49 protein-coding genes and 6 pseudogenes (1 of these 55 running past the window's edge) are annotated in these 57,671 nt (G+C 65.6%); 32 read left to right on the plus strand and 23 right to left on the minus strand.

The genetic code is table 11. From position 1 onward, the window contains the following. A partial coding sequence (locus tag A5650_RS01305) for a dimerization domain-containing protein (protein ID WP_502687034.1) occupies positions 1–658 on the minus strand: 658 nt, incomplete at its 3' end. An 83-nt stretch (positions 659–741) separates the two neighbouring features. Here A5650_RS01305 and A5650_RS01310 point away from each other — a divergent pair. Together A5650_RS01310 and A5650_RS01315 are read left to right on the plus strand one after the other, a co-directional pair. Next, positions 742–1,374 (plus strand): TetR/AcrR family transcriptional regulator, encoded by a 633-nt coding sequence (locus A5650_RS01310; protein ID WP_067285538.1) that lies wholly within the window; start codon positions 742–744, stop codon positions 1,372–1,374. 865 nt (positions 1,375–2,239) lie between these two features. Then, positions 2,240–2,449, plus strand: a complete 210-nt coding sequence (locus tag A5650_RS01315; protein ID WP_067285540.1) for a hypothetical protein — start codon at positions 2,240–2,242, stop codon at positions 2,447–2,449. A 341-nt stretch (positions 2,450–2,790) separates the two neighbouring features. Here A5650_RS01315 and A5650_RS01320 read toward each other — a convergent pair whose 3' ends face one another. Then, positions 2,791–3,573, minus strand: a complete 783-nt coding sequence (locus tag A5650_RS01320) for a dienelactone hydrolase family protein (protein WP_067285542.1) — start codon at positions 3,571–3,573, stop codon at positions 2,791–2,793. Positions 3,574–3,661: 88 nt separating this feature from the next. Here A5650_RS01320 and A5650_RS01325 point away from each other — a divergent pair, with 88 nt between their 5' ends. Then, positions 3,662–5,338 (plus strand): GMC family oxidoreductase N-terminal domain-containing protein, encoded by a 1,677-nt coding sequence (locus tag A5650_RS01325; protein WP_082950553.1) that lies wholly within the window; start codon positions 3,662–3,664, stop codon positions 5,336–5,338. A gap of 13 nt (positions 5,339–5,351) precedes the next feature. Here the strand turns inward: A5650_RS01325 and A5650_RS01330 are convergent, their stop codons facing one another. Continuing rightward, entirely contained in the window at positions 5,352–6,248 is an 897-nt protein-coding gene (locus A5650_RS01330; RefSeq protein WP_067285546.1) for an SDR family oxidoreductase, read from the minus strand. Between the two features lie 84 nt (positions 6,249–6,332). On the opposite strand from A5650_RS01330, the gene A5650_RS01335 reads away from it, so the two are divergent. The 10 genes and pseudogenes from A5650_RS01335 to A5650_RS01380 all read left to right on the plus strand — a co-directional run bounded on the left by A5650_RS01335 (position 6,333) and on the right by A5650_RS01380 (position 16,195). Then, complete coding sequence (locus tag A5650_RS01335) at positions 6,333–6,893, plus strand: TetR/AcrR family transcriptional regulator (RefSeq protein WP_067285548.1); 561 nt, start codon at positions 6,333–6,335, stop codon at positions 6,891–6,893. A gap of 91 nt (positions 6,894–6,984) precedes the next feature. After that, a complete protein-coding gene (locus A5650_RS01340) occupies positions 6,985–7,794 on the plus strand; it encodes an LLM class F420-dependent oxidoreductase (protein WP_067285551.1) in 810 nt (269 codons plus the stop codon). A gap of 70 nt (positions 7,795–7,864) precedes the next feature. Then, positions 7,865–8,308 (plus strand): annotated as a pseudogene (locus tag A5650_RS01345) (MBL fold metallo-hydrolase); the annotation flags it as partial. A gap of 223 nt (positions 8,309–8,531) precedes the next feature. Beyond that, positions 8,532–9,784: pseudogene (locus A5650_RS01350) on the plus strand (cytochrome P450). After that, the gene (locus A5650_RS01355; protein WP_067285553.1) at positions 9,777–10,421 is read left to right on the plus strand and encodes a TetR/AcrR family transcriptional regulator; all 645 of its coding nucleotides are present in this window, start codon (positions 9,777–9,779) and stop codon (positions 10,419–10,421) included. The pseudogene A5650_RS01350 and the gene A5650_RS01355 overlap by 8 nt, the downstream one beginning before the upstream one ends. Positions 10,422–10,657: 236 nt before the next feature. Beyond that, a complete protein-coding gene (locus A5650_RS01360; protein ID WP_067285682.1) occupies positions 10,658–11,521 on the plus strand; it encodes a class I SAM-dependent methyltransferase in 864 nt (287 codons plus the stop codon). Between the two features lie 27 nt (positions 11,522–11,548). Further along, positions 11,549–12,229: a DUF998 domain-containing protein gene (locus tag A5650_RS01365; protein ID WP_067285556.1), complete on the plus strand. Its 681-nt coding sequence runs from the start codon at positions 11,549–11,551 to the stop codon at positions 12,227–12,229. A gap of 95 nt (positions 12,230–12,324) precedes the next feature. Further along, complete coding sequence (locus A5650_RS01370; protein ID WP_067285558.1) at positions 12,325–14,013, plus strand: MOSC and FAD-binding oxidoreductase domain-containing protein; 1,689 nt, start codon at positions 12,325–12,327, stop codon at positions 14,011–14,013. A 122-nt stretch (positions 14,014–14,135) separates the two neighbouring features. Further along, positions 14,136–14,906, plus strand: a complete 771-nt coding sequence (locus tag A5650_RS01375; protein ID WP_067285560.1) for a hypothetical protein — start codon at positions 14,136–14,138, stop codon at positions 14,904–14,906. Positions 14,907–15,279: 373 nt separating this feature from the next. After that, a pseudogene (locus tag A5650_RS01380) lies at positions 15,280–16,195 on the plus strand (MBL fold metallo-hydrolase). On the opposite strand, the gene A5650_RS01385 reads toward A5650_RS01380, so the two are convergent. After that, positions 16,189–17,535: an FAD-dependent oxidoreductase gene (locus A5650_RS01385; protein WP_067285563.1), complete on the minus strand. Its 1,347-nt coding sequence runs from the start codon at positions 17,533–17,535 to the stop codon at positions 16,189–16,191. The pseudogene A5650_RS01380 and the gene A5650_RS01385 sit on opposite strands and share 7 nt — an antisense overlap. A 131-nt stretch (positions 17,536–17,666) precedes the next feature. On the opposite strand from A5650_RS01385, the gene A5650_RS01390 reads away from it, so the two are divergent. Further along, complete coding sequence (locus A5650_RS01390; protein WP_502687035.1) at positions 17,667–18,314, plus strand: FKBP-type peptidyl-prolyl cis-trans isomerase; 648 nt, start codon at positions 17,667–17,669, stop codon at positions 18,312–18,314. Between the two features lie 11 nt (positions 18,315–18,325). On the opposite strand, the gene A5650_RS01395 is transcribed toward A5650_RS01390, so the two are convergent. From A5650_RS01395 to A5650_RS01405, 3 genes are all read right to left on the minus strand, one after another. Next, positions 18,326–18,670: a hypothetical protein gene (locus A5650_RS01395; protein ID WP_067285687.1), complete on the minus strand. Its 345-nt coding sequence runs from the start codon at positions 18,668–18,670 to the stop codon at positions 18,326–18,328. A gap of 84 nt (positions 18,671–18,754) precedes the next feature. After that, complete coding sequence (locus A5650_RS01400) at positions 18,755–20,338, minus strand: threonine/serine exporter family protein (protein ID WP_067285564.1); 1,584 nt, start codon at positions 20,336–20,338, stop codon at positions 18,755–18,757. Then, positions 20,329–20,847, minus strand: coding sequence for a hypothetical protein (locus A5650_RS01405; RefSeq protein ID WP_067285565.1), 519 nt, complete (start codon positions 20,845–20,847; stop codon positions 20,329–20,331). The genes A5650_RS01400 and A5650_RS01405 overlap by 10 nt, the downstream gene beginning before the upstream one ends. 172 nt (positions 20,848–21,019) lie before the next feature. Between A5650_RS01405 and A5650_RS01410 the strand changes: the two genes are divergently transcribed. Genes A5650_RS01410 through A5650_RS01420 form a run of 3 tightly spaced genes read left to right on the plus strand, consistent with a single transcriptional unit; the run spans position 21,020 to position 22,697 of the window. After that, positions 21,020–21,727, plus strand: coding sequence for an HD domain-containing protein (locus A5650_RS01410; protein WP_067285567.1), 708 nt, complete (start codon positions 21,020–21,022; stop codon positions 21,725–21,727). Between the two features lie 5 nt (positions 21,728–21,732). Then, positions 21,733–22,338 carry a DJ-1/PfpI family protein gene (locus A5650_RS01415; protein WP_067285691.1) on the plus strand — a complete coding sequence of 202 codons (606 nt, stop codon included), beginning with the start codon at positions 21,733–21,735 and terminating at the stop codon, positions 22,336–22,338. Positions 22,339–22,388: 50 nt separating this feature from the next. Beyond that, entirely contained in the window at positions 22,389–22,697 is a 309-nt protein-coding gene (locus A5650_RS01420) for a hypothetical protein (protein WP_067285569.1), read from the plus strand. A 9-nt stretch (positions 22,698–22,706) separates the two neighbouring features. On the opposite strand, the gene A5650_RS01425 is transcribed toward A5650_RS01420, so the two are convergent. Both A5650_RS01425 and A5650_RS26240 read right to left on the minus strand, forming a co-directional pair. Further along, positions 22,707–23,003, minus strand: coding sequence for a hypothetical protein (locus A5650_RS01425; protein WP_067285571.1), 297 nt, complete (start codon positions 23,001–23,003; stop codon positions 22,707–22,709). 20 nt (positions 23,004–23,023) lie between these two features. After that, positions 23,024–23,431, minus strand: coding sequence for a hypothetical protein (locus tag A5650_RS26240; protein WP_231992450.1), 408 nt, complete (start codon positions 23,429–23,431; stop codon positions 23,024–23,026). A 150-nt stretch (positions 23,432–23,581) separates the two neighbouring features. On the opposite strand from A5650_RS26240, the gene A5650_RS26660 reads away from it, so the two are divergent. Next, complete coding sequence (locus A5650_RS26660) at positions 23,582–23,722, plus strand: hypothetical protein (RefSeq protein WP_156743967.1); 141 nt, start codon at positions 23,582–23,584, stop codon at positions 23,720–23,722. 72 nt (positions 23,723–23,794) lie between these two features. Here A5650_RS26660 and A5650_RS01435 read toward each other — a convergent pair whose 3' ends face one another. Next, on the minus strand, positions 23,795–24,226 hold the full coding sequence (locus A5650_RS01435) for a DUF4383 domain-containing protein (RefSeq protein ID WP_067285576.1): 432 nt from the start codon (positions 24,224–24,226) through the stop codon (positions 23,795–23,797). Between the two features lie 124 nt (positions 24,227–24,350). Here A5650_RS01435 and A5650_RS01440 point away from each other — a divergent pair, with 124 nt between their 5' ends. Next, complete coding sequence (locus A5650_RS01440; RefSeq protein WP_067285579.1) at positions 24,351–25,019, plus strand: MOSC domain-containing protein; 669 nt, start codon at positions 24,351–24,353, stop codon at positions 25,017–25,019. Between the two features lie 3 nt (positions 25,020–25,022). Here A5650_RS01440 and A5650_RS01445 read toward each other — a convergent pair whose 3' ends face one another. After that, positions 25,023–25,268: a hypothetical protein gene (locus A5650_RS01445; protein WP_067285582.1), complete on the minus strand. Its 246-nt coding sequence runs from the start codon at positions 25,266–25,268 to the stop codon at positions 25,023–25,025. Between the two features lie 206 nt (positions 25,269–25,474). Here A5650_RS01445 and A5650_RS01450 point away from each other — a divergent pair, with 206 nt between their 5' ends. Further along, complete coding sequence (locus A5650_RS01450) at positions 25,475–26,197, plus strand: hypothetical protein (protein WP_067285584.1); 723 nt, start codon at positions 25,475–25,477, stop codon at positions 26,195–26,197. Here the strand turns inward: A5650_RS01450 and A5650_RS01455 are convergent. Continuing rightward, positions 26,194–27,079, minus strand: a pseudogene (locus A5650_RS01455) (FAD-dependent monooxygenase). The gene A5650_RS01450 and the pseudogene A5650_RS01455 overlap by 4 nt on opposite strands. 281 nt (positions 27,080–27,360) lie before the next feature. On the opposite strand from A5650_RS01455, the gene A5650_RS01460 reads away from it, so the two are divergent. The 3 genes from A5650_RS01460 to A5650_RS01470 all read left to right on the plus strand — a co-directional run bounded on the left by A5650_RS01460 (position 27,361) and on the right by A5650_RS01470 (position 30,901). Beyond that, complete coding sequence (locus A5650_RS01460) at positions 27,361–28,320, plus strand: esterase family protein (RefSeq protein WP_067285587.1); 960 nt, start codon at positions 27,361–27,363, stop codon at positions 28,318–28,320. Positions 28,321–28,385: 65 nt separating this feature from the next. Continuing rightward, on the plus strand, positions 28,386–29,936 hold the full coding sequence (locus A5650_RS01465) for a class I adenylate-forming enzyme family protein (protein ID WP_067285590.1): 1,551 nt from the start codon (positions 28,386–28,388) through the stop codon (positions 29,934–29,936). A gap of 5 nt (positions 29,937–29,941) precedes the next feature. Next, on the plus strand, positions 29,942–30,901 hold the full coding sequence (locus tag A5650_RS01470) for a haloalkane dehalogenase (protein WP_067285692.1): 960 nt from the start codon (positions 29,942–29,944) through the stop codon (positions 30,899–30,901). On the opposite strand, the gene A5650_RS01475 is transcribed toward A5650_RS01470, so the two are convergent. Then, on the minus strand, positions 30,902–32,086 hold the full coding sequence (locus A5650_RS01475) for an acyl-CoA dehydrogenase family protein (RefSeq protein ID WP_067285593.1): 1,185 nt from the start codon (positions 32,084–32,086) through the stop codon (positions 30,902–30,904). A gap of 46 nt (positions 32,087–32,132) precedes the next feature. Here A5650_RS01475 and A5650_RS01480 point away from each other — a divergent pair, with 46 nt between their 5' ends. Next, entirely contained in the window at positions 32,133–32,579 is a 447-nt protein-coding gene (locus A5650_RS01480) for an MOSC domain-containing protein (protein ID WP_067285596.1), read from the plus strand. A 2-nt stretch (positions 32,580–32,581) separates the two neighbouring features. Here the strand turns inward: A5650_RS01480 and ripD are convergent, their stop codons facing one another. Further along, positions 32,582–33,124, minus strand: a complete 543-nt coding sequence (gene ripD, locus A5650_RS01485; protein WP_067285694.1) for an NlpC/P60 family peptidoglycan-binding protein RipD — start codon at positions 33,122–33,124, stop codon at positions 32,582–32,584. Positions 33,125–33,283: 159 nt separating this feature from the next. Here ripD and lhgD point away from each other — a divergent pair, with 159 nt between their 5' ends. The 3 genes and pseudogenes from lhgD to aceA all read left to right on the plus strand — a co-directional run bounded on the left by lhgD (position 33,284) and on the right by aceA (position 36,948). After that, a complete protein-coding gene (lhgD, locus tag A5650_RS01490) occupies positions 33,284–34,492 on the plus strand; it encodes an L-2-hydroxyglutarate dehydrogenase (protein WP_067285696.1) in 1,209 nt (402 codons plus the stop codon). A 3-nt stretch (positions 34,493–34,495) separates the two neighbouring features. Next, positions 34,496–34,609, plus strand: a pseudogene (locus A5650_RS27640) (helix-turn-helix transcriptional regulator); the annotation flags it as partial. A 41-nt stretch (positions 34,610–34,650) separates the two neighbouring features. Further along, the gene (gene aceA / locus A5650_RS01495; protein WP_067285598.1) at positions 34,651–36,948 is read left to right on the plus strand and encodes an isocitrate lyase ICL2; all 2,298 of its coding nucleotides are present in this window, start codon (positions 34,651–34,653) and stop codon (positions 36,946–36,948) included. Positions 36,949–36,959: 11 nt separating this feature from the next. On the opposite strand, the gene A5650_RS01500 is transcribed toward aceA, so the two are convergent. The 5 genes from A5650_RS01500 to A5650_RS01520 form a co-directional block, all read right to left on the minus strand. Next, positions 36,960–38,309, minus strand: coding sequence for an aldehyde dehydrogenase family protein (locus A5650_RS01500; RefSeq protein WP_197501763.1), 1,350 nt, complete (start codon positions 38,307–38,309; stop codon positions 36,960–36,962). Positions 38,310–38,372: 63 nt separating this feature from the next. Next, positions 38,373–38,804 (minus strand): type II toxin-antitoxin system Rv0910 family toxin, encoded by a 432-nt coding sequence (locus A5650_RS01505; protein WP_067285601.1) that lies wholly within the window; start codon positions 38,802–38,804, stop codon positions 38,373–38,375. Positions 38,805–38,820: 16 nt separating this feature from the next. Then, a complete protein-coding gene (locus A5650_RS01510; RefSeq protein WP_082950559.1) occupies positions 38,821–40,128 on the minus strand; it encodes a sensor histidine kinase in 1,308 nt (435 codons plus the stop codon). Positions 40,129–40,191: 63 nt separating this feature from the next. Further along, entirely contained in the window at positions 40,192–40,875 is a 684-nt protein-coding gene (locus A5650_RS01515; protein WP_502687036.1) for an Rv0518 family GDSL lipase, read from the minus strand. Positions 40,876–40,922: 47 nt separating this feature from the next. Next, on the minus strand, positions 40,923–42,140 hold the full coding sequence (locus A5650_RS01520; RefSeq protein WP_067285603.1) for an acyltransferase family protein: 1,218 nt from the start codon (positions 42,138–42,140) through the stop codon (positions 40,923–40,925). A 282-nt stretch (positions 42,141–42,422) separates the two neighbouring features. Here A5650_RS01520 and A5650_RS01525 point away from each other — a divergent pair, with 282 nt between their 5' ends. The 4 genes from A5650_RS01525 to A5650_RS01540 are packed head-to-tail and all read left to right on the plus strand — an operon-like array spanning position 42,423 to position 46,653. Next, positions 42,423–42,878, plus strand: coding sequence for a Fur family transcriptional regulator (locus tag A5650_RS01525; protein WP_067285605.1), 456 nt, complete (start codon positions 42,423–42,425; stop codon positions 42,876–42,878). A 33-nt stretch (positions 42,879–42,911) separates the two neighbouring features. Then, positions 42,912–45,158 (plus strand): catalase/peroxidase HPI, encoded by a 2,247-nt coding sequence (katG, locus tag A5650_RS01530; protein WP_067285607.1) that lies wholly within the window; start codon positions 42,912–42,914, stop codon positions 45,156–45,158. Positions 45,159–45,186: 28 nt separating this feature from the next. Next, entirely contained in the window at positions 45,187–45,963 is a 777-nt protein-coding gene (locus A5650_RS01535; RefSeq protein WP_067285609.1) for a glutamine amidotransferase, read from the plus strand. A gap of 36 nt (positions 45,964–45,999) precedes the next feature. Beyond that, positions 46,000–46,653, plus strand: coding sequence for an alpha/beta fold hydrolase (locus A5650_RS01540; protein ID WP_067285612.1), 654 nt, complete (start codon positions 46,000–46,002; stop codon positions 46,651–46,653). Here the strand turns inward: A5650_RS01540 and A5650_RS01545 are convergent, their stop codons facing one another. Continuing rightward, positions 46,654–47,031: a hypothetical protein gene (locus tag A5650_RS01545; protein WP_231992454.1), complete on the minus strand. Its 378-nt coding sequence runs from the start codon at positions 47,029–47,031 to the stop codon at positions 46,654–46,656. Positions 47,032–47,112: 81 nt separating this feature from the next. Here A5650_RS01545 and A5650_RS01550 point away from each other — a divergent pair, with 81 nt between their 5' ends. Beyond that, entirely contained in the window at positions 47,113–47,775 is a 663-nt protein-coding gene (locus tag A5650_RS01550) for an MBL fold metallo-hydrolase (RefSeq protein ID WP_067285615.1), read from the plus strand. A 36-nt stretch (positions 47,776–47,811) separates the two neighbouring features. Here A5650_RS01550 and A5650_RS01555 read toward each other — a convergent pair whose 3' ends face one another. The 3 genes and pseudogenes from A5650_RS01555 to A5650_RS01565 all read right to left on the minus strand — a co-directional run. Further along, on the minus strand, positions 47,812–48,567 hold the full coding sequence (locus tag A5650_RS01555) for a DUF899 domain-containing protein (RefSeq protein WP_067285708.1): 756 nt from the start codon (positions 48,565–48,567) through the stop codon (positions 47,812–47,814). 5 nt (positions 48,568–48,572) lie between these two features. Then, positions 48,573–49,349 carry an ArsR/SmtB family transcription factor gene (locus tag A5650_RS01560; RefSeq protein WP_067285618.1) on the minus strand — a complete coding sequence of 259 codons (777 nt, stop codon included), beginning with the start codon at positions 49,347–49,349 and terminating at the stop codon, positions 48,573–48,575. Between the two features lie 147 nt (positions 49,350–49,496). Beyond that, positions 49,497–57,671 (minus strand): annotated as a pseudogene (locus A5650_RS01565) (BTAD domain-containing putative transcriptional regulator) (its annotated part continues 7,389 nt past the right edge of the window); the annotation flags it as partial.

Genomic DNA, 57,671 nt, shown 5'->3' on the forward strand with positions numbered 1-57,671 from the left:
AGGCGGGATCGGACACCTGCTCGCGGCGATCCTCGACCACCGGACCAATGCTCGCGGCATCCTCCTCGACTCCCCCGCGCGGCCATGGATACGCCCGCACGAAGCCAGCGAGATCGATCTCGGTCATCTGTCGCATCGCGTCGGCGAAGGTGGCTCCGACATCTGGATGGTCGCCGAAGTACTCCCACAGCGTCTTGTCGAAAGCCCTTTTGTATCCGGAGGATTCGTCGCCGTCGCGCAGCTGAGCGTCGAAGTGGGCGTGCGCGGCCGCGGTATCGGGGTGCGCGTAGTAAGCAACCCAGGAGGCGATCGACTTGGGGTGGTCGCGCCGTAGTGGGGCTCCCGTTCTCGTCAGGCGCGCCCGACCGTTGCGGTCGAACCGCATGAGACGGAGCGCGACGGCTGCGTCGACGACCCTGACCGTCATGTCGGGGTTCAATTCCAGCTCGCGCGCGAGATCGTCAGGAGTTCGCGAGGCCGTGCCGAGCGCATCGGCTATCCCGGCGGTGACGAGCACTCCGGCGATCTTCGTCTTCTGCAGCCCGAACACGACGTCGGTGAGCAACGCCACCTCGGCCGGGAGCGCGGCATCGACGAGGTTCAACATTCGATCGCGGACACCGAGTGCGCGGCGCGCGGCCCACAGTGGTACTGGCATGCCTGAAGGCTAGAGCTGAGCCAGACGGAGTGTCAAGACATTATGTCTAGTCTATCCGTCCAAAGACGCGCTATCGTCGTGTTGTGGTCGCTACCTCCCGCAAGCCGCAATCGAATCGCCAGCAGCGCCGCGCAGAAATTACGCAGTGGCTGCTCGAGGCGACGGAACGACTAATGGCCGATGGACAGTCATTCACGGAGCTGAGCGTCGACCGATTGGCCACCGAGGCCGGCATTTCCCGCGCGACGTTCTACATCTACTTCGAGGACAAGCGGCAGCTGCTCTTGCAGCTCACCGGGCAGGTGACCGCCGAACTAGGCGCGGCCGCCGCGATCTGGTTCGACGTGGCCGACCAGGCCACCGTCGAGCTCGCTCGTCGGTCGGTGCGCCAGATCATCGTCGTCTACCGCAGGCACCAGGCGATCCTCACCGCGATGTTCGAACTGGCGAGCTACGACCCCGTCGTGGCCGAAGCACACAGGGCGTTGGTGCACGGTGTCAGCGAACAGGCCAAGGCCGCCCTCGACCGTGCGGTCGACGCGGGAGCGACCGGCCCTGCGCACGGCTGGGAGACGTCGTGCGCGCTTTCGTGGATGATCGAGCGCACGTGTCACCAGATGGTGCGCAACTCGCCACCTGAGGCCGACGACGCGATCGCCGAGGCGTTGACCGAAATCGTCTGGCGCACCTGGTATCTAGAGTCAACGAGCCCGTAACGACATCGTACTTGCAGAACATCCCTGCGCTGCGCAGCCGACGGTCAGTCGAGCCTGGTGGCGATGTACCTCGAGTACCGATGTACCGCGAGTACGTAGAAGCAGAGGCCCGTGCGTGGGCTTCTAAGGTCTGCGGGCTGGTGTCGGTCGCCAGGCCGCGTGCGAGCATCTGAGCTCGCCATCCGTCGACCATCGCGTTGAACACTGTCTCGTCAGCTCGAAGCAGTGAGACGTCATGGCGGCGCAGAACCTGTGGAATGAAGCCAGGCAGTTCCTCAACCATGCCAGCGGCCGCCCAGAGCCTGGTCAGCCGTGAACCCGACGTGGCAGTTCAATAGCCCCCTGCGCCACAGGATATTTCGTCACTGTGACGTATCACTGGCGGTGGGAGGAGAGGGCGAGTGGGTTGTCGATCGCCGGCTCTAGGGCCGGCCGCACGGGGCACGTTCAAGCTTTCACCTAATACCCGAATCATTCATTAAGTGATTGAACTGTCCGTCAACCTCGCCGTATGAACAATCGCTGCAGGCAGCCCGTTAGGGAATGAGTACACACAATCAGTGCCATAACGTGCTCAGATCGGCCAATCGTCAAGAGGCTCAAGCACTTTCGTTTGATGCAACTCGCATGCTTTAAATGCCGATAAGCCACATTATGTCAGGTTGAGTCCGCTTACCGCTCGGCTGCGGGAATCGCTTCTCTACTGTTCAGTCGTCTGCTGCGCAGCGGTTGGGAACCTGCTCGATGCATTCCCACTCTGGTTCAACGTCGTGACACCCTGAGGCCGGGCATCGCTGATCCATAGCGAATCTGAGACACATCAATCCCCACAGGTGAATGTGGGCGCGCGCCGTAGGCTCACGACATGCGCGACACGACTCTGGCTAGCGGCGCGTCAACCGCTGTTCTGACGTTGGGGCTGGCTATCTATGCGGCGTTGATCCTCGCCGGCATCGCGGTGGCGATCGACGCCGCCCGCCGGCAGCGACGACGCCGGGCGATCGCCGCCGCAGTGTTGGTCGGGGTGCTGACCCTGGGCGGGGTGGTCATCGCGATTCTCAGCAGCATCGCGTAGACCCTCACAACGCGGTGACGCGACGTGCTCGGTATCTGATCGGACTGCAGCATGTCGGAACACACTGGCGAAGTCGGTGTGACACCACTTCTAGCCGTCGCTCGTGTTTTCGTATGCGACGAAGGTCTCCAAACACTTCCTTTCTCGTCCTGCATGTTCCGCGGATTTCGCTCATTCGCCCCGCAATGCCCTGCGGGCCAACGCCGAACGCTATTAAATGCGCCGAGCACGCCAGAGGGGAATGTGACACCTGCTTAGCCGGGCTCGCTGTCCCATAGTCATTGCAAGGCTTCAGGTTTCGGAAAAATGCAGAATCGGAATTGGCGATCCGCGGTGCGTTGTCACAGGCTTTCGCCGCCGTCGGATCGGCGCAGAGTGTCGTCGAGCAGATCTAGCAACGCCCGCCACGCCCGTCGCGCGTGGGCAGCGTGGTGACCGACTCCGGGAACTGTGGCCGCTGGGCGGTCCGGGGTGCCACCATCGGACAGTGCATCGGCCGATGACATCGGAGCGGCCCAGAAGGCGTGTCGAGCGCCACCGTAGATATTGACGCACCAGTCCCCTCCAGCTTCCTGCAATACGGATGCGAACGACATGAGTTGCTCAGGGGTACACAGGGGGTCCTCGGAACCCGTGCACAGCAGAAAGGTGGCGCCGACCTCGGTCCAGTCGTCCGCGCGAGAATTCGGCAGGGCCGGGTGCACGACCCCGACCGCAGCGAACGGCGTTCCCGTTCGGGCAAGTTCGAGAACGATGCGGCCACCGGCGCCGTATCCGATCGCCGCGAGCCGCCCCGTGTCGACGCCCGGAACGGCGAGAAGAGCGTCGAGCCCCGCACGGCCTATCGCGTGAATACGCTCGGGATCGGCCAGCAGCGGCATGACCCGGTCCAGCATTGCCTGCGGTTGGCCGAAATACGTCTTGCCCGCGTGATAGTCCAACGCGAACGCGACGTATCCCCGCTCTGCCAGGATGTCGGCACGGCGGCGTTGATAATGCTCCAGACCGACTCCGTCGTGGCCGATCAGCACGGCCGGCCACGGGCCCTCCCCGTCGGGGTGAGCCAGGTGGGCGATCATTGTCAGTCCGTCGACGTCGTAACTGACTTCCCGTATTACGACCATGCACTGACGGTATCGCGCGACCACCGCGGAATGCGCTTGCCGGACGCCATCATCACGCACACTAGGACACGTGCCAGATACGAGTCCCGTGGCCGAATACGACTACATCATCGTGGGCGCAGGCAGCGCGGGCTGTCTGCTCGCCAACCGGCTCAGCGCCAACCCTGATCACCGCGTGCTGTTGGTTGAGGCCGGCGGCAAAGACGACTGGTTCTGGATCAAGGTGCCTGTGGGCTACTTGTACACAATCGCCAACCCGCGCACCGACTGGTGCTTCACGACCGAACCCGACCCAGGCTTGGCCGGCCGCAGCATCATCTACGCGCGGGGTCGCGTGATCGGCGGCTGCTCGTCGATCAACGCCATGATCCACATGCGTGGGCAGGCAGGCGATTACGAGCTGTGGGCGCAAGCCACCGGCGACGAGCGATGGCTTTGGGGCGGCCCCGACTGCCCGGGCGAAACACTGAGGATCTACAAGGAGTTGGAAAACTACTTCGGCGGAGCCGACGACTGGCACGGTGCCGCAGGTGAGATCCGGGTTGAGCGGCCGCGCGTGCGCTGGAAGATCCTGGACGCTTGGCAGGCCGCCGCTGCCGAGCTGGGCATCGAGCCGATCGACGAATTCAACCGCGGAGACAACTCCGGCAGCGCGTACTTTCACGTCAATCAGCGACGTGGCAGGCGCTGGTCGATGGCCGACGCCTTCCTGCACCCGGTCGCCCACCGACCCAATCTCACCGTCTACACAAACACCCAGGCTCTACGGCTGCTGATGGACGAGCAGGTCCACGAGGATCAGCGTCGCGGCGCCTGGACCACTGCCCGGCACCGCGTCACTGGCGTGCATCTGCTCAAGGACGGTCAACTCATCGACGTTCACGCCCGCCGCGAGGTGATCCTGAGCGCCGGTGCCATCGGCTCCCCTCATCTGATGCAGGTCTCAGGCCTGGGCCCAGCCGAGCTGCTCACTCAGCATCAAGTGTCCGTGGCCGTCGACCTGCCTGGAGTCGGTGAAAATCTGCAGGACCATCTACAGCTCCGAATGGTCTACCGCATGCGCGGTGCCCGGACCGTCAACACGCTGTATCGGAACTGGATCACCCGCGCGGGCATGGGAATTCAGTACCTGCTGCTGAGATCGGGGCCCTTGACCATGCCGCCGTCCACGTTGGGCGCCTTCGCAAAAAGCGACCCCACCCTGGCCAGCCCCGATCTGGAGTGGCATGTGCAGCCTCTGTCGTTGCCGAAGTTCGGCGACCCTCTGCACCCGTTCGCCGCCATCACTCCCTCGGTCTGCAATCTGCGCCCCAACTCGCGTGGACATGTGCGGATGGCCGATCCGGATCCGCTGTCGAAGCCGAAGATTTCGTGCAACTACCTGTCTACCGACGACGACTGCGAAACCGCCGTGCGCGGTCTCCGGATGACGCGGCAGATCATGGCGGCACCGGCCCTGGCCCGGTACCGACCAAAAGAGTTCCTGCCCGGCCCAGAGGTGGCAAGCGACGACGACCTACTTCAGTCCGCCCGTGAACTGGGCACCACGATCTTCCACCCGGTGGGCACCTGTGCGATGGGAGCCTTCGACTCACATGGACTCCCCCGGTTGCCAACCACGGTACTCGACACCGACTTTCGCGCATTTCGTGTCGCAGGCCTTCGTGTGGTCGACGCGTCGGCGATGCCCACCATCACTTCTGGGAACACCAACGCACCGGTCATGCTCATTGCCGAGCGCGCAGCGCGGGCGATTCTGCAATGACCACGCGCGTCCGTCAGTCGAAGTAGTGCCCCGCGTTCAGGTCTTCGAGCAGGGTCGGTTGCTCGGGCGTCCATCCGAGCAGGTTCCGGGTGATGGCGCTCGACGTCGGATTGTCCAGCGAGGCAATCAATCCGATGAAGGCGAGCTGTTCCAACGCTGTCTCCACGGTGACACTGACAGCCGGCACGTCCAGCTGCTTGCCGATGGCTTCGGCGACATCCCGGAACGGAATACCCTCCTCGGCGGCCCCGTGCAATCGGGACCCGGCCGGTGCGGACTCAACGGCCAATCGGTACAGCCGTGCGGCGTCGACGTTGTGGACGGCGGGCCAGCGGTTGGTTCCATCGCCGATGTAGATGGCCTGCCCCGTCTTTCGTGCATTCTCGATGAGCGTCGGGATGAACCCGTGACGGTCGGTGGGTCCGTGGACCGTCGGCGCCAGCCGAATGATCGACGCGCGCACGCCCTGGTCAACGAATTGAAGGGTGGCGTTCTCCGACGGTACGCGGGGTGCCTCCGCGGGCGGCACGGTCTCCTCGGTTGCCAACGTGCTCGACGAACCGGAGGCCAGCACTGCGGTGCCGGACGTATTGACGAACGGCTTACCCGAGCCGGCCAGCGCCGTCCCGATTGCCTTCACCGCCCGAACATCGGCTTCGACGGCGCTGCCGTAGTCGTTGAAGTCATGCTTGAACGCCAGGTGAATCACTCCGTCGGCCTCCCCCGCCGCGTTCGCCAGCACGTCGAGATCGTCGAGTGTGCCGCGAACGGCCCGGGCTCCCGCCTGCTCCACCGCCTCTGCCCCCGCGTCGGAACGGACCAGACCCGAGACCTGATGACCGTGGTCAAGGAGCTCGCGCACCACCAATGAACCGATGTGGCCCGACGCGCCGGTGACGAATACTCGCATTTGCGTTCCTCCCGCTGAGATGACAGTGAATGACATGAGATCTACATGTGATGTCAGCGCCTGTCATCCTCGTACTATTCCCTCATGGGTCGATGGGAGCCGGACGCGAAGGGCCGCCTCGAGCGGGCAGCGCTCGAGCTCTACGGCGAACGCGGTTTCGACGAGACCACCGTCGCGGAGATCGCCGAACGGGCAGGCGTCACCGAGCGCACCTATTTCCGGCACTTTTCCGACAAGCGCGAAGTGCTCTTCCGCGGTGACGAATTGGCCCGAAACGTCGCCGACGCGCTGCGGGCGGCGCCCGGCGACCTGTCCCCTCTTGATGCCGTCGCCGTGGCATTCGAATCGACCGCCGAGTTCTTCGAGGGTCGGCGATCGCAGTCGCGAAAGCGTCAGGACGTCATCGATGCCCATCCGGCACTGCGCGAAAGGGAACTGATCAAACTCGCGACGATGGTCGAGTTGATCGGGCAGGCACTACGCGATCGAGGAGTCCCGGACCCAGCGGCCGGCCTTGCCGCAGAGGCGGGAACCTCAGTGTTCAAGGTCGCCTTCGCCCGCTGGCTCGATGATTCCGCCGAGCGCAGCATCGCAGTGCACATTCAGGAGACGCTTGCGGAACTCAAGTCGGTCGCCGGGAACTGACCACGGCCCGAGCGGCGCATCTGCGCCCGGAATAAACACTGCGCCCGTCGACTTGGCTCAAGAGTCGCCCTTTGCCCGAACAGGAGCATTCATGACTCGTCCCATACGCGTCGCCGTGCAGATCCAGCCCGGCGGCACACCCGATTACCGTACGTGGCGCGACGCCGTCCTGGCCGCCGACGACCTCGGCGTCGACGTGATCTTCGGCTACGACCACTTTCACCGCCCGGCGATGGAGGGCATCGTCGACGGCAAGCCCGTCCTGACAGACGAGCAACCCGACGTCGCCAACTTCGAGGGCTGGACTGCGCTCGCGTCGTGGGGTGAAATCACCTCACATGCCGAGATCGGGCTTCTCGTCACTGGTGTCGGCTACCGCAACCCCGACCTGCTCGCCGACATGGCGCGCACCGTCGATCACATCAGCGGCGGCCGGCTCATCCTGGGCCTCGGTGCGGGGTGGTACGAAAAGGACTACACCACATACGGTTACGATTTCGGTACCTTCGGTTCCCGTTTCGATATTTTCGACGAGAGCCTGGTCCGCATCGAAAACCGGCTCGCGGCACTGATTCCGCCGCCCGTGCGCAAGATCCCGATTCTCATCGGCGGTACGGGACCCAAGCGCTCGCTGCCCGCTGTGGCCAGGCACGCCGACATCTGGCACGCCTTCCAGGACCTCGACGCGTTCCGCAGATCCAGTGAGCGCGTCGACGAATTGGCGGCCACATTCGGTCGCGATGGCGCCGATATCGAACGCTCGACGCTGTGGGAGAGCGCCGATAGCGCCGACGCCTTCCGGGAAGCAGGCGTCACGCTGTTCCAGACCGAACTCACTGCCGACAATGGTTACGATCTCACGCCTCTCAAGCAGGTGATCACGTGGCGGGACAACGGATGACACAGCGTTCGCGGGAGGTCGGAGTTCAACCGGATTTCTCCTCGGCGCACAGGTCGTAGTCCTCGCGGGCATGTCCGACCGCACGCACCTGGGCGCCGCGACCGTTACGCGGGTCGTCGAGTGGCGGCTTGACCTGCCGCTCACCATGTTTCCCGAAACTGCGCCCACGGTGTGGCAGGAGCTGGCGCCCGAACTGAGCCCCACGTTTTGCGACGCCCGTACCTGGCACGCCGTAGTGCAGACGTGGGCGATCGAGGTGGATGGGCTCACGGTGCTGGTCGACACGGGCGTCGGTAATGGCCGCGACCGGCCGGCGATGCCGTTTCTAGCCAATCTCGACACTGGTTTTCTGGAATCTCTCCGCGCAGCGGGCGTCGCCCCGGAGTCGGTGGACGTCGTCGTGAATACCCACATCCACACCGACCACGTCGGCTGGAACACCATGCGCGAGAACGGCGCATGGGTTCCGACGTTTCCGAACGCGCGCTACCTCGTGCCAGAAGTCGACTACCGCCCTCTAGATCTGGTTCAGACCGCTCCGTCCGCTTTCGGTGGGCGTGGCGTCCAATCATCGCTGATGCTCCGCGCTATTTATTAGACGTCTTATCGATGTCTGTATGACCATTAGCGGATGGGCAGGAGCACACTGGCGGAAGCAGAAAGGTTTTCATTGACGCTCGGAGATTGTGGTCATACGCTTTGCCGAAAAGTGTCCGATGCTCCCGAAGGTGAGTCCTATGGTCGTGACCAGCACCGCGCCCAATGTCTTCGAGCTGATCTCCCCACCTTTACCTACGACCTCAGCGCCGCCCCGCACGACATCCTCGAGGACGTCCGAACGGCCCAAGCTCGCGCGCCCATCGCGATCGGCCCTCTCGGCCCGGAGGTCCTGTCATACGAGCTGGCGAGAGGAATGTTGCGCGACGATCGGTTCCGTTTACCCCCCGGTATCACTTTGGCGTCTCAGGGCATCACGTCGGGGCCGTTGTTCGAGAAGATGGCGAACAGCCTCCTGGGCTTGGAGCGTGAACCCCATGTGCGTTTACGCAAGCTCGTGTCCAAGGCGTTCACCCCTCGTGCAACGGCAGGTCTTCAGGACACGATCCGTGAGGTGGTCAACGGATTGATCGATCGGGTGGTGGACGCCGGCCACTGCGACGTCGTCACCGACATCGCCCGTCCCTACCCCACCCCGATCATCTGCGCACTCATCGGTGCGCCGCGCGAGGATTGGCACCTGTTCGCAGATTGGACCGAAGAGGTCTTCAAGGCCATCAGCTTCCAACCGGACGTCAACTTCGACGAGTCCGCGATCATGCAGGCGTGGGGTGAACTCGACGCCTACGTCGACGACATGGTCGCCGCTCGCCGAGGCAACCTGACAGATGACCTGCTATCCGAACTGATTCGCACCGAGACCGACGGCGACCGGCTGAATCTCGACGAACTGCGCATGCTGGTGGCGGGCTTCCTGATGGCCGGAACCGACACGACGCGCAATCAACTCGCGGCGTCGGTGCAGGTGCTCTGTGAGCACCCCGATCAATGGATGAAGCTGCGCGAGCAACCCGAACTGGGGATGCAGGCTGTCGAGGAGAGCATGCGCCACTCGCCGGCAGTCAGTATCGCGCCGCGCGCCGCCACCGACGATGTCGAATTCGGCGGTTACCTGTTCCCTGCCGGAATATTCATCCTCGTGAACACCTTTGCGGCGAACCGCGATCCGGCGATCTATCACGACGCTGAGCGCTTCGACATCACGCGCAAGGATGTTCCCCCGATTCTGACCTTCGGAGGCGGTGCCCACTACTGTCTGGGAGCTAACCTCGCACGCCGCGAGTTGGCGGAGGCTCTTGTCGTTCTCACCCGGCGCCTCGATGCCCCTCGTCGCGTCGGTCCGGCGCCATGGAAGCCCCTCCTGGGGATGACCGGTCCCACAACACTTCCAATCGCATTCGCCAGTAACGATCCTGCGGGTGCCCATGCGTAGTCGGGGCTGGGCGGGTTCGGCACCCGCCACGGACGAGGAGGCCATAGACCGAATCCTCGATGCGGTGGACGATGTCGTCGCCGAACACGGACCAGCGATACGCCTCGCCGACGTCGCCCGCAGGCTCGGCGTCACGCGGCAGACGGTGTACCGCTACTTTCCCAACGCCGACGCTTTGCTGATTGCCAGCGCGATGCGGACCGTGGACGGATTCATCGACCAGGTCGTCGGTCACGTCAGCGGCGTCAACGACCCGGTCACTGCACTCGTCGAATGCGTTTCGTTCTCGGTCGAGAACCTTATAGGTGATCCTCAGCTAGAGAACATCCTGGCCCGAGGGCAGGGGGGTGAAGAGGCCATCTCCTTGACCTCCGACACGGCGAAGGCATTCTGCAAATCGTTCCTCAACCGTCTCGATGTCGATTGGCCGCTGCACGGTTTCGAGAGCGCCGCCCTCGAAGATCTGGCCGAAATGGTCCTGCGCACAGTGCAATCTATGCTGACAGATCCCGGGAAACCGATGCGCGATGGTGTCGCACTACGCCGCTTTGTTGCGCGATGGCTCGGGCCGGCGATCCTCTACCCACGGATGACATCACTGATGATCCACGACGGTCATACCGCAGGTGCTCATTGAGCAGCTAACACCGCTGCGAAGCTCTCCCGCAGGTCTCTGACGAAATTCTCGGGTGTTTCGAGCGACGGGAAATGCTGGGTCCATTTCGCCATGTCAACCCCTTCGTGGGTCCTGCTGATGCCCTCCGGGCGATTTCCGCAGCATATTCGGCCCCGATGGCCATGGCTCGGCTTTGAGACGTGCACACCGCGAACCTATAGGCCATGCGAGGTGTGCTCGCGAGTACGTTCGCGAGCATGGAGGACAACGGACCCAGCCGGACAGCCCTTGTTACCGCTTATGGTCGCGCCTACCACCAGATCGCCGACAAACCAACGATTCTCACCGACCCGCTGGCAGCTCCCCTGCTCGGTACCACCTCCGACGAGCTAACCGCATTGGGCTCCCCCACGGCCGATCGCCTCGGTGCAGTGGTCGGCGACCTAGGCCGCCGGCTCTTCTTCGCCGCCCGCGCCCGATTCGCCGAGGACTCGATCGCTAGGGCCGTGGCCACCGGCACTCGTCAAGTGGTCATCCTCGGCGCCGGACTCGACACCTTCGCCTACCGAAACCCCGATCCCGACGTGCGAGTCTTCGAGGTCGACCATCCGGCGACTCAGGCCTGGAAACGGGACCGCCTCCTCGCCGCCGGGATCGACTGCCCGGCGACGCTGACCTTCGTACCGGTGGACTTCGAAACGGATGACCTCGCAAAGAAACTGGAGGCGACCGCGTTCGTGCGTACCGCGCCCGCGGTCTTCCTGTGGATGGGCGTCATCTTCTACCTGACACCCGACGCCGCCCGGGCAACCCTCGAATACATCGCGGGGCAGCCGTCTCGCGCTGAGGTGGTCTTCGACTATCTGCAGTCGGCGACCACCGACGAGGAGCGCGCGCACCTGCAAGCCCGTTCCGATCGGCTCGCATCCTCGGGTGAACCCTTCGTCAGCTACTTCACGCCTGATGGCGTCGCGCGGGAGCTGCGCGGCCTCGGCTTCACCGAGATCGATGACCGCGCCGCCAAGGATGTGATCGCTCTGTACCTCGACGAACCTCCCCAGTTTGGGGTGGAAGAGACCCGCACTCTGCAAGCCAGTCGGATCCTGTATGCGCGACGCTGAGACTCGAAACTTCAGTAGTCTGAACCCATGTCTCGCCGCGCACAACGTAAACCGACTGCGCAGCTCTTCGCCGGCACCGCTGCGGGCCCGGCGTTCGTCACCGCCTACACCGTCATCGGCGCGACGCGGCACGGCTACGACTGGAGGTGCTACCCGGTCAGTTCTCTGGCGGTCGGGCGCCACGGTTGGCGGCAGCGCGCCAACTTCGTCTCGGCCGGCGCTCTCTACCTGTGCGCTGCCGAGGGCCTCTGGCGGTCCGATCGCCACCGCGTCGGACCGCGCGCGGTTCCGGCTATCGTCGCGGCGGTCGGGGTCGGCTTGGTCGGCTCGGGCCTGTTCGTCACCGACTACGTCGGAAACCTTCTGAATGACGACGGAACTGCCACCGACAACCCCCCGTTTGCCGCAGGCGTGCGCCCACGCACCCCTGCGGGGCGATTGCACGATCTCTTCGGGATTCCGGTCTTCGTGGGCATACCCGTCGCCGCTCTGGCGAGCGCCGCCCCTGCGGCGTGGAGCGGGAACCACCGCTGGGCGTGCTACTCCGCGGCGTCGAGCGCAGCGATGACTGGCAGCCTTATTCTCTTTGGCGCCGCGATCGGTGGTCGATGGGGGCTAGGCGGCAAGAGCGGTGTCCTGCAACGTGTCTCGATCGCGACCGGACTCGGCTGGCTGAGCTCATTGTCATTGCGCGCTCTGTCCGGGTGACAAAGCGGACGAGGAAATCAGCCGACTGCTTCACCAGGTGACGTAGAGTCCGGGACACGCCACCCACGCGGTGGAGCCGTGGAGAGGAGGCGCTCGTGCCGACGCTCCACGCGGTCAATGTCGGGTTGCCGAAGGACGTGCCGTGGCGCGGACGCACGGTGCACACCGGGATCTTCAAGACGACGGTCTCTGGACCGGTCGTTGCCAGGCGCCTCAATCTCGACGGCGACGGCCAAGGCGACCTTCACGGCCACGGAGGTGAGAACCGGGCCGTCCTGGTCTATCAACTCGAGGCCTATGACCACTGGAAGACTTACCTCGGGCGTGACGATCTGCGGGCTGGAGCATTCGGGGAGAACTTCACAGTCAATGGATTGCCCGACGACGAGGTGTGCATCGGTGACCGGTACCGCATCGGGGAAGCGCTGTTCGAGGTGACGCAACCGCGGGTCACCTGTTTCCGTGTCGGGATGCGTCTCGATGAGCCAAATCTTCCCCAGCTCATGGTTTCTCACGGCCGACCCGGGTTCTACCTCCGGGTGCTTCGCGAGGGACGGGTACAAGCGGGCGACGACATCGTCCTGACCGAGCGAGGGCGGCACCAACTGACGGTCGCCGAGGTCGACGCGCTTCTCTACCTTCCCGACCGTGATCCGGACCGTCTGCGTCTGGCGTTGGATGTCGCCGCTCTGAGCCCGGGCTGGAAGGAGTCCTTCCGCGACCTCCTAAACCCGCCCGCCGAGCCGACGGGCTCTCCGTCCTGGGACGGATTCATGCCGCTTCGTGTCGTTGACATCCATCACGAAACGCCCGCTGTGATGTCGATCCAACTCGGCGCGGACAAGCCGCTGCCCGTTGCGAAGGCCGGTGATCATCTCGTGGTCCGGGCCACCGGGGCCGGTGACCCGCCGCCGCTGCGGAGCTACTCACTGTCCGGCGATTCGACCGCGGGCACCTATCGGATCAGCGTGAAGCGTGAGCCCGACGGCGTGGTAAGCGGGTGGCTGCATGAGCGGATCGACCCCGGTGCGACCATCGAGGCCGCCGCGCCGCGCGGTGATTTTCACCTCTCCCCCGAGGCGCGCCCGATACTGCTAATGTCGGCGGGGATCGGTGTCACACCTCTGCTCGCCATGCTCTACGAACTTGCTGCACAGCAGTTTTCACAACGGGTTGTCTGGGTCCACAGCACCAGGGACATGGAGTCCCACGCCTTCATCGAGGAGGCCGACGGACTCCTGCGGCAGTTGCCGTGTGCTGAGCAGTACGTCCATTACACCAGCGGAAGGCCGGGCCGCCGGTTAGATCGTGACTTCCTCGCCGCATTGGACCTGCCGCAGGACGCTGACGTCTACCTCTGCGGACCAACGGGTTTCATGGCAGCGATGCGTGAGGCCTTGACCAGCCTCGGGTTCGAGCCGACTCGGATTCGAGCCGAAACGTTCGGCACGCTCCCACCGATCAACCCCGGGTTGAAAGCCGTCGGTCCTCAGGTACCCCCACATCCACCCGAGATGCAGTCTGCGGACGGATCACGAGTCACGTTTTCACGAGTCGGTCTGACGGTTCGCTGGAGCGAGTCTTATCAGACCTTGTTGGAGTTGGCCGGGGCCTGTGATGTGCCGACGCGGTACTCGTGCCGCAGCGGTGTCTGTCATGTGTGCGTCACGGGACTCGTCGCCGGGAGCGTGGCGTACTCGAGGCAGCCTCTGGAGCTACCAGGCCGGGATTCGACGCTGATCTGTTGTGCGGCACCGCTAACCGATGTCGTGCTCGACCTATGAGCTGCGGATCAGCCGGGCTGGGTTGGATTCAGCGACAGACGCGTCAATAAATGCCCAGAAAACTCACAGCCGTCTGCTAGCTTCGCGAAGTGCTACTTCGCCAGCGAAGCGAGCGAGGCCGGATGGCTTTCGCCGCGACCGTGATTGTCAGCCTGACCGCCCTCGGCGGGTCTGCCTGCGGTGGTTCGACCGAGCCCGCGGACCGCGCGGCGGCGAAAGCCGACGAGTCAACGACGGCCCCGCGGGCCGAGGCGGCGGAGAACAAGCCGAAAGACGAGCAGCAGGATCCCCAACCCCAGTTCACCGGTGGCGTCTACGGAGATCCGGCGGCCGCCATCGACTACTGGGAAGAGCAGACCGAAAGCGATTGCGGGCTGATGGCCACCCGCATGGTGATTGGCGAGATCAACGGGTCGGCACCCACCGAGCGTGAGATCATCGACCTCGCGGCGAAAACGCCTAGCGACTGCGATCCAGGTCAGCCGGTATACGACGAGAGCGTCGACCCCAGTGACGGCGGTGTCGGCCATGGCACTTGCACAACCGATCTTCTGCTTCTGCTCAAGCACTACGGGATCGAAGCCGACTACACCAACGACGAAACCGCCTCCAAGGGTGGGCTCGCGACGGGGATGGACGCCTTGGCGGGATATCTGGGTGACGACCGGCAGGCGATCGTGTGCGTGAACTCCAACACCATCTGGGAGACCGATGGTGACAAGACGGGATGCGGTCACTTGGTCACGGTCGCCGCGATCGACTACGACAACGACGTCGTCTATCTCGGCGACAGCGGCGGCGACGATACGAAGGGCGAGCACGTCACGACCGATGTGTTCGAATCCGCGTGGGCCGCAGGCGATCACGAGCTAGTGGTCACCGCACCCCGTTGACGTCGACAGTGGCGCAACCGCTCAGGGAGTGCTGGGGCATACCGCCCCTGCCACGCCGGCCGCCACGACCATGGCGATGCCCGGCAAGCTCACCGCCGGCAAGGTGATCAGCAGGGCACCAAGCACACCGGATGAAACCCCGAGCAGTGCAGGCCCCTGAAGGATCGGGATCCCCCCGCTGTGGGAATGACGACAAGGGTGCCGAGCGCCGCCGCGACGATGACGATCAGCACGGTGTGGTGCGTGTGCCCGGGCAGTCGAATCATCGTAGGCGGGGGCACAAGACGCCTCGACCATGCGCTGGATGAATCGCGTTGCCATCGTGCGTTCCACGACACAGCCAGGTAATTGCGACTTCACAAGGAGAACAGCCATGAGCGTCGACAGCATCTCGGGTCTGGGCACGACCGGACTCGACGAGTTGGTTCCGTCGCGTTATGCCGTACAGATCGGCGACATCGAGGTGCTGGTTATCAGCGACGGCGTCCTGCCGATCACGGCGCGGACGATGGCGACGAACGCCGACCCGGCCGAGTTCGGCAGCTGGCTCGACGATCGGTTCCTGCCCAGAGACGTACTCGACTGGCCGCTAAACGTGGTCGTGGTGCGCAGTGGCGATCGCACCGTCCTCGTCGACGCCGGACTCGGTGTGGAGTATCCCGACTTCCCACGGGCCGGGCAGACGGTTCACCGACTCGAAGCGGCCGGCATCGATCCATCGGCGGTGACCGACGTGGTACTCACCCATCTGCACATGGACCACGTCGGTGGTTTGCTCACGAAGGGGCTCAAGGAACGGCTGCGTTCGGATCTACAGGTCCATGTCGCCGCCGCCGAGGCGAACTTCTGGGAATCGCCGGATTTCTCTCATACCGACATGCCCGCGCCGGTGCCCGACGCATTGCGGTCGATCGCGACACGGTTCCTCGACGAATACCGCGGGCAGATGCGGACCTTCGAAACGGAGTATGAACTGGCGCCGGGAGTGCTCGTCTCCCGAACCGGGGGGCACACCCCGGGCCACGCGATCGTTCGCCTCGCGTCGGGGGACGATCGGCTGACCTTCGCCGGTGACGGCCGTGTTCGCCCCCGGCTTCGATAATCCAGAGTGGCACAACGGGTTCGAACACGATCCGAAGGAGTCGGCTCGCGTCCGCATCGAGCTGCTGCGCGAGCTGGCGGCAACCGGTGAGGCGCTGGTCGCCACCCACCTGCCGTTCCCGTCGGTCTGCCGGGTCGCGACCGCCGGCGACGTCTTCCGGTGCGTGCCCGCGGCGTGGGATTACTGACGGCCGGTTCGGGTCCGGCCCGCGTGGGCGATCACGCGCGCAACTTGCCCGGGGCGCATCAGGCTCGTTCCGGGGCCGACGCCTTGCAGCATCCGGAGGAAGGTTTCGGAGAGCGCGACGTCCTCCGACGCGGCGGCCACGTAGGCGGTGACGTAATCGTTGAGCGCCCGCTGCGGCCACGCTTTCCATCCGCTCGTCGGGAGAAAGGTGAAGTCGTTGAGCCGGTTGGCCCACCACATGGGCGCCAACCGCCGCGCGACGTCACGGAAGTAGACCCGGCTCACCGGTGCACCGTGGGCGGTCAGCGTGTCTTTGAGGCTCATGGCCTGTAGCAACGCTGACGTCATACCCTGCCCGTACATCGGATTGAAACTGCACACCGCGTCACCGATCACCAACAGTCCGTGGGGAAATGAGGACAGCTTGTCGTAGCGGCGCCACACGCTGGTCGGGAACTGGCGGTGATGCGTCTCCCCCACCGGTTCTGCGGCCGCGAGTGCGGTGCTGACCTCCGGCGGGACACATGCCGCCACTGCCGCCAGCATTTCGGGCAACCGGGTCGGCAGCTGGTGTCCGGCCACGCCGATCAGCGTCACGACCATTGTGTCGTTCTCGTGGGCGAGCATCCCGACGCCTGTCGGTCGTTCCTTCGTCGGGCTGGCGAAGATCACCCTGTCGCCCAGGGCGTCCGGCGCCAGGCGGAACAGCTGGCTGGTATAGGTCAATTGCACCCGATACGACTGCTCGACCGGACGCGTAAAGCCATGCGCTGCAAGGAACGCCGGTGTACGTGCCGAACGACCGGTTGCGTCGACCACGAGATCGGCGGACAGCGTCGTTTGATGGGCGCCGGTGCGGTCGACGATACGAACACCGGTCACCGTGCGGTCGTTCAACACGGGTCCGACGACGTCGTGGCCGTCGAGGACCTTGACATTCGGCAGCGCACAAACCCGTTCGCGCACAACGGATTCCAGCAACGGACGGCTCGCAGGCTGAACCGGCATGTCATCGGGCTTGGCAAGCGCCCCCGTCCGACACAACGCATGCCCGCGAACCTCGACGTACACCCCCGACAGGTCGCGGTTGTCGAAGATCGGCGCGCCGGCGTCCTGCAGCTCCTTCGTCGCTCCGGGAAACAGCTCCTCGAGAATCTTCAAGCCCAGGCTCATCAGCATGTGCACGTGGTGTCCCTGCGGCACCCCGGCTCGCTGCGACACATCCTCGGGCAGTCTGTCCCGTTCGACCAGCGTGACCGAGTCATAGGCATCCGACAGCACTTTCGCGGCGAGCAGACCACCCATACTCGCGCCGCACACCACGGCTTCTCGCGTCGTCATCGCCCCTCTTCGGCCCGGCCGCACCCCAAACGGTGGCATACAGCGCCGTCGAGAGTGCGGTTTCAGGCCAAGAGTGGCCAGTCCGCGACCACTGAGACTCGACCGGCCGGGCAGTCTGTAGCCTGACGGCCGTGAATCCCTCGCGTGTGTCACTCCCCGCCGGACTGCTGGCCTGCACCGCATCGCTGGTCATGACCCTCGCCGCATGCGGCTCTGACACGGAAGCCGCGCCGTCCAGTACGACTTCGTCGACGAGCACGTCGTCGCTGGCCGACGAGTTGGTTCCACCACCCGTCGAGACGGGCGACCCCGCCAGCGCAATGTGCCCGACCGGGGCACCGCAGCCCGGCGGCACACCGGAGTGGACGCTCGGCGGCGACACCGGCAGCGTGAATGTCAGCGGATCCACCGACTCGACGGCACCGCTCATCGAGGTGCAGGCGCCGTTCAGCGTCACCGAGACCCAGGTGCACACGCTCAAGCCCGGCGACGGACCGGTCGTCTCCGACACGGCGAAGGTCCTGGTCTGCTACATGGGTGTCAACGGTCGCGACGGGTCAGTGTTCGACAGCAGTTACGAGCGCGGTATGCCCGTCGACTTTCCGCTCGACGGCGTCGTACCGGGTTTTCAGAAGGCCATCGCCGGACAGAAGGTGGGGTCGACGGTCGCCGTCGCGATGACGTCAGCCGACGGGTACCCCGAAGGCCAACCCGCGGCGGGGATCCAGGCCGGCGACTCCCTCGTCTTCGCGATCAAGATCCTCGACGCCTCGAGGTAGACCCGGAACGGTCAGCCGCCGCCGGTGACCGGATTCATCGACAGCGTGATGAAGGCGCCGTTCTTCCACACACCCCAGCGGCCGCCCCAACCGGAGAACCAGACGACGGGCTCCCCGAGAAAGAACTCCGCCGGCTTGCGCGGCGCCCATGGCGGAACCGGCTCCCCGGCCATCGGCCTCGCAGGCGGCGGAGCCACACCCGGCGGAGGCGGAGGCGGAGGTATTTCGGCGGCCAGGGCCGGCGGCGGAGGCGGCGGCGGTGGAGCGGGCTCTGCGCTTGCCGGAGCGCTCAGCCCCAGTGTCGTCGCTGTCAATCCGCCTGCGATGGCAGCCAGCGTGGTCTTGGACAACCTCATGAGCATGCCTCCAGCGGTCGAGCGAATCGATGCTTCGAATTTATAGCCTGCATTTGCTGCGGCCAAACCCGGGGCGTGTACCCCCTACTGCTGTTCCGCGCTTCCGTCGCCGTTGGACGCTTCGGATTCGTCGGCCTCATCCTCCGGGTCCCCGGTCGATTCCGGTTCCAACGCGACACTGCGTGTGCGCGGGATGATCTCCGTCGGTTGATCCTCGGCCGGGCGCAACTGCACGACGCGGCCCACGGCACGACGAAGCCCCGGCGGGCCTTCCTTGCGGACGAAGTCGCCGATCCGGCCGGCCCGGAAACGCAACGGGGAGCCGATGAACTCGCCCAGCACCACCCCACTGCCGAGAGCCAGTGCGATGGCGATCGCGGACATCATTTGCCGGATGCCGTTGTCGAAGTTGCCGTCGACGGCGAAGGAGAACACCGCGCGGAACACCGCCAGGCCGGGCAGCATCGGCATGATGCCCGCGGTCGCGGTCACCAAGGCGGGCGCTTGTCGGCGGATCGAGATCAGCGTCGCGATCAGGCCGACCCCGACCGCGGCGACGCCGCTGGCGAAGACCTGACCGAATCCCGCGTTGCCCAGGGCGATCAGCACCGCCTCGGCGAGCCCGGCAACCAGCCCGGCGGTGAGGATGGCCCGCAACGGTGCGTAGCTCGCCACGGTCAGGCAGGCACCCGCCAACCCCGCGCCGAACACCGCGAGCGAGATCTGCACCGCTCCGCTCGGCGCGATGAACGACTCGGTTGCGTCGACGTGCAACGAGATCGTCACTCCGGCGATCTGGGCGATCTGCAGCCCCGCGAGGATGCCCACCACGATCCCCGACGTCAGCAACACCGCTTCCCCGAGGCGGGCGAGGGAGGTCAGCATGTAGCCGGTCACCGCGTCCTGCATCGCGCCGACGAACGTCAACCCGGACAACAACATCACGATGCCGGTGGCCACCATGACCGTCGGCCCGAGGTCGGCGTAGAGGAAGGCCGCCACGGCGACCGAGGTCGCGATCGCCGCGCCCGCGGCGTGCTGGAAGAAGAACGGCGTGCCGATGCGGTTCAACCGTCGGCCCACCTGGTCGATGACTCCCGACGTCACCGCGGCCAGGATGCAGGTCAACCAGCCGCCGCCGAGCAGCATCGCAATGCCCAGCGCGAAACCGGCCCACCCGGCGGTCGCCAGCCACCGCGGATAAGGGTGCGGACGCTCGGTCAACTCGTCCATCGCGTCGTGCGCCTGGTCGACGGTCACACCGCCCGAGGTGATCCGCTGCACCAGCTGATCGAGTTCCCCGAGTCGCGTGTAGTCCGTCGAGCGGTTGTGTACGGCTCGGACGATCGTGACGGGTGGGCTGTCAGCGGTCGGCAGCGCGGACACGATGACGGTGGTGACGAAGATGTCGACGACGCAGTCGGCCAGCCGGTACGCCTGGGCAACGTCCTGGGCGGTCGCGACGACGTCGGCGGTACCCGATCCGGACGACAGCATCACCTCGGCGAGGCGGATGGTCAGGTCGAGCACCTTGCGGGTGTGCAGGTCGCCCATTCCGTCGGAACGCCGGCGCCGCTGACCCGCAATGGGTGCGGGGTCGCGCGGGCCGCGCAGCGCGCTTCGCAGGCTACGGCGGACGCGACCGCCTGGCGTTCGATCTAGCGGCATCGAGGTGAACGATACTGACGTGCGCGCTCAGTGGCCCAGGCGGCTAATCCCGCTGCGGCGCCCGACAAGATGTGCCAGGCGCCGTGGTACTGCCACACGCTTTCGGGCCGGCACAGCGGCGAGCCCGTGCGTCCCGCGGCGTACGCGGCGAGCCCGAGCGCGAAGGTCGCGGCCGCGACGACCACCACCGTCCGCCGCCGTCGCGCGCCCTGGACGAGGGCGACCACGCACGCCGCAGCCAAGACGGCGATGGGCCAGTCGTGGACCGGCCCCGCCCAGGGCGGCTGCGGTCCGTGATAGACGAAGCTGCCGACCCCGACGGCGACCAGTGCGGCTCCCACTGCCCCGGCCGCTCGTGCTCTTCCCCGCAGCGCCCAGCACAGCGCAGCGAGTCCCGCGCCGACGTACATCAGACTGGTGAGCGCGAGCACGGGCTGGGCCAGGAACGCGTCACGGATGCGCTCGCAGTCCGAGCCCCCTATCGCCGCGGCGGCGATCCAGTCCCGCATGCCAACCCACGATAGCGACGCGAGGCGCTACCGTTCGTATTCGACTGTCACACAGTGATATCGGAGTAATAGCTCTGCGTCCCCAGGCGGCGGAGAGTGTTGGCTAGATTCTGTCGGTCATTGTCTCTTTTGCCGCTAGTCGGTGCGGTGCGCGCCGGGCACTGTGAGAGGTATGGGCAATGAAGAATCGGTCACGCTGGCCGACGTCGAACCCCTTGCGGGCGAGTGGGATCTGCCGGACTCGCAAATCTGCTCGGCTGCGATGCGATTCGTATTCGAGGTGTCTCCGGAATTCCTCGCCAACCACTGCGTCCGCAGTTACCTGTTCGCGCGGGAGATCGCGGCTGCGCAAGGGGCGCGCAGCGGCGCGCACTACGACGACGAACTCGTCTTCCTCGCCTGCGTCCTGCACGACCTCGGCGTCACCGGCGTCGGCGAGGGCGATCAGAGGTTCGAGGTCGATGGCGCCGACGCGGCCGCGGACTTCCTTCGCCGGCACGATCTTTCGGAGCGGCGGATCGCCACGGTGTGGCAGGCCATCGCCCTACACACGAGCGTCGGGCTGGCGCACCGGTTCGGTCCCGAGCAGGCGGTGACGTTCAGCGGTATCGCCCTCGATATCAACGGCATGGACAAGCACCTGCTCTCCACCGGCTTCGCTGAGCGCGTCCACGCCGCGTGGCCACGCCATGATCTCGGGTATGCGATCGCCGACGCCATCGTCCGCGATGTGCGCGACAACCCGATGAAGGCTCCACCGTTGTCGTTTCCCGCCCATCTCCACGAATTGATCACCGGCTCGGCGATCACGTTCTTCGATCTGTTGGATGGTTCCGGGTGGGACGACCGACCGCTGCGCACAGGCGCGGTCCCCCGGTGACGCCGATGCATGCGCAGATCCTGTTGTTCGACGGCTTCGACCCGCTCGACGCGATCGCCCCGTTCGAAGTGCTCATCGCGGGCAGCGACTTCGTCGGCGGCGAACTCGACGTCGAGTTCGTCTCGGCGGAAGGCGCGCGGTCGGTGGTCAGCGGTTCGCGGGGAATGGCCCTGAACGCCACCGGCCGACTCGATCCCACCAAGCCGGGGTACGTGATCGTCCCCGGCGCATCGGGTCCGCTCGACGGTGACCCGGACGAGGTTGCCACCATTCCCGTTCTGCTCGCCCGCTTCGGCGATACCGCGGCCGTGCCGTTGATGCGCGAAGCCTTCGCCAATCCGGACGTGACTGTAGCGACCGTATGCGGGGGGTCACTCGCGCTGGCGATGGCCGGTCTCATCGATGGTCGCCACGCCAACACCCATCACCTCGGTGTGGACGTTCTCGAAGCTACGGGTGCAATTCCGGTGTCGGCCAGGGTCGTCGACGATGGCGACCTGGTGAGCGCCGGCGGGGTCACGTCTGGTTTGGACCTGGCGTTGCATCTGCTTGATCGAAGCTACGGTCCGCGGATCCCGCTCGCCGTCGAGGAGCTGTTCGCCTACGAGTGACGCGGTACCGTCTGGGCCGACACCGGCCGCGAACCGAAGATGTCGGGAGCATGAGCGTGGTCGGCGACTGGGACGTCAGAATCAAGACGCCGGTCGGAACCCTGCACGTCGTGTACCGCTTCATCAACCAGGCCGGTGGGATCAGCGGCACCGCGGCGAGTAAGGCCGAGAGCGTGCCGCTGGTCGACATCGCCGTCGCCGAAGACGTTGAGGGGCAACGGGTCACGTGGAGGCAGACGGTGACCAAACCGATGAGGCTCAAGCTCGACTTCGATGTCCAGGTGCGTGGTGACCGGATGAGCGGCCATTCCCGTGCCGGACGGCTGCCTCGGTCGACGGTCTCCGGGGTGCGACGCTGAATCACAAGATCAGTCGTCTGGCGACGTGACCGTCGCCTCCCACCGTCGGCGCCGCTGTTCGTCGGTCTGCTCCCACCAGGGCGGGGTGCCTCGCTCACCGAGGGCGACCTTGGCCGCCTGCACACCTGCACGCGCCGCCTGCTCCCCGTCAGTTCCTCTGGTGCGGCGCACTTCTCGGCGCCACGCCATCAGTATTCGGGTCAACTCGGCGCGTCGATCCTCGGGTATGGCGGGATCGGTGGCGCGCCACCGGCGGCCGTTGACGACGATGTAGTGGCCGTCATCGGTCAGTGGCGGCTCACCCATCGGCCGATACTAGCCCGGTCTCAAGGGCACGGTCCGGCGAGGAACAGCGACCAGCACCACCCCGGCGGAAGTGGCGGCGTGAAGTTGGGCGGTGGCGGAGGCGGCGGCGGTGGCACCTCGCCTTCGAAAATGTTCTGCGCGACATTGCCTTGCCCGTGGTAGACGTACCAGTAGGTGTGGCACACGTTGTTGTCCCATACCACCGGGTTCACGCGCAGGTTTCCGGTCTGCACGGGCGGATCGCCCGGGCACCAGCGGCACGGTCCCGAGGGATTCGAATCCGGGCATCCGGGCCACGCCTGCTCGGGCGCCGGCCCACCAGGCAGCGCCGAAGCGACGCCCGGCACCGACCCGAGACCTGCGCTCGTTAGCGCGAACGACAACAGTGCCGCGCCCAAGAATCGCTTCGGCGTACGAGGTGCTTTCATGTTTGGTCCTCTTGCTCAGTATCGGCGCTGACAGGCGTCCTATAGGCAAGTACACCGAAACCGGTCGGCTACCGATCCCAACTACGCGGTTTCTCCGGTCATGGGCGGGGGTATGGCTCGGCGAGACGATCACGGACCAGGAGAGAACCGATGAGCTCACCCGAACAACCGGCCGACGACGCCAGCCAGGACGACAGCACGGGACAGGGCATTCCGCCGACCGCTCCTGCGTACTCGACGCCACCGCCCGAGGGTCTGCCCTCGGCCGACGACAAGGACAGGACCGAATAAGGGGGACGCTGCGGTGTGCATTCAGATCGCAAATCGACGCCCTGGCAAGGGTTTCAGCAATCTGAACACACACTAATCGTGGCGCAGATCGGCAAGCGAATTCCGCAGACCGCCGTCCATGCGAATCTGGATACCGGCCACCGCCAACATCACTGCGGCGGTCACCATGTGCACCACCGCATCGGTGATGTTGTTGGGAAACGTGAACACGTACGCGACCTGGTGCGAGAAGAAGGCCCAAATGCCCGGCAGCGCCCCGGCCACCGCCGCGGCGAGCAGATACAACACCGACCACCACTTGCGGAACGCGAAGACCAGTCCCGGTCCGAACAGGGCAAGCCCGGCGACGGCGTGCCACCCGTTGTAGTCCATACCGAGAATCTGCGCGGTCGGCGCGTTCGGGCCCGTCGCGAAGCTCGGCTCGACGATGAACCCGAACGCCGCCTGGACAACGTGGAAGGCGGCGATGACCAGCAGGCCGATCTGGGCGAAACTCCACTTCACGGATGCACCCTCCGTGCTCGTCGACACTGTCTCGGCAAATACTACGCTCGGTAGTAGCTCCTGTTAAGGGCGGGCGGGAAAATTCCGGGACGCAATGTCGGGTGCCCGCGGATACCCTGTCCGGGTGTCTGAAGTGCTGTCGGTCAATATCGCGCGGGTCCGGGTCAATCCCGATGCGCCGTCGCGGAACACGGGCATCGACAAGATCGCCGTGCCAGACCGGGTGGCCGTGCGCGCGCCGGGACCGCAGCGCGGTGGCCTGGGTAGTGGGCTGGTCGGCGACACCATCGGTCACACGAAGCTGCACGGTGGCGACGACCAAGCGGTCTACGTCTACGCGCGAGAAGACCTCGACGAGTGGGAAAGCCGACTCGAGCGCCCGCTGACCAATGGCATGTTCGGCGAAAACCTCACCACCACAGGCGTTGAGGTGACACGGGCGCGCATCGGCGAACGCTGGCGCGTAGGCGCCGACGGCCTGTTGCTCGAGGTTTCGGCGCCGCGCACACCATGTCGGACGTTCGCGGCCTTTCTGCAGATCGACCGTTGGATGAAGACGTTCACCGCCGCAGCCGAACCCGGTGCGTATCTTCGAGTCATCTCACCCGGGACGGTGGGCGCAGGCGACGAGATCGTCGTCGAGCACCGCCCCGATCACGACGTGACCATCGAATTGGCTTTTCGCGCAAGGATGTCCGACCCATCGTTGCTTCCGGAATTGCTCGTCGCCGACGCGTTGTCGGCCGAACTCAAGGGATACGCACGGCGGCGCCTGGCGGCCAGCGGGAAGTGACGGCTACTGAGGTTCACCCGTCGGAATGGTGTAGGGCGCCGTGGTGATCGGTGGGACCGCGACCGATGTCTCCGGAGTCGAGGGCGTCGTCGACTTCGTCGACGTCTCCCCTGTGGTCAGTTGCGGTGCCGCGACCGCCGGCGCCCCGGTCGCGGAGTGGGTCTCGGCGTAGGCGAGCGTCAACCCGCTCGCAAACACGGCCCCGGTGCCGACCATTGCCAACAACAGCTTCAATCGCCTCGAATCCACGTCTGATCGCTCCACTCGAAATATCTCGGCAAACCTGAAAGCCGAGCTCTTCTGTTCCAAAACGGCGCTGTCATATACGGATTCGACGACCGTCCGCGCAACCCGAACATTCCCGCTTCACGTCGATTTCTCAACTGCATTTCCGCCGGGGTGGCGATGTGCGCATCCCACGCGTATCGACGACCGCCCCGCTCTAGAGTCGTGACGTGGCGAAAAACAGTCCAGTCGATGGCCGGGTGCGGCTCAACGGCGCACACGTCGCGGCCACCGTCGAGCAACTCGAACGTCGCATCGACGCGCGGTTCGGCCAGCGTGGCCTGACCATGACCGCGCGCGAACTCGGTCAGCTCGTGATGTCGGTCGACGATGAGGCGACCGTGTCCCACGCACGATTGCGCCGCACCACGCTGGCCGCACGCGCCACGGGCATCATTATCGTCGTCGCCGCCCTCATCGCCCTCGGATACGGCCTGCGCTCGGCGGTTCTCGACGGGTTGGACCGCACCGCCGACTGGGTGCCGCTGACCGAAAGCGTGGTCAACGACCTCATCTTCGCCGCGATCGCCGTGGTGTTCCTGTGGGCATTCCCCGAGAGACTCGAGCGCCGTTCACTGCTCAGGCTCCTGCACCGCTTGCGGTCACTCACCCACGTCATCGACATGCACCAGCTCTCGAAGGATCCCGAGCAGGTCAATCCGAATTACGTACCCACCGCGCAGAGCACACCCCACGGGCTCGACGCCGAGCAGCTCCACCACTACCTCAACTACTGCTCCGAATTGCTGAGCCTGACGGCCAAGACGGCGGCGCTGTGCGCCGAACACACCACCGACGGGGTGGTACTCGAAACCGTTTCGGACATCGAGAATCTGACCACTCAGCTGTCGAGGAAGATCGGACAGAAGATCTCGTTGTTGCCGCGCGGTTAGTCGCGCGCCGTCGGATCACGCCACCCCTCCCAGAACAGAAGGCTTGACCGGACGCCGGGATCATTGACCTGGTCGAGGATCTTGATTCCCGCATTTGCGATCGCCGGGACGCCCACCACCCGATGGAACAGCCGGCCCAACTGGTACTGGCGACCCCAGTCCGCGTCGACGCGTTGCGCGTAGTTGGTGAAGTCGTGCGGCCCGCTGTTCAGCAGCGCCGCGACTGCGCACTCCCCCGCGGCCGTGAACCCCATCGGAAGCCGCCACGCCTGCAGCGACTTGGATTTCTTCAGCACATCGAGCGATGGCAGCCTCCACTCCGGCGGAAGCCCGGCCAGGAATCGGCCCATCAGCGCCGTGGCGTTGATCCGGTGCCAGTTCCGGTAGCTGGTGCAGTACCCCAACCCGATGTTGACGCGCCCGCCGCCCAGCGGGAACGACCAGCCGTAGCCGGGCAACTGGTCTCTGTCGAACGTCAGCTTCAGATAGATGTCGAGGGTGTCGGTGTCGGGCCGCTCGACGGGCATCTCGGCGCGGATGGCGATCGCCGAATAGCCGTGGTACTTCGAGTCGAGATGCAAAGCGCGCTTCACGGGTGAGTAGGCGCCGTCGGCTGCGGTGCGGGAATGCCAGGTTCCATTCGCCGGGGCTGAACACTTTGGCGCCGTTCACGCGATGGAACCGCGCGACCTCGGTCGCCAACCCCATCTTCTGCAGGAAGCTCACCGCACGCGGCGTGAGCCCGTCACCGCACGGTTTGTCCCGGAGAAAAGCCGCCTTGTCGAGCACGAGGACGCTGGCGCCCGTGCGGGCCGCCTGCCACGCTGCCGCCGATCCGGCCGGCCCGCCGCCGGCGACCACCACGTCGTATCGCTGTGCCATCAGTCTTGTCCTGGCGTCGTCGTCTCGCCTGCCCTCGACGCTATTCGCAGCCCGCCGACGCGGCCCGAGTCGGCCATTACAGAACAGTGACGCACCCCACGCCCGGTAACGGGGTCGCCGCCGGGGCCGACATATCCGTCAGCAGCGGCTACGCGCGGCGGGTGTTCCCGACGCGGCAGGTGTGAAGCATCCGCACCTGAATCGGCGGCCGAGACCAGGCGCCGGTGTGCCCGTCCGCGAGACCGCTCGGCGGTATCACACAACCAGGAAGTTCTAGAGCGATGACATTGCTACACAGATGGACGCGCCGCATGATGGCCGGCGCGCTGGCGGCCCTGCTCATGCCGGGCCTTGTCGCGGTCGTGGGTGGTACGTCCACCGCCGCGGCGTATTCGCGGCCCGGCCTGCCGGTCGAGACGCTGATGGTTCCCTCGGCGGCCATGGGCCGCGACATCCCCGTCAAGTTCCAGGGCGGCGGACCGCACGCGGTGTATCTGCTCGACGGCCTTCGGGCGCGTGACGACAACAGTGGCTGGGACATCGACACCGCCGCGTTCGAGACCTACTTCGAGTCGGGGCTGTCGGTCGTGATGCCGGTCGGCGGCATGTCCAGCTTCTACACCAATTGGCAGGGCCCTGCGGTCGGCAACGGCGGCAGCTACAACTACCAGTGGGAAACCTTCCTGACGTCCGAACTGCCCGCGTATCTCTCCGCCAACAAGGGCATCTCGCCGAGCGGCAACGCGGTGGTCGGCCTGTCCATGTCGGGCAGCGCGGCGCTGATCCTGGCGGCATACCACCCAGGCCAGTTCCGTTACGCGGCGTCCCTGTCGGGCTTCCTCAACCTCTCCGACGGCATCTGGCCGCTGCTGGTCGGCGTCGCGATGCGCGACGCGGGCGGATTCAGCGCCACCGCGATGTGGGGCCCGCCCGGCAGCTCGGCCTGGAAGCGCAACGACCCGACGGTCAACGTCGGCAAGTTGGTGGCCAATGGCACCCGCATCTGGGTGTACTGCGGTAACGGCGTCCCCTCCGAGCTCGGCGGCGGCGGCGATATCGCCGGTCAGTTCCTCGAGACCATCACCCTGGACAGCAACAAGAACTTCCAGCAGGCCTATGCGGCCGCGGGCGGAAGCAACGGCACCTTCAACTTCCCCGCCAACGGCACGCACGGCTGGGGCTACTGGGGTTCGCAGCTGGCCGCGATGAAGGGCGACATCCAGGCCACACTGGGCGCCTGAGGTCCTGACGCCACTGGGCGACCGCCTCGTGCGGTCGCCCAGTTCGCGTTGGAGACAATCACTGCGTGACGCAGCAGCTGCGACCGACCGTTCCCGCGCTTCTGGCGCGCGCCTCCACCGAGTTCGGTGACCACACCTATCTGGTCACCCCGACCGAACGCCTCACCTACCGCGACGCCGACCAGCGTTCGGCGGACCTCGCACTGTGGCTCCTGGGCCAAGGTGTCGGCAAGGGCACCCGCGTCGGGTTGTACTTCCCCAACGGCGTCGACTGGATCGTCTGGTGGCTGGCCGTCTCGCGCGTCGGCGCGCTGGCCGTCCCCCTCAGCACGCTCTACACCCCCGCGGAGATCGCCAAAGTCGCACGGCTGGCCGACGTCGCGGTGATCGTTGCTCCCGGCCGCGTCCTGAACATCGACGTCGCTGAGCGCTTCGAAGCGGCCTGGCCGGAGCTGACGACCCAACAGGGTGGACGGCTGGCGCTCGTCGCCGCCCCGTACCTGCGTCACGTCGTGATCGTCGACGGCCCTGTTCCCTCCTGGGCGACCGGGTACGACGGCGAGGGTGTGCCCGCCGAGGTGCTGTCCGCAGCCGAGGCCGAGGTTTCGCCAGCCGATCTCGCGGTCGTCATCCACACCTCGGGCTCGACCGCGGACCCGAAGGGCGTCATGCACACCCACGGCACCCTCGTACGGCAGACGTCCACGTGGCCCGCCGCGATCCGGGCGGTCACCAAAAGCGAAGCCGCGGTGCGGATCCTGTGCGCGATGCCGTTCTTCTGGGTGGGCGGACTGCTCGCGGCCACCGGCGCGCTGCACGAACCCGTCACCGTGCTCGTCCTGCCCCGGCTGAAGGCTGGAGACGCGCTCGATCTGATCGAGCGCGAGCGGGCCGCCGGCGTCATCGGATGGCCCGCGTTCACCCAGCGCATGCGCGAACACCCGAGCTTCGCCGACCGGGATCTGTCCAGCGCCCCGATGCTGCGCGACGGGCCGCTCGACATCGCGATGGTCGACGTCCCCGACGGATATCCCGTGCACCGCACCATGTCCGAAACCGCGGGCGGGTTCGCGTTCACCGACATGTGCATCGTCGACGACGACGGCGCCCCGGTGCCCGACGGCGAGGTCGGCGAACTGTTGATCCGCGGGATCGGCGTAATGGCCGGCTACAACAAACGCGAGCGGTGGGAGATCTTCGACGAAAACGGCTGGTATCACACGGGTGACCGCGTCTACCGAAAACCGGGTGACCCGCGGCTGTTCTACGTCGGCCGCACCACGGACATGATCAAGTCCGCGGGCGCCAACGTCTCGCCACTCGAGGTCCAGGCGGTCATCGAGGAATTCCCCGGCGTGGCACAGAGTCTGGTGCTCGGCATCGACGATCCCCGTCGCGGAGAGCAGGTCTGCGCCGTCGTCGTACCCACCGCCGCCGGTATCGACGTCGAGGCGCTGGCCGCTCACACCCGCGCGCATCTGTCCGCGTACAAGGTGCCGGGCCGCTGGGTGCTGGCCTCAAGTGGGCAGATCCCGATCCTGTCCAGCGGCAAATTCGACCGCAGGACGCTGAGCGGCATGATCGCCGACGGCACCCTCGAATCGGTTAGTGGGTGAGCTGGATGGCGGTTCTGAGAACACCCGACGAGCGTTTCGCGGCGCTGCCCGACTACCCGTTCGAACCCTCCTACGTCGAGGTCCAGACGCGCGGAATCGACCCGCTGCGAATGCATTACGTCGACGCGGGACCGGTCGACGCGCCCGTCGTCCTGCTGCTGCACGGCCAACCCACCTGGTCGTATCTGTACCGGCACGTCATCGGTGCCCTACTCGATGCGGGTCTGCGCGTGATCGCGCCCGACAACATCGGTTACGGGCGGTCCGACAAGCTGACCGAGCCGACGGATTACACGTTCAAGCGCCATGTCGACTGGGTGCACAGCGCGATCACCCGGTTGAACCTGACCGACATCACGCTGGTCGTGCAGGACTGGGGCGGGCCAATCGGGCTCAGTGTGCTTGCCCGCGAACCGAACCGGTTCGCCCGCGTCGTCGCGAGCAACACGATCCTGCACACGTGCGCCCCCGCTCTCGCGGGCCGGCTCGAGTGGCCGCACCACGGTGTCGGCGACGGTCAGGTCATCCACCAGGAGACCCTCCTCGACTACGTCGCGTTCTACCAACGGTCGCCGGATCTTGTTCCGAGCTTCTTCCTCGACGCAGTGGCCGGGCCATTGAACCCCGACGTCCTGGCTGCCTACGACGCGCCGTTCCCGGATCGGGAGTTCACCGCCGGCCTGCGTCAGATGACGGCGCTGATTCCGTTGACCCGCAACGATCCCGGCGCAGCCATCGGCCGCGAGACCATGGCCGTGCTCGGCGAGTGGCGACGGCCGTTTCTCACGGCCTACTCCGACGGTGATCCGCCGACCCGGGGCTGGGACAAGGTTTTCGCCGACCACGTGCCCGGTGCGAAGGGCCAACCCCATACGACCATCGAGGGCGCGGGCCATTTCGTGCAGGAACAGCGGGGCGGCGAACTCGGGCGCATCGTCGCCGAATTCGCCACCCGCACCGCGTGATCAGAGCCCGAACTGGTCGTCGATGATTCCGAGCCAGACCTGTGCGGCGTCGATCGCCACCTTCTCGCTGATGAACGCGTGCTGTGTGCCGGTGTACATGTCCCGGAACGCGCGTTCCAATCGACTGCCCTCACGGATCGAACTGGTGCCCGCGACCAGATGCGCCCACTCCGCGCACTGGCGCGCCACGTCCGTGGCGTACACCGCGGCCACCCGCATGTCCGCCCGCAGGGCCGGGGTGAGGTCGTCGCCCGCCGCGACGGCGGACTCGGCGGCGGCGAAGGCGTCGAGCACCAGCAGCCGCGCCGCCCGCCACGCCGCGACGTGATGAGCCAGACCTTTCTGAAACGTCGGCCGACTGGCCAGCGACGCCATATCGCTCATGCGGAACTTCGTGGCGGCGAGTTCTTCGACGTCGTCGAGCATGCTCTTGGCCACGCCGAGCGCCCACGACGCATGCCCGGCGGCGGTCACCGGCATCATGCCCATCCGCGTCGCGGGTGACGATCCGCGCAGCGGCTCCCGAGTGAACAACGCGAACGTGCGCTCGGCGGGCACGAACACGTCCTCGACGCTGTAGTCGTAGGAGCCCGTTCCCTTGAGCCCCTGCACATACCAGCCGTCGTTGAAACTCACCTGCTCGCGCGGCAGGATCGCGACCTGCATGTCCGGGACACCTTCGCTGACCCAGCGCATCTCGGTCCCGTCCATCGGCAGGAAACCCGCAGCGACATATTGCGAGTGCCCGATCCCCGAACCGAAGCTCCATGACCCGGTCAATCGGTATCCGCCCGACACGGCGGCGCCCTGACCGTTGGGAAAGAACTGCCCGCCCATGGTGACCCGATTGTCGTGGGCGGTGAACACCTCGGCGAACCCGGCATCGGGCAGATACGCGGCGGCCGCGAACGACGACGGCAGGTTGGCGATGCCGACCCATCCGAAAGAACCGTCCTGCCATGCCATTTCGATCCAGGTCTCGATCATCTCGGCGAACGACGGCTCGCTGCCACCCGCGGGCGCAGGGTTGAACGCCGTCATCAGCCCGCATTCCCACATCGCATCGACGACGGCCGGGCTGAGCGTGCGCCTCTGCTCCGACTCACCGGCTTCCCGTTGCACGATCTCGCGCAGGCCGCGTACCCGCCCGGCGATGCCCCCGGCGGCTTCCAAGGTCGACGTCATCAGTCCTCTTTATCAGCGATCGTCTCGCCGCACATACACTTCGGCCGTGCACGTCACCGCGCTCAACATCGCTCCGGGCAGCAGGTTGCCGATGCGCTCCGTCGGTGAGGTGGTCGCCGAGGCGGGAACCGGCCTGGTCGGCGACCGCTACCACGGCGCCCGCCACCGCCACGTCACCGTTCAGTCGCAGGAGCTGTTGGACCGTGCGGCGGCCGATCTCGGCTACGCGTTCGACCAGGCCCTGACCCGACGCAACGTGACGGTGGACGTCGGCGGGATCCCCACCAAGCCGGGCACGCGGTTGCTGATCGGCGATGTGCTGTTGGAGGTCGTGCGGGTGTCGGCGCCGTGCCGCCTGCTCGACGACTGGATCGGTGGGGGCGCCGCGGCGGTGCTGCGCGGCCGAGGCGGCTCGGCCTGCCGCCTGCTCACCTCGGGCACGATCCGTCTCGGCGATCCGGTCGAAGTGCTGACCGCGTCAGAGCCGCAGTGACCTCACTTGATGATGCGAACCAGGTACGGCGCCATGCTGGCGGTCCGTACCGGCGACACCGCAACGCCCTGCTCGGTGGCCTCCAGCATCTGTCCGTTGCCGACGAACAACGCGACGCTCTGGTTTCCGTTGGGGCCGTAGAAGATCAGATCACCCGGCAGCGCCTCGGAGGGCAACATCTTCTGGCCGACGTTGTACTGCGCGCCCGACGACCGCGGCAGTTTGACCCCGACGCCGGCGAACGAGTAGACCATGAGGCCCGATGCGTCGAAACCGACGGTGCTAACGGCCGGATTCAGGCCGACGATATGGCCTTCGCGGTCGAGTCCTGCGACGTTGTCGGCCGTGCCGCTGCCCCTCGTCGGGCCGTTCGCATCTCCCCCGCCGTAGGAGAACGGGACACCGCGCTGCGAGAGCCCGCGGGCGATGACGAGATCGACCGCCTGCTGGTTGGCCGCGGACCGCGGCGATGGTGCGGCGGCCGCCACCCCAGGAACGGTCACCAACAGGGCGACGCCGATCACCAAGGCGTAGATGCGTTTCATGGTTCGTTGCTCTTTCTCGACTGCGCGCATACCTATGGCGCTGTATTCACTTGTACCGGTTTGTTTGCTCGAAGGGCCAATTCGCGCCTGGCCCAGCGCCAATGAGATGCAGTACCGTAACCGAACAGTGATTACTCCCCTGCTTTACGGCGTGTGGCGATGACCGAGCGGGTCGCGGTGGTCGGCGGCGGCATCATCGGCGTCGCGGTAGCCCGCGAGATCGTGCGGCGTCGTCCCGACTCCGATGTCACGTTGTTCGAGAAGGAAGACCGCCTGGCCTCGCATCAGACGGGGCGCAACAGCGGCGTCGTGCATGCGGGTCTGTATTACGAACCCGGATCGCAGAAGGCTCTGCTCTGCCGTCGCGGGGTGGGTCTGCTCGAAGCGTTCTGCACCGAGCGCGGGATCCGCCGCATCGCCTGCGGCAAGGTGCTGGTCGCCCTCACCGACGCGGAAGAAGCCCGCCTCGCCGACATCGAGCGGCGGGCGGTGGCCAACGGCGTACCCGGGGTTCGGATCATCGGGGCGCAGCAACTGCGCGAGCTCGAGCCCAACGTGTGCGGGATCGCCGCTCTGCACTCGCCGTCGACCTCGATCGTCGATTACGCCGAGGTCACCAGGGAGCTAGCCACCGACGCAACTGGTGGGGGTGCGAAAGTGCTTCTCGGGCACCGGGTGACGGGTCTGAAGGTGGGTGACACCGAAGTGCTCGTCAGCGCCTGCACCGAGGCCGACGAGATGCAGGCCGGATTCGACCGGGTGATCGTGTGCGGCGGCTTGCAGAGCGACCGGCTCGCCGAGATGGCCGGGGACGAGCCGACTCCGGTCATCATGCCGTTCCGGGGCGAGTACTACGCGCTGAAACCGCACCGGCGCAATCTGGTGAACGGTCTGGTCTATCCGGTGCCCGACCCGCGGTACCCGTTTCTCGGGGTGCACGTCACCCCGCGGGTGGACGGGGAGGTGCTGATCGGACCGAACGCGGTCCTGGCTCTGGCGCGTGAGGGCTACACGTGGAGAACGGTGTCGCTGCGCGATCTGGGTGCCATCGCGTCGACACCGGCCTTCTGGCGATTCGCCCGACGGCACTGGCGCACGGGGATCCGCGAAGTGACCGGGTCGTTGTCCAAGCGTCGCTTCATCGCCGCCGCGAGGGCCTACGTGCCTGCGTTGGGCGACGACGACGTGGTCCCCGGCATGGCGGGAGTGCGGGCGCAGGCCCTCGATCCCGACGGCGGACTCGTCGACGACTTCCGGATCCGCGTCCGCGGCCGCGTCGTGGTGTTGCGCAATGCACCGTCGCCGGCGGCGACGTCGGCACTGGCGATCGCCGAGCACGTCGTCGACACCTTCGAAGCCGCAGAGTGAGCTGCCGGCGCTGAGGTCACCCGCCGCGTCGGCATCGCCGACCCCGGATACTTCAGCAGGCTGTTCCGGCGCACCCACGGGACGTCTCCACGCACGTGGCGTGCTCATCCCTGCTGATTACGCCATCTCCGGCGGAGGCCGGGTCGTACTGTGGGTGCATGGCCATCATCGAAACGGACGCCGCGCCTCAGACCCCGTTCGAGCAGGAGGTCGCTGCCACGCAGCGGTACTTCGACAGCCCGAGATTCGACGGGATCATCCGCCTCTACTCGGCCCGTCAGGTCGCCGAACAGCGTGGCACGATTCCGTCCGACTACATCGTGGCGCGTGAGGCCGCCACCGCGTTCTACGAGCGCCTGCGCGAACTGTTCGCGCAGAAGAAGAGCATCACCACCTTCGGCCCATATTCGCCCGGCCAGGCGGTGACGATGAAACGCATGGGCATCGAGGGCATCTACCTCGGTGGCTGGGCGACCTCCGCCAAGGGGTCGACCACCGAGGATCCCGGACCGGACCTCGCCAGCTATCCGCTCAGCCAGGTGCCCGAGGAGGCTGCGGGCCTGGTCCGCGCGCTGCTCACCGCGGACCGCAACCAGCAGTATCTGCGGCTTCAGATGACCGAAGACCAGCGCTCCTCGACGCCCGCCGTCGATTTCCGACCGTTCATCATCGCCGACGCGGACACCGGCCACGGTGGAGATCCGCACGTGCGCAACCTGATTCGTCGTTTCGTGGAGGCCGGAGTGCCCGGCTATCACATCGAGGATCAGCGCCCGGGCACCAAGAAGTGCGGCCATCAGGGCGGCAAGGTGCTGGTGCCGTCCGACGAACAGATCAAACGGCTCAACACCGCACGCTTCCAACTCGACATCATGCGGGTGCCGGGCATCATCGTGGCCCGCACCGACGCCGAGGCGGCCAACCTGATCGACAGCCGCGCCGACGAACGCGACCAACCGTTCCTGCTCGGCGTGACGAACCTGAAGGTGCCGTCGTACAAGTCGTGCTACCTGGCGATGATGCGGCGCTTTTACGAGGCGGGCGTCACCGAACTCAACGGCCACCTGCTCTACGCGCTGCCCGAAGGGGAATATGAAACCGCGAACGCCTGGCTGGACCGCCACGGCATCGGGGACACCGTCACCCAGGCGGCCGCGGAGTATCAGGACCGCCCCGACGGCTCGATCGACGCGATCTTCGACGAGGTCGAGTCGAAGTGCGTCGACGCCTGGCAGGTCGATGCCGGCTTGATGACGTACGGCGAGGCCGTGGCCGAGCTGCTCGAGTTCCGCGAAAGCGAAGGCGAACAACTCGACATGAGCGTCGCCGAGTGGCGGCAGTTCGCCGAACGCGCTCCCCTCTACACCGCCCGCGAGAAGGCCAGGGAGATCGGGGCGGCCGTGGGATGGGACTGCGAGCTGGCCAAGACCCCGGAGGGCTACTACCAGGTCCGCGGCGGGATCCCGTATGCGATTGCCAAGTCGCTTGCCGCCGCGCCGTTCGCCGACATCTTGTGGATGGAGACCAAGACCGCCGACCTCGCCGACGCGCGTGAGTTCGCCGAGGCCATCCACGCCGAGTTCCCGGAGAAGATGCTGGCCTACAACCTGTCGCCCTCGTTCAACTGGGATACCACCGGCATGACTGACGACGAGATGCGGGCGTTCCCCGAAGAACTCGGCAAGATGGGCTTCGTCTTCAACTTCATCACCTACGGCGGCCATCAGGTCGACGGTGTCGCGTCCGAGGAGTTCGCCACCGCGCTGCGCCAGGACGGCATGCTCGCGCTGGCGCGGCTGCAGCGCAAGATGCGGTTGGTCGAATCGCCTTATCGCACACCGCAGACGCTCGTCGGCGGTCCGCGCAGCGATGCCGCGCTAGCCGCATCGTCGGGTCGGCTCGCGACCACGAAGGCGATGGGCAAGGGCTCGACCCAGCATCAGCATCTCGTGCAGACCGAGGTGCCGAAGAAGCTGCTCGAGGAGTGGCTGGCGATGTGGGGCGAGCACTACAAGCTCGACGAGAAGCTGCGGGTGCAGCTGCGTCCGACGCGTCCGGGCTCGGATGTGCTGGAGCTCGGTATCTTCGGCGAGCGCGACGGCGAGGACGAGAAGCTCGCGAACGTGATCGTCGATCCGATCAAGGACCGGCACGGGCGCAGCATCCTGACGGTGCGCGACCAGAACACGTTCGCCGAGAAGCTGCGGCAGAAGCGGCTGATGAGCGTCGTGCACCTGTGGCTCATCCACCGGTTCAAGCCAGAGATCATGTACTACGTCACGCCCACCGAGGACAACATCTATCAAACCGAGAAGATGAAGTCCCACGGTATCTTTACCGACGTGTACCAGGAGGTCGGTGAGATCATCGTCGCCGATGTGAACCAGCCGCGGATCGAGGAACTGCTCAACCCCGACCGCGAGGCGCTGGGACGGTTGATCCGCAAGGAGGACTGAGGGTTACGGGCTCAGGTGCCCGGCGGCGATATGTGGACGACCTTCATCTGCGTCATCTCGTCGAGCAGCTCCGGACCGAACCCGAACCCGTTGCCGCTCGCGCGACGCGGCTGTGAGGCCCCGCCGGGCGCTCCCCCGAAGACATCGTTGATCTTGACGGTGCCGACGGGCAGTGCCCGCCACGCCTCCTGCGCGTGCGCCATGTCGGGGGTCAGCACGGTGGCGGCAAGCCCGTAGCGATCGTCCGCCGCCTCGCGTACTGCCGTGTCGAAGTCAGGGGTCACTCGTACGGGCGCGACCGGACCGAATGTCTCCTCGCGGAACACCAGCATCTGCGGTGTGCAGTCGGCCAACACGGTCGGCGGATAGAACGAACCCGGACCGGGCCGCGGCACGCCGCCCGCCAGGACGCGAGCACCGTTCGCTACCGCGTCGTCGACCTGGCCCTGCACGATGTCGCGTTGATGCGTGTCGACCAGCGGTCCGATCCGGTCGTCCCACGCGCGTGCCTCGGTCGTCAGCTCCTCGAGGAACGCTTCCGCCACCGACTCGACCACGAAAACCCGTTCCACCGATACGCATATCTGTCCGGCGTTGGCGAACGCCCCGAGCGCAGCCTGCTGCGCCGCCCAGCGCGGATTCACCCCGGCGTCGACGATCAGCGCGTCATTGCCGCCGTTCTCCAACACGGTCTTGGCGCCGCGTTCGGTGCATGTCCGGGCGATCGCCCGTCCGGCGGCGCTGCTGCCCACGTGCGCGACGACGTCGACGTCGGCCGCCTCGGCGATCTGCGCGCCGACCGATGCGTCACCGTCGAGGATCGCCAACACACCTTCGGGTAGCTGCTCGGCCAGGAGCTCCGCGAAACGGCGACCCGTGGCGGGACAGCGTTCACTTGGCTTGTGCACCACCGTGTTTCCTGTCACCAAGGCCGCACCCAACAGTCCGGCCGCCACGGCGATCGGGTCGTTCCACGGGGTCAGCACCGCCACGACACCGCGGGGCTCCGGAACCATCAGGTCGGTCGCGGACCAATCGCCGTGCAGACTGCGGCCACGGTGCAGCGGTCCGAGCTCGGCGTACTGCACCAACGTGCCCGCGCCCGCGTCGACTCCGCCCAGCGCGTCGTCGCGAAGCTTTCCGGTTTCGCGTTCGTTGAGCTCGGCCAGTTCCCCTGCCGCCGCACGGACAGCTGCGGCCGCGTTCGTGAGCGCTGCGGCGCGTTCGGCGGCAGGCGTTCGGGCCCACCCCGTCGACGCCGCGCGCGCTCGCGCGATGGCGTCGGCACAGGTGGAGGGATCGGTGATCGGAATTCTGCTGACTTCGTCGCCGGTGCGGGGATCGAGAACCGTCAGCTCCATGGTCGAAGACACGCGAACGGTGGTACCCGCCAAATCCGCGATCAACCGCTCGAAGCGCGCCGGTCAGCCGTAGAGCTCTTCGAATCTACGGATCGACCGCTCGATGTCACCCTTGACCGCGCGGGCCGCTGTCGCGCCGATCGGGCCGAACAGTGGCGCTCCCCCGAGGTTCAGGGTGAGCGTGAACGCCGAGCCGGTACCGGTCGGCGCAACATTCATCCGCAGCCCGTACTTGGTGCCGCCAACGCCCCTTCCGGTGACCTCGATCAGGCGGGGCGGGTCGAACTTCTCGATGGTCCACGTGACGCGGTTGCGCAGGCCCTTGGCCCCCGCGACCCCGACGATCGTGGTGCCGACGGACAGTTCGTCGGGCAGTTCGCTGCGCCAGCCCTCGTGCATGACCAGCCAGTGCCCCAACGCGTTGAGATCCGATACGTGCTCCCACGCGTCCTGCGGACTCAACGTGAGCTGTCGCGACAACTCCAGCTTGGCCATCTGAGGATGGTAGCCATCAGCTCGGCGCGGGCAACCGCAGCACCAGCCGGGCCCCGCCGAGCGGGCCGGCCTCCATCGCGGCGGTGCCCCCGTGCAACTCGGCCTGCTGGGCCACCAGCGCCAGGCCCAGTCCCGATCCGGACCGCGCCGCGGTCGAACCGCGGGAGAACCGCTCGAACACCGCGGCGCGCTCCTCCTCCGGTATCCCGGACCCGTTGTCGTCGACCGTGATCTGCACACCGTCGCCGGAAGCCTCTGCGCTCAATAGGATTTCGGTGGCACCGCCGTGCTTGATCGCGTTCGTGATCGCGTTGTCGACGACGAGTCGCAGACCGGCGGGCAGTCCGACCATGAGCACCGTCCTCGACGACGACAGCGACACCTTCAGCCCGGGATAGTTGCGCATCGCATCGTGCGCCGCCCGGTCCAGCAGTTCGGTGATGTCGACCGGCACGAAGTCGTCGACGGTGGTCAATTCCCCCTGCGCGAGTCGCTCCAGCGCCGTGAGCGTCGCCTCGATCCGGCTCTGCGTGCGCATCACGTCGGCGATCACCTCCTGGCGTTGCTCGTCGCGCATCTGCAGCGTTGACAGCACCTCGAGATTGGTTCGCATGGCGGTCAGGGGCGTGCGGAGTTCATGGGAGGCCACCGCGGCAAAGTCACGTGCCGACTCCAGCGCCGCCCTCGTTCGCTGTTGTTCGTCACCGATACGCGCGAGCATGCCCTCGACTGCCTCGGCGATCTCGACGGCCTCCTGTACGCCGCGCACTTGGACCTCGTCGGGTTTGGATTGCGCGTTGATGGCGCGCGCCTGCTGGGCGAGCAAGCGGAACGGGTTGATCATGATCGACCACATCACCCAGCCGACCAGGATTGTGCCGACGATGACGCCGCCGCAGATCAGCAGCACCCTGCGGTGCAGTTCGTCGATGCGGCGCTGCGTCTCGGCGAGCGGCGCGCCGATCGCGATCAACGCCTCACCGGCGGTGAAGGTACGGACCCGGTACTCGACGCCGTCGATGGTGGTGTCGGCGTAGCCGACGGGAAACTCCGGCAACACGATGTTCTCCGGGATGGAAACGGTGAAGCCGTCGACGCGGGCGGTGCGAACCAGCCCACCGTCCGGGATCGGCGGGTTGAGGTCGGCCTGTTGTGCGGTGCGCAGCAGCTCGCTGATGTCGCCGAGGCTGCTCACCGAATCGAGGCGACGGTCCAACTGGCTGTACTGGTCATTCGTGACGCCGAACCACACCCAGGCGCCGAGCGTGATCACCAACGCCACGACCGACAGCGCCGCGACGATCACGATGATGCGTAGCGACATCACCCGGGTCAGCAGCGCGAACAGGCGCCCACCAAGTTGCACGATCAGCAACGATAGGACGTATCAGACCCGCCGCGGCAGTTGCGCGCCGATCAACGGCGCGATCTTTTCCGCCATGTAAGTGTGTCCGGCGTCGGTGGGGTGCACACCGTCGGCGCCGATCAGCTCGGGCCTGTCGACGAACCAGCGGAGGGCGATCGGGTCGACGAACGTCGCGCCCGACAAGTCCGCCTGATATTTGAGGGTCTCGCGGATACGCACCACGGTGGCGGGGACGTCGGCGGTCGGCCAGGGCGGCCCGATCACCAAGAACTGCGCCGACGGCGCGATGCGCCGCGCCAACACGAACGTCCCGTAAACCAGAACCGACAGCTGCGCGGGGTCGACGTTCTGATCGTTGCGCGAGCCATAGAACACCACGAGCGTGTCGTCGGGCTTAACCGTCGCCGCGGTCAGATCCTCGAAGATGCTGCCCCGGTTGCCGCGGGTGCCATAGCCCGCTCCGCCCTCGGCGCCGACGTCGGCTGTCGTGGACAGCCCCTGCTCGGCCAGGATCTGCCAGGCCTGAGTGGTCCAGGACTTTTCGCCGAGCCCGCCCTCCGGACCGCCGGTCGTGTACGAGTCGCCGATCACCGCGATGCGATTGACCGCGAACGCCAGAGGGTCGATGTCCTTGTGCTGCATCAGCTTCGACTGCTGACAACCGGTGACGACCAGGATCGCGACCGCCATGGCGATGGTCAGCACGCTTTTGACCGCGTGGGCGTAGGACCGCGACGTCGCCGTCGGCCCGGTCAGCCCGCGCGGGCCGCCATCACCTCTGACCGTTCGTGCGGCCGATACACGGTGTGCAATCTGCCCGGTGCCTCCGAACTCGGTGCGGTGGGACCGTTCATCATGCTGCGCATCCATTTCCGGGCAGGCTCCTCGACGAAGTGGTACAGCATGACCGCGCCGACCAGCGCGGTACCAAGCAAGGCAACCATTATGAGCTTGCCCGTGACGTCCGATGACAATCGCAGCCCGAATTGATCCACCATCCAGTTCCAGGTGGTGTGTACGAGTTCGTGAACCATGTACAGGCTGAAGGAGACATGTCCGAGGTACACCACCGGCCGGCGCGACAACAGCCACGGCACGGAGCCGGCCCCGATGGCCAGTGTCAACAGCAAGGGCACGAACAGCACGTCGACCAGGCCGGCGCCATCGACGATCTTCGGCAACGGATGCGCGTCGAGTCGGTAGAGGATCGCGACGATCGCGGCGCCCAGGAGAAGCGCGGCGTATCCGGCGGCGCGCCGCGCCTGGTCGCTCGGATCGAGCTTGCGCACCGCCGCACAGATGAGCGCGCCGGCGGTGAACTGCATGACGATCCGCGGCAACCAACTCCACGGCGTATAGAACTGTCCGGTCGCCAACAACAGCAGGATCGGCGGCATCACAGCCACGAACGCCAACGCAATCAGCCCCCGCGCCCGCGTCGAGCGCGCGAGGCGGAAGATCACCAGGATCAGCACGCCGAACAGGAGGTAGGCCAGCCACTCCGCGCTGATCGACCATGCGGGCCCGTCCCAGCTGGAGCCATCGAAGTAAGGGACAAACCACAGCTGGATCATCAGCGCCTGGCGCAGGTAGTTCGTCGCGGTCAGCGTCTCGGCCGCCGGCGACGGCACGTGCCCCACCTGCAGCGTGAAGATGATCCACAGCGCCGCCAGGTGCATCGTCACCAGATACACCGGCCAGACGCGGGCCAGCCGCAGCCACAGGAACCGCAGGGTCGGCCGCCATTCGAACGACGGGCCCATGCGTTCGAGGTAGTTGTAGGTCAGGACGAACCCGCTGAGCATGAAAAACAGGTCAACACCCTGCGCGCCGCAGTTGAGCAACGGGGCGAACGCCGAGCGGAATCCGGGGACCGACTGCTCCAACAGCGGGCGGAAGTGAAAGAGCACCACCCATATGGCGGCGACGATGCGCAGGCCGGAAAGGGCTTTGATTTCTCCGGTGCGCACAACACTCTCTTCGCGGAAGTCCGTAGCTTTTCGTTCGGTTATCGCTTGACGTGATTTGCCGGGCGGTCCGCCTCCCCTGGCCGCAGACCCAGCAGCTTTCGAAGGGTACCAGCGTGGCCGGGCACCGATCATGTTCAAAAAGCGACGTCGGTGCGCCGTGCGACGTCCAAAATCCTTGGTAACGAGGCGCTTCGGTGACGACAGCAACCTCATCGAAATTCCGCACGACACGCCGTCGGACAAAGTCTTGACTGATTCCAGAAAGCGGAGCATCCTGGCAGCGTGTCCACAACGCCTGACTACGCAGATCGGCTGCGCGCTGCCGATCTGCGTGTGACCCGCCCGCGGCTCGCGGTGCTGGAGGCGGTTTACGGCAATCCCCACGCCGACACCGAGACGATCTTCGGGGCGGTGCGGCGCGCCCTGCCGGACGTGTCACGGCAGGCGGTTTACGACGTGCTCGCCGCGCTCACCAGTGCCGGCCTCCTGCGACGCATCCAGCCGTCCGGTTCGGTGGCCCGGTATGAATCGCGTGTCGGCGACAACCACCACCATGTGGTGTGCCGATCATGCGGGGTCATCGCCGACATCGACTGCGCGGTCGGTGAAGCACCCTGCCTGACGCCGTCGGATCCCGACGGCGCCCTGGACGGTTTCGTGCTCGACGAGGCCGAGGTCATCTACTGGGGCCTGTGCCCGGACTGCCTGGTATCGCAAGTTTCCAGATCACAACCGTGATCACAGCCCAAACAACCCACCGGAAGGAACGCTGTGTCATCTGATACATCCGACGCTCGCCCGCCTCACGACGATTCCAAGACGGCAAGTCACAGCGAGAGCGAGAACCCGGCTATCGATACACCGAAGCCGAAGACGCACGCTCCGCTGACCAACCGGGATTGGTGGCCCGACCAGGTTGACGTGTCGGTGCTGCACAAGCAGAACGAAAAGGGCAACCCGCTCGGCCAGGACTTCGATTACGCCGAGGAGTTCAAGAAACTCGACCTCGAAGCGTTCAAGGCCGACGTCCACAAGCTGATCACCACCTCGCAGGACTGGTGGCCCGCCGACTACGGCAGCTACGCCGGGCTGTTCATCCGCATGAGCTGGCACGCCGCCGGCACCTACCGCATCTTCGACGGTCGCGGCGGCGCCGGCCAGGGGGCGCAGCGCTTCGCGCCGCTGAACAGCTGGCCGGACAACGCGAACCTGGACAAGGCTCGTCGCCTTCTGTGGCCGATCAAGCAGAAGTACGGCAACAAGATCTCCTGGGCGGACCTCATCGCCTACGCGGGCAACGCCGCACTCGAGGTGTCGGGCTTCAAGACCAAGGGCTTCGCGTTCGGTCGCGAGGACATTTGGGAGCCCGAGGAGATGCTGTGGGGCCAGGAGGACACGTGGCTGGGCACCGACCAGCGTTACGGCGGCACCAACGACTCGGAGCGCAAGCTGGCCGAGCCATTCGGCGCGACGACCATGGGTCTGATCTACGTCAACCCCGAAGGCCCCGAGGGCAAGCCGGATCCGTTGGCCGCGGCCCACGACATCCGCGAGACCTTCGGCCGCATGGCGATGAACGACGAGGAGACCGCGGCGCTGATCGTCGGTGGCCACACCCTCGGCAAGACCCACGGCGCCGGCGACGGTGATCTGGTCGGACCCGAGCCGGAGGCCGCCCCGATCGAGCAGCAGGGCCTGGGATGGAAGTGCGCGTTCGCGTCCGGCAAGGCCGGTGACACCATCACAAGCGGTCTCGAGGTGGTCTGGACCCCGACCCCGACCGAGTGGGGCAACGGGTACCTGCAGAACCTGTACGGGTACGAGTGGGAGCTGACCAAGAGCCCCGGTGGCGCTTGGCAGTTCGAGGCCAAGGACGCCGAGGCGATCATCCCCGATCCGTTCGGCGGACCCCCGCGCAAGCCGACGATGCTCGTCACCGACATCTCGATGCGCGAGGATCCGATCTACGGCCAGATCACCCGGCACTGGCTCGACCATCCCGAGGAGCTGGACGAGGCTTTCGCCAAGGCCTGGTTCAAGCTAATGCACCGCGACATGGGACCCGTCAGCCGCTACCTGGGCCCGTGGATCCCCGAAGAGGAGATCTGGCAGGACCCGGTGCCGGCGGTTAACCACGAGTTGGTCGACGAGGCCGACATCACCCAGCTCAAGAGCAAGTTGCTCGACTCGGGCCTGAGCGTGCAGCAGCTGATCAAGACCGCGTGGTCGTCGGCGTCGAGCTTCCGCGGCACCGACAAGCGCGGCGGTGCCAACGGCGCTCGAATCCGGCTGGAGCCGCAGAAGAATTGGGAGGCCAACGAGCCGACCGAGTTGGCACAGGTGCTGCCCGTGCTCGAGCGCATCCAGCAGGAGTTCAACAGCTCGGCGACCGGCGGCAAGGAGGTCTCGCTGGCCGACATCATCGTGCTGGGCGGGTCGGCGGCGGTTGAGAAGGCTGCGCGGGACGCAGGTTTCGAGATCGACGTGCACTTCGCGCCGGGGCGCACCGACGCCACGCAGGAGAACACCGATGTCGACTCGTTCGCGGTTCTCGAACCGCGGGCCGACGGCTTCCGCAACTTTGCGCGGTCGGGTGAGAAGGCGCCGCTGGAGCAGCTTCTCGTCGAGCGGGCCTACATGCTCGACCTGACCGCTCCGGAATTCGCGGTGCTGATCGCCGGCCTGCGGGTGCTGAACGTCAACCATGGCGGCAGCAAACACGGCGTGTTCACCGACAGGCCGGGTGTGCTGAGCAACGACTTCTTCACCAACCTGCTCGACATGAGCACGGAGTGGAAGCCGTCGGAGACCGCCGAGAACGTCTACGAGGGACGCGACCGTTCCTCGGGCGCGCTCAAGTGGACGGCCACCGCCAACGACCTGGTGTTCGGATCGAACTCGGTGCTTCGCGGCATCGCGGAGGTCTACGCGCAGGAAGACAGCAAGGACAAGTTCGTCGAGGACTTCGTCGCTGCCTGGGTGAAGGTCATGAACAACGATCGGTTCGATCTGGACTGACAGGCGAGTCTGATCGCACAATAACGAGATGCGACACCCCGCGGGCTCATCGGGCTCGCGGGGTGTCGTGCTGTCTGCCCCGTTTCTGTTGTTGTCGATCCGCGGCGAGGACGCCGCGGCCGGGGACGAGTACCGAGCGATGATGCGCTTCGGCGGTTTGGATACGACGGGTGTGCGCCGGATCAATCTGCTCCACGAATCGTTGGGTTCCATCGACCTCGCGGACTGGTCGGGCATCATCCTCGGCGGCGGTCCGTACAACGTCAGCGATGCGCCGGAGTCGAAATCGACGACGCAACGACGGGTCGAGGCAGAACTACTCGACTTGATCCGGCGCGTCGTGGAGGCGGACTACCCATTCCTTGGATGTTGTTACGGCGTAGGCACATTGGGCACCGTCATCGGGGCGGTCATCGACCGTACGTACCCGGAACCCGTCGGCGGCATGAAGATCACGGTCACCGACGAGGGTCGCGACGATCCACTCTTCACCGAGCTGCCTGATGTCTTCGATGCTTACGGCGGACACAAGGAAGCGGCGTCGGTGCTGCCACCCGAGGCACTATGCCTGGCGACCTCACCGCAATGCCCGGTTCAGGCGTTTCGAGTCAGACAGAACGTCTACGCCACGCAATTCCATCCCGAGCTCGACCTGGACGGCCTCGACATCCGCCTTGATGCCTACAAGAACCATGGTTACTTCGCACCGGAGTCGGCGGAGCAGTTGAAACTCGAAGCGCGACAATGGAAAGTTCGATATCCCCAGACCATCCTGCGTCGGTTCGTGGATCGGTATGCGCGCTGACGGTTGGTCTTCGGGCAGCCGGGGCACTCCAGGGTGATGCACACCGTCGAGTACTCCCCCGGCCGGTCCGCAGACATCTTCGGCGATCCGGCGCAACCGACAGTCTTGATGTGGCACGGTGCCCAGACCGATTCGCGCGCCGCGATGCGCCCACTGGCCGAACGGGTGCACGCGCACGAATTCGCGGTTGTGCTGGCCGACTGGGACTCACACGCCGACGACCGTGGCCGTGGCGACCTGCTGGCCTCGGCGTCACATGCCAGGACGCACGCGGGCGACGCGCCGTTGGTTGTCGTGGGATGGTCGATGGGCGGCCTGGCGGCGGCGGCCCTGGCGATCCACGCCCGTGAGTTCGGCGTCGCTCATACCGTCTGCCTGGCAGGCGCATTCATGGTCGCGGACCCTCTCAGCGGCGCGCCCTTGGCGAGTTCGTTGGACGGTGATGCCGCGGCGTTCACGCTGTTGCACGGTGCGCACGACGACGTCGTCCCGGCCGAGGTGAGCCGGAAATTCGCCGAGACGCTCTCGGACGCGGGTTGGCCGGTCTCGTGCGTCGTGCTCGAGGCCGATCACGGGTCGATCGCGGGTGCGACGTACGACCCTGCTGCCGACCGGTATTCGGCCGCGACCGACGAGGGCTCGCTGTCGGTCGCTGCGGATGTGGCGGCGCGGATCGCCGCGGTGCTCTGATCACTCCGCGGTGTCGATGCGGTGAGCCCACCTCAGGTGGCCCCCACCCATGTCGGTGCACACGAACGCCACCCCGTCCGAGCCTTGAGCCGAAGCGTTCGGTTGGGTGCAGTCCATCGCGACGTTGTAGATGCCGATGAGGGGTCCGGCAGGTGTCCACACGCCTACCCGGTTGCAGACGAATGTTGCGCCGTCGGGACCGAGCCCGTAGTTGAAGTACTTGCCGGGCCGGCACGGCGCTCCCCCGATGACGTTGCGGGCGACGTCGGGCACGCAATCGGCGGAGTAGCAGACCGCCGCCGCGTCCGGAGCGAAGGCGATCAACCCGGCGGCTGCCGTCATCGCGGCGGTCAAAGCGGCGACGTGTGGACGCACCATGTTCCGATGGTGACATCCCGCCGGGTTGTTTACCGGGAAATCGCTTGACCTCAACAATGGTTCAGGTCGCAGAGTCGATACATGACGAACTCAACGACACAGGAACTGACCCGACTCCGCGACGACCTTTGGCAGACCCGGATGGATACGCCGTTCCCCGGCCTCACCACGCACGCGTACCTGTGGCGCGGGCCGCGCGGCAATGTGCTGTTCTACAGTCCGGCGAGCGAGGCCGATTTCGATGCGATCGACGCACTGGGCGGCGTCAGCGCGCAGTATCTGTCGCATCTCGATGAGGCCGGGCCGAACCTGGCCCGGATCGCGGAGCGGTTTGCGCGCCGGTTGCACGCGCCGGAGGCGGAACTCGAGGCCATTACCAAGCACGCCCGCGTCGACGTGGCAGTCGGCGATGTGCGCTACGTCGACGACAACGGTGTCGAAGTGCTTCCCACCCCGGGTCATTCGCCCGGCAGCACAAGCTATCTCGTGCGCGGAGTGACCGGCGAGCGATACCTGTTCACCGGCGACACCATGTTCCCCACGGCCTCGGGAACGTGGGCGACGTTCCTAGTGCCGGGCCGCGGCGACGCCGGTCAGCTGCGCGCGAGTGTGGAGCTGCTGGGCACCGTCGACCCTGACCTGGTGATCTCCAGCGCGTTCGGTGGTGAGACGGCGTGGGCGGTCGTCGATCCGCGTTCGTGGGGCGACTGCGTGGCGCAGGCGCTGGCGACCGTGCCTTCGTAGTCGCGTCGGCAGGTTCACAAACGGCGAGGGGCCAGCTCAGGATTCGCGGCGCGGCGGCCGCTGGTCGTCGGGGTCGTTGGGGTCTGGGTCGCCGAACCACCGCCACGGCGTGTGCTCCTCGTAGGTGTCGTGCCAACTCCACCATTCGTAGGGCGGACCCTGCGGATAGCCCTCGGGTGAGTCCTCCCAATCCTCCTGCCGGCCAAGCGCCGTCACGTCGAGTAGGTTCCAGGTGTTGACGAACACCTCGTCACCGCGGCCGTTGATGAAGTACGTGCGGAAGATGCGATTGGCGTCGTCGCGGATGAAGACGTTGGTGCCGTGCCAGTCCTTGACGCCGAAGTCGGCGTCGAAGGCTGCATCCTTGCTGGGGAGGATCGTGTACCACGGGTGGTGCCAACCCATCTTGGTCTTCATGTGCTCGAGGTCGGCCTGTAAAGCGCGGGATGCGTAGACGAACGTGGTGTCGCGGGCGTTGAGGTGAGCGAGGTTTGGCACATGATCGGCCATCAAAGAGCAACCGGTGCAGCCGTGTTCGGGCCAGTCACCCGTCCCGGGCTCGATGAAGGCGCGATACACGATCAGCTGGCGGCGGCCGTCGAACAAGTCGAGCAGGCTGATCTGGCCGCGCGGTCCTTCGAAGATGTAGTTCTTGTCGACGGCCATCCATGGCATCCTTCGGCGTTGGGCCGCCAGCGCGTCGCGGGCGCGCATGAGTTCCTTCTCCTTGACGAGCATCTCTTCCCAGGCCCTCGTCCACTCTCCCTCGGAGACGACCGGCGGCGTGTTCATCACCGTCATGATGCGGCCTCGAGTTCGCTCTTGAGGTTGGCCAGCTTCCATGGCCATCCGCCGGAGATCAAGCCGCGCACAGTGCTTTCCGGGGGGAAGTCGTCGTGCACGACTGTCAGCTTCACCTGACCGTCCTCGACCGGTTCGATCTCGAAGGTGACCTTCGACCTGCGCTCGGTCGCGGCCTTCTTCACGACGTCTTCGTCGAGGCCCAGTTTCGCCAGTTCGGGTACGAAGGTGTGGAAGGTGAACGCGAGCCTGCGGTACGGATCGGATTCGAGAATCACCTGCTCCGAATCCTTGATCTCCAGGCCGCTGCAGTCGGACCACACGTACTCCGAACCCTTTTTGAAGTCCGATACCAATGCATGGCCCATGTACCGATTGGAGAAGGCGGGGTCGGTGATGGCCTGCCACAGTCGCTCGGGTGTGGTTCGAATGTAGGTGACGTAGACGAACTCGCTGGTGCTCATCGGGTGGGTCTCCAATGCTGTTTTGAGGTCCGCGAGCGTCTGCACTCGCGCGCGGTCGTATCGATTGATCCAGCGGTCGGCGATCGCGTTGATCGGTTCTGCGTTGAGGTAGTGCAGCTTCTCCCGCCCTCGCCACAAAGTTGTGATGAGGTTGGCCGCTTCGAGCACGGCGAGGTGCTTGCTCACCGACTGGCGAGCCATCGACAGCCCCGAGCACAGATCCCGCAGCGATTGACCGTTGCGGTCGTTGAGGCTGTCGAGAAGCAAGCGCCGATTCGGGTCGGCCAGCGCCTTGAATACGTCGTCCATCCCTGCCGCCTGACTATATGCAGCCGTTTGGCTGCGTGTTCGACAATAGGCAGCCATGTGGCTGCGTGTCAATGGTCAGGGCGGCCATCGAGCGTGCGCTCAGCGCGGAAGCTGGCAGAAGTCGTCACTCACCGCACGTTCGGCGGTCTAGTCTGCGTCGAGTTCCTCGAAGCGCAACAGCGCTTGGTTGCGGTCCTCGGCATCGAAGACTTCTAATCGGGTGAGCCGCCCGCTGTCGAATCCCGTAAGCATGACGAGGGGAAGTTCGACCGCGAAGCCGTCGGTTGAGGTGCCCTTCAAAACGACGTCGCTCAGCACCCTTGCGGGAGAATGCATGAGAACTTGCGAGTGTTCGATCCAGAAATCTGGGACCAATGAGGCCATTGCCCGAATGGATGCCATGTGGTCGGCGACAGATCGAATATCGGGGCTCGACAGCTGCCGGTGGTTTGCGTAGGCGGCACCTTCGCCGAGCGCGAGAAGCTCGTCCCAGTCGTGGCGGTTGGTGACCTCGGCGAGATGACGTGCTGCTTCGATGACCTCCGGATGCTCGACCTCTCCCGAAGCGATCCAGCGAGCGTGCAGTTCCCTCATCGCGGCGTCGAGGTCTTCGGCGTCGAAAAACATTGAATGACAGATCAAGCCGTCGTCACCGACTTCCGTAACCGATAGGCCTTCGACGGTTATGGGCTCGTCGGGTGTTCCCCTCTCGCGGAACAGGTCACGGCATAGCACCAATCGCTGTCCGCGTATGGCGACTGGTTCGTCCGTCCATTGCCAGCTTGCTGGTGCCTCGGAGAACATGCTGGGCGCGAATTCCTGTCTGATCAGTCCCTGGTCTCGCAACCCCTTCCGCCGGTCCTCGTAATGCGCGTCTGGTGCGGCAAAGGAACAAAAGCCCTCGAGGTCTCGACGGTTGAATGCATTTGAGAGATTCGCGCGGGCGCGTGTCGCCGCGTTGGCGAGCCGACCTGCCGGCCGATTGATCTCTTCGAATCTGATTAGCGCGGAGTGGATTTCGACTTCGTCGAACATCTCGCAGCGGCTGATCGCGTCACCGTCGATGAGGAGCAAAACCAGCTCCCGCCATTCACCGTCGAAGCCGGCGTGCGATGTCGCTTTCACGACCTGGGTGACGACCGCTCCAAGGGTGTCGAGCCGATGCACCACCTCGGCGTGAGCATGAATTTTCGGGACCACATCCCACGTGGCGTTGACGAAATCGATCTGTTCACCGGGCCCGAACGAGGTGCCGCCGCGCCGGTGGTCGATGTTCACCCAGTCCGGAGTGGTACGGAACAGCTCTCTCCTGTTGAAGGTGGCGTAGCCATCGACGATCGCCGACCAAGTGCGGGCGTGTGCGGCTGCTTCGCCAGCGAGATAACGGGTTTCGAGCTCTTCGATGGCGGCGTCAACGTCGTCGCAGTCGAAGTTGACGAAGTCACCCATCAAGTCGTCCACGTTGATCTCGACGACGGTGAGAAGGTCTACGGTGACCGGCCGACTCTCATCGGCGGTGTCGCGGTAGATTTGGCGGGCCAGCGCCAGCCGCGCCCCCCTGGTCGCAACCTGCTCGATTTCTGTCCGCCAGGTCAGCGGTGACTCGAACAGGGCTTCTGCCGCCTTTCTGCGGTCGGCCGGACCGTGTATTGCTTGCAAGCCTTTTCGGCGGTCATCGATGCATCCGTTCGGTGAAGTGAGTGCGAGGAATGCGTCGATGTCATGGTGATTGAAAGCGTCAGCCAGACGCTCCCACAATTGAGTCGCCTTGTTCTCGACTCGCGTTGTCGAGCGGCTGAGTTCGTCGAATCGTGCGAGTGCGGTGTCGAGGTCATCCTCATCGAAAATCTCGCAACGGTTGATCGCGTCACCCTCGAACGCCAAAAGAGTCACCTCACGCCACTCGGCAGTGAAGCCGTCCCGCGAGGTGCCCGTTTCGGCATGGGTGAAGACAGCCCCTATGTCGGTCAGCCGATGCACGGCTTCAATGCGGGTGCTGATGTCAGACGCTAGCTGCCACGACTCGCGGACATACGCGTGCACATCGCCTGGCGCGGCGACGACTGGACGATGGTCGATGTTCACCCAGCCTTTGGTAGTCGACGACAGTTCGTGCCGGTTGAAGGCGTCATATGTGTGGATGACTAGGGACCACGTGTGCGCATAGGGTGCGGCTTCGCCAGCGACATAAAGGGAATCAAGCTCGCGCAGCGCGCGTGTGATGTCGTCTGGATCGAACGCCACGATCAGATCGACCAATCCTTCGGCGCCTAGCTCCGTTACTGCAAGGAGTTCGTTCGTCACTGGTCGCTCGGAAAGGGTGCCGTCTAGCCAGCATGTACGGACCAGCGCGAGGCGCGTCCCCCTGACCGCGATGGGTTCGACCTCCATCTGCGAACCGCGCGGTGCCAGTTCGAACAGCAGATTGACATGTGCGCGCTGGTCGGGACCGGCGATCACGGCCTGCAGCCCTTTTCGGCGATCGTCTATTTGACGGTCAGCGCTGACGAGGTTGAGGTATCCGTTCAGGTCTCGACGGTTGAACGCATCCGCTACCGACGCCCATGCGCGCGTCGCGGCGTTCTCTATCCGCGACTCCTGGCTGAGTTCGTCGAATCGTGCGAATGCCGCGTCGAGGTCGTTCTCGTCGAACATCTCGAAGCGGTCGGGGCGGTCCCCGTGGACCGTGACTACGGCCAATTCCTGGTACTCGAAGGGAAATCCTTCCTCCGAATGTCCCTCCACCACATGGTGGATGACCGCTCCAGCTCCCGTGAGCTTGTGCACTGCCGCGATCCGAAAGCGAATGTCGGGCGCGATCTCCCATGAGGCGCGGAGGTTTGCGATCAGGTCGTCGGCCTCGATGGTCGCGACCAACCGGTGATCTACCCATGCGGGCGTTGTGCCGGGTACCTCGCGGCGGTTGACCATGGCGTAGGACTCTGCAATCGCTGACCATGTACGCGAGAACGTTACGGCTTCGCCAGCAAGGTAACGGGTTTCGAGCTCCGCATAGGCGGCGTCTGTGTCCTCGGGATCGAAGAATATCGTTTGTAGGTCTTCTTGCTTGTCGGCGACGTCTGTCAGTACCACCAACTCGACTGTGATCGGTCGTGTCGGATCGTCGTAGTCGAGGAACGCTTCTCGGGTCAGCGCCAGGCGATCCCCCCTGATCGCGACGGCCTCGACTTCGACTTTCCAGCTCGTGGGTGTTTCTGACAGAACCGCATGCGCATACTTCACATCTGTCAGTCCCTCGTCACGCAGCCCTCGACGGCGGTCCTCATAGCGCCCGACGGCACCCGCGGTGAAGGTTTCCGTATCTCGACGGTTATAAGCATCGGCGACATTGATCCGCAGCCGAACCGCGGGATTATCGAGTCGAGGCGACGATCTATCGAGTTCGTCGAGCCTCGCAAGGGCGAAATCCAGGTCGTCCTCATCGTACAACTCACACCGTTCGACGGACTCTCCCGCGAAAGTGAGCAGTTGAAGAAATCGCCACTCGGCCTGGAAGCCGTCGTGTGAAGTAGCGCCGACCACCGACGTCACCAGCACCGCGGTGTCGCTGAGGCGATGCACAGTTTCGATGTGAGCATTCAGGTCGGGCGTCACATCCCACACGTCGGGGTGCGCTGCGGCGGCAGAGGCCGTCGATGCGAACGGTGTACCTTTCCGATGGTCAGCGAAGGCCCAACTCCGGTCGAACTGCTCATGCCGGTTGAGCGCGGTATAGCCCTGTGTCACAACCGTCCACGTGCGCGCGCACGCAGCTGCCTCCCCGGCGGCATACTTCGCGTCAAGCTCTGCGAACGCGGCGTCAACGTCGTCGAGGTCGAAGACGGTGTTCGAGACCAGCCGGTTCGTGGCGTCTGTCTCGACGATCATGAGCGCCTCAGCGGCGATCTCGTCACGCGGCATCTCATCCGCCGCGAAACGACTCTGGCACAACGCGAGGTGCTCGCCTCGAGTCGCGATGACGACTGACCCGGCGTTCTTGAAGCCGACCTCACCAACCGACTGCATGTTCTCTATGTGTGTTATGCGGCCTCGCCGCACGCCGGCGTTGACGACCTGGCGCCGGTCGTATGAGGTGAAATCCTCCGTCATGACCAATTGGGTCGCGTCCCAGTCTCGCGCCTCAAAGCACGCCCAAGCGCGGGCTAACGCACGGGTGGCTTCATTCTCCGGTCGGCGCGCAGGGCCACTCAACTCATCGAATTTCGCGATGGCAGTGTCCAGATCGGCCTCTTCGAACAGATCGCAGCGATTCATGCCGCCCGGGCCACTCATCGTGAGCAGAGCGACCATTCGCCACTCAGCGTAAAAGTCGTCCGGCGAATTGCCGTACGCCGTATGCGTGATGACAGCGCCGCGATCGCTCAACCGATGGACGCATTCCAGGTACATCTTGTTGTTCGGGGTTACGTCCCAGCCGGACCTCACGTACGCGAGGAGGTCGTCCCCAGCGAAGGTTTCGCGCACCCGGTGATCGGTCGTGACCCAATTCGACAAGCCAGGGACTTCGTGTCGATTGAATTTGGCGTAGGCATCTGCGATGCCGGACCAAACCTGCGCGTACCTTGCCGCCTCACCAGCAAGGTAGTGGGCGTCGAGTTCCGCGAAGGCGGCATCGAGGTCATCGGCATCGAGAATGACGAAGGCTGCGATCCGGTCGTCGGTGCGAGACTCGATAAGAACGAGGGCTTCCGTCCGATACGTGTCAGGTCGCGTATTCCTGCCGCGCAGGAGGACTCGGGTGAGCGCGAGGTGCTGACCACGAGTCGCGAGAACGGTTGACGCCAGAGTGGTCGTGCCCATATCGGCGGTCGCGCGTAAATTCTCGATCCCGGCATCGCGGCCCCTCAGGACGCCCGTACCGACCACCCGACGACGATCGTCGTGGTAGAGGTCGTCAACAAGGAGTTGCGACATCGCGTTCCAGTCGCGCTTTGTGAACAGTGCGCGGAAGCGCTCGTCGAGCCGAGTCACGGTGTTGGTCAATCGTGCCGACAGTCGGTTGAGCCCTTCGAACCGAGCGATGGCCGCGTCGAGGTCCGTCTCGTCGAAAAGCTCGACGCGACTCAGTAGATCACCATCAAAGGTCGCAAGCGTGATGACTCGCCATTCGGCGCTGAAGCCGTCTTGTGAAGTCCCGGTTGCCACCCGAGTAACGACTGCGCCGAAATCGGCCAGTCTGTGCACGACCTCGATGTAATTGGTGATATCCGGCGCCAACTCCCATGAGGTGCGCACATACGGAAATAGTTGCCCCGGGGCGATTGGGGTACCGCTTCGGTGATCGGTGTTGACCCAGTCGGGTGTCGTCGCGGGCAGTTCGTGACGGTTGAACGCGGCGAACGCCTTCGCGAGGACGGTCCAAGTGCGGCGGTGCGGGGCGCCTTCGCCGGCTCCGAAGCGGACGTCGAGTTCCTGGAGGGCGGCATCGATCGCGTCGCGGTCGAACATCACGCAAGCCGCGATCCGGCCGTCGGCGTCTGACTCGACAACCGCGAGAATCTCGGTGTGGAAGGCCTCAGGGCGCTGGTCTCGGCCCGAAGTTCGGAAACGGTTCAACGCTAAGCGATCGCCACGGAGGGCGATGACGGTTGACGTCAAAGTGCGGGTGCCGACTCCGGCTACGGCCTGCCAGTCGGCAACGTTGAGTCGTGGTCCTTGGCGTCTCCCAACGCCGACGAGCGGTCTGTTGTCGTCGGTCTGAACATTCTCGGCGAGCGTGTCTGCCATTCCGTCCCAATCACGGGCGCCGAAGCATTCGCAGAACCGATCTGCCGCCCGGCTCGCAGCATTGGTCGGTTTCTGCGCCGCCGCAGTGAGCTCGTCGAAGCGGGCGAGCGCCGCGTCGAGGTCTGATTCGTCGAACAACTCAGAGCGGCTGATCACATCGCCCTCGACCACCAAGACGTTGATCATCCGCCACTCGGCATCGAAGCCGTCCGGCGAAGTCCCAGAACCTACATGGGTTACGACTGCGCCGGTGGGCGTGACTCGATGAACGGCTTCGACATGGGTGCTGATGTTTGCGAGCTTGTCGAATGTGTCTCGCAGATAAGGGATCAACCCGCCCGAATTGATCATCGGTAGCCGACGGTGATCGATGTTGACCACAGTCGACGATGTAGAGGCCAACTCCCCGCGGTTCGCTGCAGCATATCCGCGAGCGATCACCGACCATGTATGCGCCGATCCCGATGCTTCTCCCGCAAGATATCGCTTTTCGAGCTCGACGAATGCGACATCCCAGTCTTCGACGTCGAACACCACGGTCGACGCCATGACTTGTTGTCCTGCGTCCAGTTCCACGAGGTTGAGCACGTCGGTGTGGAATCGTTCGCTTCGGATACGGGCCAGGACGAGGCGCTCGCCGCGGGTCGCGACGAGGGTCGAGGTGATGTCGCCGGTGCCCACCTCGGCGACTGCCCGCATGTTGGCCACGAAAGCCTCACGGCCGCGGCGCATCCCGTCGTTGACGATGCGTCTGCGGTCCTCGGCATAGATATCGGCTGCGAGCAGCTCCCCTATCGCGGTCCAGTCACGTTCGTCGAAGCGGCTCCAAAGCCGCTCGACCATCCGATAGGCGGCGTTCACAGGCCGGGGCGCGGGACGCGTCAATTCGTCGAAGCGGGCGAGTGCGTCGTCGAGGTCGGCTAGATCGAACAACTCGCTGCGATTGACGCGACCACCGTTGACAGTCGAGAGACTGACTTCCCGCCGCTCGGCTTGCAAGCCCTCGGTCGACGTTCCTCTGGCGACATACGTGACGACCGCTCCGAGGTCATTGAGCTGATGCACTGCCTCGATGTAGAGCGCGGCGTCAGGCATGTCCGCCTGGGCTGCGTTGGTGTACGACGCCATCTCACCCGGCGCGAACGCGACGCTACGCCGGTGATCGACGTTCACCCAGTTCGGTGCGAACTCGGGCAACTTGTGCGTATTCACTGCGGAGAACACGTCGACGATCACCGACCATGTGCGCGCGTACGCGGCGGCTTCGCCGGCGAGGTAACGAGATTCGAGTTCTTCGAGCGCGGCGTCCATGTCGGAGACATCAAACATGAGGCACGTTGAAGCCCGATTGGAAGCATCGGTTTCAACTATTCCGAGCACATCGTTGTGGTACGTGTCATCACCAGTCGAGATGAGGAAGCGCCCCAATGTCAGACGCTCGCCGCGTATCGCGATCACGGTCGATGTGATGCTGGTGAAACCTACCTCGGCTACCGACTGCCAGTCGCCGATGTTGAGTGCGCGCCCGAATCGCAGACCGGCACCCATCACCGGTCGGTGATCGACGGCCGCGACGTCATCGGCCAGCACTTCCGCCATGGCATCCCAGTCACGGGCGGCGAAGCACGTTTGGAAGCGGTCGACAGCTCGGCTTGCCATGTTCTCGAGGATGGGCACAGCAGGCCGGTTGAGTTCGTCAAAACGTGCGAGCGCGGCGTCGAGGTCCACCTCGTCGAACAACTCGTTGCGATTGACGAGCCCCTTGTCGACGGTCGACAGGCTGACGCCCCGCCACTCAGCCTGAAAGCCCTGTGCCGAGGTCCCTTTGGCGACGTACGACACGACCGCCCCGTGCTCGTCCAGGCGATATACCGCCTCGACATGAGCTCTGAGGTCGGCCGTGCTGCTATGGGCAGCGCGGGTGTACGAACCTAGCTCGCCCGGCGCAAATGCGACCGCATGCCGGTGATCGAGAGTTATGCAGTCTGGTGTGACTGCAGGGAGCTCACCACGGCTGACAGCGGCGAACGTCTCCGATATCACCGACCACGTCTGCGCATACGCGGCTGCCTCGCCGGCGAGATAACGAGCGTCGAGTTCGCGGAAGGCGGCGTCGACGTCCTCCTCGTCGAAACAAACCGTGACAGCGATCCGATCGTCCGCGTCGATCTCGACGATGCCGAGCATCTGCGCACCGACCTCACCGGGCGGTGTGTTGCTGTTGGTCGTCCGGACACGGCTGAGCACAAGACGCTCGCCACGAGTCGCCAAGACCGTCGACGCCACGTGTTGACCGCCGCCGACCTCGGCCGCGGCCCGGCTATCCGCCAGTTGGACATTGCGACCGTGGCGGACACCGGCATTCACGACCCGGCGGCGATCATCGGCGATCACGTCGTCGGCCAATGTCTCCGCCATTGCAGCCCAGTCGCGTGCCCCGAAAGTTGCGCAGTAACGATCAGTTATCTCGCTTGCAGTGTTCGTAAGAACGGCCGGTTGGTTCAGTTCATCGAACCGGGCGAGCGCGGCGCCGATATCGGCTTCATCGAAAAGTTCTGACCGGTTAATCGAGTC

This window comes from Mycobacterium sp. 1164985.4, assembly GCF_001668575.1.
In the GTDB taxonomy this organism is placed as follows: domain Bacteria; phylum Actinomycetota; class Actinomycetes; order Mycobacteriales; family Mycobacteriaceae; genus Mycobacterium.

Coding starts and splice junctions, on each gene's coding strand:
- A5650_RS01425 (WP_067285571.1), bottom strand. CDS start 23,003: ATGGGTGAGCCGCCACTGACCGATGACGGCCACTACATCGTCGTCAAC.
- ripD (WP_067285694.1), bottom strand. CDS start 33,124: ATGAAACGCATCTACGCCTTGGTGATCGGCGTCGCCCTGTTGGTGACC.
- A5650_RS01540 (WP_067285612.1), top strand. CDS start 46,000: ATGCACACCGTCGAGTACTCCCCCGGCCGGTCCGCAGACATCTTCGGC.
- A5650_RS01360 (WP_067285682.1), top strand. CDS start 10,658: ATGGAGGACAACGGACCCAGCCGGACAGCCCTTGTTACCGCTTATGGT.
- A5650_RS01535 (WP_067285609.1), top strand. CDS start 45,187: ATGCGACACCCCGCGGGCTCATCGGGCTCGCGGGGTGTCGTGCTGTCT.
- A5650_RS01545 (WP_231992454.1), bottom strand. CDS start 47,031: ATGGTGCGTCCACACGTCGCCGCTTTGACCGCCGCGATGACGGCAGCC.
- lhgD (WP_067285696.1), top strand. CDS start 33,284: ATGACCGAGCGGGTCGCGGTGGTCGGCGGCGGCATCATCGGCGTCGCG.
- A5650_RS01400 (WP_067285564.1), bottom strand. CDS start 20,338: ATGCCGCTAGATCGAACGCCAGGCGGTCGCGTCCGCCGTAGCCTGCGA.
- A5650_RS01510 (WP_082950559.1), bottom strand. CDS start 40,128: ATGTCGCTACGCATCATCGTGATCGTCGCGGCGCTGTCGGTCGTGGCG.
- A5650_RS01415 (WP_067285691.1), top strand. CDS start 21,733: ATGCATGCGCAGATCCTGTTGTTCGACGGCTTCGACCCGCTCGACGCG.
- A5650_RS01500 (WP_197501763.1), bottom strand. CDS start 38,309: ATGGAGCTGACGGTTCTCGATCCCCGCACCGGCGACGAAGTCAGCAGA.
- A5650_RS01315 (WP_067285540.1), top strand. CDS start 2,240: ATGCGCGACACGACTCTGGCTAGCGGCGCGTCAACCGCTGTTCTGACG.
- A5650_RS26660 (WP_156743967.1), top strand. CDS start 23,582: ATGAGCTCACCCGAACAACCGGCCGACGACGCCAGCCAGGACGACAGC.
- A5650_RS01375 (WP_067285560.1), top strand. CDS start 14,136: ATGGCTTTCGCCGCGACCGTGATTGTCAGCCTGACCGCCCTCGGCGGG.
- A5650_RS01460 (WP_067285587.1), top strand. CDS start 27,361: ATGACATTGCTACACAGATGGACGCGCCGCATGATGGCCGGCGCGCTG.
- A5650_RS01475 (WP_067285593.1), bottom strand. CDS start 32,086: ATGACGTCGACCTTGGAAGCCGCCGGGGGCATCGCCGGGCGGGTACGC.
- A5650_RS01560 (WP_067285618.1), bottom strand. CDS start 49,349: ATGGACGACGTATTCAAGGCGCTGGCCGACCCGAATCGGCGCTTGCTT.
- A5650_RS01330 (WP_067285546.1), bottom strand. CDS start 6,248: ATGCGAGTATTCGTCACCGGCGCGTCGGGCCACATCGGTTCATTGGTG.
- A5650_RS01395 (WP_067285687.1), bottom strand. CDS start 18,670: ATGAGGTTGTCCAAGACCACGCTGGCTGCCATCGCAGGCGGATTGACA.
- A5650_RS01365 (WP_067285556.1), top strand. CDS start 11,549: ATGTCTCGCCGCGCACAACGTAAACCGACTGCGCAGCTCTTCGCCGGC.
- A5650_RS01405 (WP_067285565.1), bottom strand. CDS start 20,847: ATGCGGGACTGGATCGCCGCCGCGGCGATAGGGGGCTCGGACTGCGAG.
- A5650_RS01470 (WP_067285692.1), top strand. CDS start 29,942: ATGGCGGTTCTGAGAACACCCGACGAGCGTTTCGCGGCGCTGCCCGAC.
- A5650_RS01385 (WP_067285563.1), bottom strand. CDS start 17,535: ATGACGACGCGAGAAGCCGTGGTGTGCGGCGCGAGTATGGGTGGTCTG.
- A5650_RS01555 (WP_067285708.1), bottom strand. CDS start 48,567: ATGAACACGCCGCCGGTCGTCTCCGAGGGAGAGTGGACGAGGGCCTGG.
- A5650_RS01335 (WP_067285548.1), top strand. CDS start 6,333: ATGGGTCGATGGGAGCCGGACGCGAAGGGCCGCCTCGAGCGGGCAGCG.
- A5650_RS01340 (WP_067285551.1), top strand. CDS start 6,985: ATGACTCGTCCCATACGCGTCGCCGTGCAGATCCAGCCCGGCGGCACA.
- A5650_RS01320 (WP_067285542.1), bottom strand. CDS start 3,573: ATGGTCGTAATACGGGAAGTCAGTTACGACGTCGACGGACTGACAATG.
- A5650_RS01550 (WP_067285615.1), top strand. CDS start 47,113: ATGACGAACTCAACGACACAGGAACTGACCCGACTCCGCGACGACCTT.
- A5650_RS01420 (WP_067285569.1), top strand. CDS start 22,389: ATGAGCGTGGTCGGCGACTGGGACGTCAGAATCAAGACGCCGGTCGGA.
- A5650_RS01505 (WP_067285601.1), bottom strand. CDS start 38,804: ATGGCCAAGCTGGAGTTGTCGCGACAGCTCACGTTGAGTCCGCAGGAC.
- A5650_RS26240 (WP_231992450.1), bottom strand. CDS start 23,431: ATGAAAGCACCTCGTACGCCGAAGCGATTCTTGGGCGCGGCACTGTTG.
- A5650_RS01410 (WP_067285567.1), top strand. CDS start 21,020: ATGGGCAATGAAGAATCGGTCACGCTGGCCGACGTCGAACCCCTTGCG.
- aceA (WP_067285598.1), top strand. CDS start 34,651: ATGGCCATCATCGAAACGGACGCCGCGCCTCAGACCCCGTTCGAGCAG.
- A5650_RS01355 (WP_067285553.1), top strand. CDS start 9,777: ATGCGTAGTCGGGGCTGGGCGGGTTCGGCACCCGCCACGGACGAGGAG.